Annotated in this window: 47 protein-coding genes (1 of these 47 running past the window's edge); 6 read left to right on the forward strand and 41 right to left on the reverse strand. The window is 49.1% G+C overall.

Annotation, left to right across the window (positions count from 1 at the left end; all coding sequences use genetic code 11):
• Positions 1-94: 94 nt before the first annotated feature.
• From ACTNCK_RS04150 to ACTNCK_RS04245, 20 genes are all read right to left on the reverse strand, one after another.
• Positions 95-628: a ComF family protein gene (locus ACTNCK_RS04150; RefSeq protein ID WP_441081131.1), complete on the reverse strand. Its 534-nt coding sequence runs from the start codon at positions 626-628 to the stop codon at positions 95-97.
• Positions 609-2879 carry an SF1B family DNA helicase RecD2 gene (gene recD2 / locus ACTNCK_RS04155; RefSeq protein WP_441081132.1) on the reverse strand — a complete coding sequence of 757 codons (2271 nt, stop codon included), beginning with the start codon at positions 2877-2879 and terminating at the stop codon, positions 609-611. Before recD2 ends, ACTNCK_RS04150 begins: the two co-directional genes overlap by 20 nt.
• Positions 2863-3255, reverse strand: coding sequence for a hypothetical protein (locus ACTNCK_RS04160; protein WP_441081133.1), 393 nt, complete (start codon positions 3253-3255; stop codon positions 2863-2865). Before ACTNCK_RS04160 ends, recD2 begins: the two co-directional genes overlap by 17 nt.
• 14 nt (positions 3256-3269) lie before the next feature.
• Entirely contained in the window at positions 3270-4094 is an 825-nt protein-coding gene (locus tag ACTNCK_RS04165) for a flagellar hook-basal body protein (RefSeq protein ID WP_441081134.1), read from the reverse strand.
• A gap of 21 nt (positions 4095-4115) precedes the next feature.
• Positions 4116-4922, reverse strand: coding sequence for a flagellar hook-basal body protein (locus ACTNCK_RS04170; protein WP_441081135.1), 807 nt, complete (start codon positions 4920-4922; stop codon positions 4116-4118).
• A 103-nt stretch (positions 4923-5025) separates the two neighbouring features.
• Positions 5026-5673: an HAD hydrolase-like protein gene (locus ACTNCK_RS04175; RefSeq protein WP_441081136.1), complete on the reverse strand. Its 648-nt coding sequence runs from the start codon at positions 5671-5673 to the stop codon at positions 5026-5028.
• Positions 5674-5690: 17 nt separating this feature from the next.
• The gene (murI, locus tag ACTNCK_RS04180; RefSeq protein WP_441081137.1) at positions 5691-6545 is read right to left on the reverse strand and encodes a glutamate racemase; all 855 of its coding nucleotides are present in this window, start codon (positions 6543-6545) and stop codon (positions 5691-5693) included.
• Positions 6545-7720, reverse strand: coding sequence for a D-alanine--D-alanine ligase family protein (locus ACTNCK_RS04185; RefSeq protein WP_441081138.1), 1176 nt, complete (start codon positions 7718-7720; stop codon positions 6545-6547). Before ACTNCK_RS04185 ends, murI begins: the two co-directional genes overlap by 1 nt.
• A 27-nt stretch (positions 7721-7747) precedes the next feature.
• Positions 7748-9331, reverse strand: a complete 1584-nt coding sequence (locus ACTNCK_RS04190; protein ID WP_441081139.1) for a Mur ligase family protein — start codon at positions 9329-9331, stop codon at positions 7748-7750.
• Complete coding sequence (locus tag ACTNCK_RS04195; RefSeq protein ID WP_441081140.1) at positions 9325-10098, reverse strand: alpha/beta fold hydrolase; 774 nt, start codon at positions 10096-10098, stop codon at positions 9325-9327. Before ACTNCK_RS04195 ends, ACTNCK_RS04190 begins: the two co-directional genes overlap by 7 nt.
• 8 nt (positions 10099-10106) lie before the next feature.
• Positions 10107-11348, reverse strand: coding sequence for an ABC transporter substrate-binding protein (locus ACTNCK_RS04200; protein ID WP_441081141.1), 1242 nt, complete (start codon positions 11346-11348; stop codon positions 10107-10109).
• Positions 11349-11464: 116 nt separating this feature from the next.
• On the reverse strand, positions 11465-11608 hold the full coding sequence (locus ACTNCK_RS04205) for a hypothetical protein (protein ID WP_441081143.1): 144 nt from the start codon (positions 11606-11608) through the stop codon (positions 11465-11467).
• Between the two features lie 769 nt (positions 11609-12377).
• Positions 12378-13550, reverse strand: a complete 1173-nt coding sequence (locus ACTNCK_RS04210) for a glycoside hydrolase family 10 protein (protein ID WP_441081144.1) — start codon at positions 13548-13550, stop codon at positions 12378-12380.
• 11 nt (positions 13551-13561) lie between these two features.
• Entirely contained in the window at positions 13562-16348 is a 2787-nt protein-coding gene (locus tag ACTNCK_RS04215) for an N-acetylmuramoyl-L-alanine amidase (protein WP_441081146.1), read from the reverse strand.
• 185 nt (positions 16349-16533) lie between these two features.
• Entirely contained in the window at positions 16534-17922 is a 1389-nt protein-coding gene (locus tag ACTNCK_RS04220; protein WP_441081148.1) for a tetratricopeptide repeat protein, read from the reverse strand.
• A gap of 2 nt (positions 17923-17924) precedes the next feature.
• The gene (locus tag ACTNCK_RS04225; RefSeq protein WP_441081150.1) at positions 17925-18083 is read right to left on the reverse strand and encodes a hypothetical protein; all 159 of its coding nucleotides are present in this window, start codon (positions 18081-18083) and stop codon (positions 17925-17927) included.
• Between the two features lie 9 nt (positions 18084-18092).
• On the reverse strand, positions 18093-20741 hold the full coding sequence (locus tag ACTNCK_RS04230; protein ID WP_441081152.1) for a valine--tRNA ligase: 2649 nt from the start codon (positions 20739-20741) through the stop codon (positions 18093-18095).
• 18 nt (positions 20742-20759) lie between these two features.
• Entirely contained in the window at positions 20760-22154 is a 1395-nt protein-coding gene (locus tag ACTNCK_RS04235; RefSeq protein ID WP_441081154.1) for a rubredoxin, read from the reverse strand.
• 73 nt (positions 22155-22227) lie between these two features.
• Positions 22228-23535: a sensor histidine kinase gene (locus ACTNCK_RS04240; protein WP_441081155.1), complete on the reverse strand. Its 1308-nt coding sequence runs from the start codon at positions 23533-23535 to the stop codon at positions 22228-22230.
• Positions 23507-24217: a response regulator transcription factor gene (locus ACTNCK_RS04245; RefSeq protein ID WP_441081156.1), complete on the reverse strand. Its 711-nt coding sequence runs from the start codon at positions 24215-24217 to the stop codon at positions 23507-23509. Before ACTNCK_RS04245 ends, ACTNCK_RS04240 begins: the two co-directional genes overlap by 29 nt.
• Before the next feature lie 121 nt (positions 24218-24338).
• On the opposite strand from ACTNCK_RS04245, the gene ACTNCK_RS04250 reads away from it, so the two are divergent.
• Positions 24339-25583, forward strand: a complete 1245-nt coding sequence (locus tag ACTNCK_RS04250) for a nitrogenase component 1 (protein WP_441081157.1) — start codon at positions 24339-24341, stop codon at positions 25581-25583.
• Here the strand turns inward: ACTNCK_RS04250 and ACTNCK_RS04255 are convergent.
• From ACTNCK_RS04255 to rimI, 6 genes are all read right to left on the reverse strand, one after another.
• Positions 25567-26847, reverse strand: coding sequence for a class I SAM-dependent rRNA methyltransferase (locus ACTNCK_RS04255; RefSeq protein ID WP_441081158.1), 1281 nt, complete (start codon positions 26845-26847; stop codon positions 25567-25569). The genes ACTNCK_RS04250 and ACTNCK_RS04255 overlap by 17 nt on opposite strands.
• 96 nt (positions 26848-26943) lie before the next feature.
• Positions 26944-27120 carry a hypothetical protein gene (locus ACTNCK_RS04260; RefSeq protein ID WP_441081159.1) on the reverse strand — a complete coding sequence of 59 codons (177 nt, stop codon included), beginning with the start codon at positions 27118-27120 and terminating at the stop codon, positions 26944-26946.
• Positions 27121-27131: 11 nt separating this feature from the next.
• Positions 27132-29522, reverse strand: coding sequence for an endonuclease MutS2 (locus tag ACTNCK_RS04265; RefSeq protein ID WP_441081160.1), 2391 nt, complete (start codon positions 29520-29522; stop codon positions 27132-27134).
• Between the two features lie 586 nt (positions 29523-30108).
• Entirely contained in the window at positions 30109-31836 is a 1728-nt protein-coding gene (locus ACTNCK_RS04270) for a methyl-accepting chemotaxis protein (protein ID WP_441081161.1), read from the reverse strand.
• Positions 31837-32068: 232 nt separating this feature from the next.
• Positions 32069-33064 carry a hydrogenase expression/formation protein HypE gene (gene hypE / locus ACTNCK_RS04275; protein ID WP_441081163.1) on the reverse strand — a complete coding sequence of 332 codons (996 nt, stop codon included), beginning with the start codon at positions 33062-33064 and terminating at the stop codon, positions 32069-32071.
• Positions 33065-33078: 14 nt separating this feature from the next.
• Positions 33079-33513, reverse strand: a complete 435-nt coding sequence (gene rimI / locus ACTNCK_RS04280) for a ribosomal protein S18-alanine N-acetyltransferase (protein ID WP_441081164.1) — start codon at positions 33511-33513, stop codon at positions 33079-33081.
• 62 nt (positions 33514-33575) lie between these two features.
• On the opposite strand from rimI, the gene thiD reads away from it, so the two are divergent.
• Positions 33576-34370, forward strand: a complete 795-nt coding sequence (thiD, locus tag ACTNCK_RS04285; RefSeq protein WP_441081260.1) for a bifunctional hydroxymethylpyrimidine kinase/phosphomethylpyrimidine kinase — start codon at positions 33576-33578, stop codon at positions 34368-34370.
• Here the strand turns inward: thiD and ACTNCK_RS04290 are convergent.
• The 7 genes from ACTNCK_RS04290 to ACTNCK_RS04320 are packed head-to-tail and all read right to left on the reverse strand — an operon-like array spanning position 34348 to position 43339.
• Entirely contained in the window at positions 34348-35643 is a 1296-nt protein-coding gene (locus ACTNCK_RS04290) for a nitrogenase component 1 (RefSeq protein ID WP_441081165.1), read from the reverse strand. The genes thiD and ACTNCK_RS04290 overlap by 23 nt on opposite strands.
• On the reverse strand, positions 35643-36689 hold the full coding sequence (gene hypD / locus ACTNCK_RS04295) for a hydrogenase formation protein HypD (protein ID WP_441081166.1): 1047 nt from the start codon (positions 36687-36689) through the stop codon (positions 35643-35645). Before hypD ends, ACTNCK_RS04290 begins: the two co-directional genes overlap by 1 nt.
• On the reverse strand, positions 36686-36895 hold the full coding sequence (locus ACTNCK_RS04300; RefSeq protein ID WP_441081167.1) for a HypC/HybG/HupF family hydrogenase formation chaperone: 210 nt from the start codon (positions 36893-36895) through the stop codon (positions 36686-36688). Before ACTNCK_RS04300 ends, hypD begins: the two co-directional genes overlap by 4 nt.
• A 1-nt stretch (position 36896) precedes the next feature.
• A complete protein-coding gene (hypF, locus tag ACTNCK_RS04305) occupies positions 36897-39308 on the reverse strand; it encodes a carbamoyltransferase HypF (RefSeq protein WP_441081168.1) in 2412 nt (803 codons plus the stop codon).
• A gap of 6 nt (positions 39309-39314) precedes the next feature.
• Positions 39315-41603, reverse strand: coding sequence for a nitrogenase component 1 (locus tag ACTNCK_RS04310; RefSeq protein ID WP_441081169.1), 2289 nt, complete (start codon positions 41601-41603; stop codon positions 39315-39317).
• Between the two features lie 19 nt (positions 41604-41622).
• Positions 41623-42366 (reverse strand): nucleotide-binding protein, encoded by a 744-nt coding sequence (locus ACTNCK_RS04315; protein WP_441081171.1) that lies wholly within the window; start codon positions 42364-42366, stop codon positions 41623-41625.
• 25 nt (positions 42367-42391) lie between these two features.
• Positions 42392-43339, reverse strand: a complete 948-nt coding sequence (locus tag ACTNCK_RS04320) for a DUF6033 family protein (RefSeq protein WP_441081172.1) — start codon at positions 43337-43339, stop codon at positions 42392-42394.
• Positions 43340-43515: 176 nt separating this feature from the next.
• Between ACTNCK_RS04320 and ACTNCK_RS04325 the strand changes: the two genes are divergently transcribed.
• Positions 43516-44862, forward strand: coding sequence for an MATE family efflux transporter (locus ACTNCK_RS04325; RefSeq protein WP_441081173.1), 1347 nt, complete (start codon positions 43516-43518; stop codon positions 44860-44862).
• On the opposite strand, the gene clpB is transcribed toward ACTNCK_RS04325, so the two are convergent.
• The 4 genes from clpB to ACTNCK_RS04345 form a co-directional block, all read right to left on the reverse strand.
• Positions 44852-47542 carry an ATP-dependent chaperone ClpB gene (gene clpB, locus ACTNCK_RS04330; protein ID WP_441081174.1) on the reverse strand — a complete coding sequence of 897 codons (2691 nt, stop codon included), beginning with the start codon at positions 47540-47542 and terminating at the stop codon, positions 44852-44854. The two genes, ACTNCK_RS04325 and clpB, sit on opposite strands and share 11 nt — an antisense overlap.
• Before the next feature lie 120 nt (positions 47543-47662).
• A complete protein-coding gene (locus tag ACTNCK_RS04335) occupies positions 47663-48430 on the reverse strand; it encodes a biotin--[acetyl-CoA-carboxylase] ligase (protein ID WP_441081175.1) in 768 nt (255 codons plus the stop codon).
• A complete protein-coding gene (locus ACTNCK_RS04340) occupies positions 48414-50699 on the reverse strand; it encodes a glycoside hydrolase family 3 protein (protein ID WP_441081176.1) in 2286 nt (761 codons plus the stop codon). Before ACTNCK_RS04340 ends, ACTNCK_RS04335 begins: the two co-directional genes overlap by 17 nt.
• A gap of 22 nt (positions 50700-50721) precedes the next feature.
• Entirely contained in the window at positions 50722-51174 is a 453-nt protein-coding gene (locus tag ACTNCK_RS04345; protein WP_441081177.1) for an Lrp/AsnC family transcriptional regulator, read from the reverse strand.
• 235 nt (positions 51175-51409) lie between these two features.
• Here ACTNCK_RS04345 and ACTNCK_RS04350 point away from each other — a divergent pair, with 235 nt between their 5' ends.
• Positions 51410-52858 carry an aspartate ammonia-lyase gene (locus ACTNCK_RS04350; RefSeq protein WP_441081179.1) on the forward strand — a complete coding sequence of 483 codons (1449 nt, stop codon included), beginning with the start codon at positions 51410-51412 and terminating at the stop codon, positions 52856-52858.
• Between the two features lie 339 nt (positions 52859-53197).
• On the opposite strand, the gene ACTNCK_RS04355 is transcribed toward ACTNCK_RS04350, so the two are convergent.
• The 3 genes from ACTNCK_RS04355 to ACTNCK_RS04365 all read right to left on the reverse strand — a co-directional run bounded on the left by ACTNCK_RS04355 (position 53198) and on the right by ACTNCK_RS04365 (position 55371).
• Positions 53198-54229 carry a 3-deoxy-7-phosphoheptulonate synthase gene (locus ACTNCK_RS04355; protein ID WP_441081261.1) on the reverse strand — a complete coding sequence of 344 codons (1032 nt, stop codon included), beginning with the start codon at positions 54227-54229 and terminating at the stop codon, positions 53198-53200.
• A 72-nt stretch (positions 54230-54301) separates the two neighbouring features.
• Positions 54302-54589: a hypothetical protein gene (locus tag ACTNCK_RS04360; RefSeq protein ID WP_441081180.1), complete on the reverse strand. Its 288-nt coding sequence runs from the start codon at positions 54587-54589 to the stop codon at positions 54302-54304.
• A gap of 170 nt (positions 54590-54759) precedes the next feature.
• On the reverse strand, positions 54760-55371 hold the full coding sequence (locus ACTNCK_RS04365) for a hypothetical protein (protein ID WP_441081181.1): 612 nt from the start codon (positions 55369-55371) through the stop codon (positions 54760-54762).
• Positions 55372-55606: 235 nt separating this feature from the next.
• On the opposite strand from ACTNCK_RS04365, the gene ACTNCK_RS04370 reads away from it, so the two are divergent.
• Complete coding sequence (locus ACTNCK_RS04370; RefSeq protein WP_441081182.1) at positions 55607-55852, forward strand: hypothetical protein; 246 nt, start codon at positions 55607-55609, stop codon at positions 55850-55852.
• A complete protein-coding gene (gene cobJ / locus ACTNCK_RS04375) occupies positions 55852-56580 on the forward strand; it encodes a precorrin-3B C(17)-methyltransferase (protein WP_441081183.1) in 729 nt (242 codons plus the stop codon). Before ACTNCK_RS04370 ends, cobJ begins: the two co-directional genes overlap by 1 nt.
• Here the strand turns inward: cobJ and ACTNCK_RS04380 are convergent.
• Positions 56537-57671, reverse strand: partial view of an MFS transporter gene (locus ACTNCK_RS04380; protein ID WP_441081184.1) — the 3' portion only. The gene runs 77 nt beyond the window's last position; only the last 1135 of its 1212 coding nucleotides appear in the window; its start codon lies off the right edge, out of view; it ends in the stop codon at positions 56537-56539. The two genes, cobJ and ACTNCK_RS04380, sit on opposite strands and share 44 nt — an antisense overlap.

Genomic DNA, 57671 nt, shown 5'->3' on the forward strand with positions numbered 1-57671 from the left:
AAACAGAGTCATGCCAGGAATAGACATAACCCTGTTTTTCTGATATTTCTCAAGTTTGGATAAGCTCAGTCTGAGCCGATTTTGTTAATATGATTTACTGTGAATGGTAACGTGAAAGCCCCTTCATAGGGGGCGTCTTCCTGACGCGTTCCAGTGCTTCTCTTACCGGTATTCCGGTTTCCGCCGAAAGGGCTTTCGCGAATACACCAGCCTGGTTGAAACCCCTTCTTCTCTCCTTTGCCGGATACATTGGCACAGGCACAATCATATCAAATCCCATCCCCTCGAACCAGCTGCCCCACAGATCCAGTGCATCCCTCGCAAAAGCCTCGGCAGCAGAATACCTTCCTGAATACTTGAATCGGTACATTGCCTCCCTCATAGGGCCGTCATATACATAGACTGACCTCCCCTCTGAAAACAAATGCTTTTTACTCCTGCAGTCATCGCAGAGTGCCCTGGTCTCATCCGTAAGAGTCCTCCCGCATTTGACGCAGCAGTTTTTTGTAACTCTTATTACCAGGTCATTGCACCCCCTGCAGAAACCCTCCTCATCAGGAGAGAACACCTGATCACATGCGCCGCATCTCGGCGGAAAAAGTATTCTCCTAAACCTTCCTATCCTCAAGTCCCATCGCCTCCCTTATCCTTTTGCAAAGACCGCTTTGACGCTTCCTCTCACGGTCGTTTTTTTCCATATTGAAAAAGACCTTTTCATCACCGACAAGTATTACACTTTTCTTTGCTCTTGTGACCGCTGTATATAAAAGGTTCCTGTTGTAGAGTACCTCCGGACCGGACAGAAGCGGTATGATCACAGCCGGATACTCGCTTCCCTGTGACTTGTGGATAGTCATCGCATAGGCAAGGGAGAGATTATCAAGCCTATCATATGGATAATAGACATTATGGCCGTCATCAAACCTAATAAGCATCTCCTTTGAGTAATCGTTTATCTCTGCTATCCTTCCCAGATCTCCGTTATAGACTCCCTTCCCCTTCTCGACAGCGACTCCGTACTTATCATCTCTCTCCCAGTCCATCTCATAGTCATTCTTCGTCTGCATCACCTTGTCGCCGACCCGGAAAATGTCCTCGCCGACAGTCTTCTCGTCACGGCTCTGCGACGGCGGATTCAGCTTGTCCTGAAGTATCCTGTTCAGGTTTTCAACCCCGCACAGTCCCTTCCTTGTTGGTGATAGCACCTGTATATCAAAGATATCCGCTCCTACATACTTCGGCAGATTGCTGTGCAGAAGCCAGAGGATAGTAGAGATTATGTTTCTGGCGTCATACCTTTTCAGGAAGAAGAAGTCCCGGCTTTGTTTATCTATATCCACCGGCTCGCCATTCTTTATCCTGTGAGCGTTAAGGACTATATCTCCGCTTTCCTTCTGCCTGAAAATATTGGTAAGCCTTACCACAGGAAAGGCCTCCGAAGCAATCAGATCCTTCAGCACGTTTCCCGGTCCTACCGACGGCAGCTGGTCTGCATCCCCTACAAGTATAAGCCTCATATCATCTGTCACAGCCCTTAGAAGCGAGTAAAAGATAGTTATGTCCACCATTGACATCTCATCTATTATAACTGCATCGGCCTCTATAGGGTTATCCTCGTTCCTTGAAAACATCCCAGGATTTGATCCAGGCCTGTCATCATCCATAGACCCGTTATTTTCCACCTCCAGCAGCCTGTGGATGGTCATTGCATCCCTTTCGACTGCCTGGCTCATCCGCTTGGCAGCCCTGCCTGTAGGTGCAGCAAGGACAACTGTCTTATTCTCCATTTCAAAATATCTGATTATAGACCTGATCGTCGTCGTCTTTCCTGTTCCCGGTCCTCCAGTAAGGATCAGGATACCGTTCTCTGCCGCCGCCCTTACCGCCTTTTTCTGCTCAGTGTCAAGCGTCATCTCCTCCTCTGACTCTATCTCCGATATAGCGTCATCTGCTGCCTTAGTACCATCCTCATAGCTCTTTCTCATGGCAAGAAGCTTTGATGCGCACCTCATCTCCATCCTATAGATCGGATACAGATAGGTCTCGTCACCTGATGCCTTTATCCTCCTGTCCATGGTCAGTGAAAAGATCTGGTTGTCTATCATCTGCTCAGGTACATTCAGGAGCTCCATCGCCTGCTTTTTCAGATCTGCTGTAAGCAGATAGGTATTACCCGCTGTAAGCGCCTCTGACAGCACATATTCTATACCGGCTCTGGCCCTTTCCTCGCTCTGGAGTGAAAATCCCGAGGCCAGGGCTATCTTATCTGCGCTGCGAAAGCCTATTCCATCCACCTCCTCAGCAAGCCTGTAGGGATTGGCCTTTATCACAGATACTGCATCCTCGCCGTATTTATTATAGATCTTTAATGACATGCCTGCTGTGATCCCGAATCTTGAGAGGGCAAGCATGACCATCCTCTGGGCGCTCTTCGCCCTCAGATCCGCTGAAATCTGCTCGGCCCTGCTTTTGCTTATTCCCTTTACCTCAGCCAGCCGCTCCGGCTGTGTCTCAAGTATCTGGAAGCTCTTGTCCCCAAATCTTTTTATGATCCTTGATGCGAGTGCCGGCCCTATTCCCTTTACCGCACCGGATGACAGATATCTCTCAAGCGATTCAGTATCTGTCGGAGCTACCTCCTCGTACTCCTTCATCTTTAGCTGTCTGCCGAAGCTCTCGTGATTGACGAAATCGCCTGTTACCCTCAGATTTTCTCCGGCACTTACCGACGCAAAAATGCCTACACAGGTTATCTCATAGGGATCATCAAGATCCTGATCCGATACCGCTTCCTTTGGTATCAGCACGAGAACCGTGTAGGCATTATCTTCATTTCTATAAATGATCTTATCTACGCATCCTTCAATCGTTACCATCATCAGTTATTCCGTACTCCAGCTTCATATGGTCTACCATCTGGTCCGTAAAGCTGTCTCCGTAGTTGTCAACTATCTGCTCTGCAACACTTGATATAGCCGAATCCATATACATATCGGACATCTGACCTGCCCATCCGTCTGTATCGTCGTCCGACTTTAATGCATCATTCGACTTCTTTACCTCCTTTATCACCTGCTCGACAAAATAGGTCTCGAATGATTTCATAGCACTCTTAAGGTCACTTGTAGAAGAATTCCTGCTAAGAGAGGAGGCCTTCCTTGTGATGCTTCCTGTCTTATCAGAATCATAAAGCCCCATAGCCTGCTGGCTGGCTGCATTCAGATATGAAGATGTGATATCAGCGCTTACTGCCATAGCCTATCCTTTCATCAGCGTCTTAGATTATTGGCTGTCTCCAGCATGGAATCAGAGGTCGTTATAGCCTTTGAGTTCATCTCATAGGCTCTCTGCGAAACTATAAGGTCTACCATCTCATCTGCCAATGAGACATTGCTGCCCTCTATATATCCCTGATTGACCGTGCTCTTTATGATATTAAGCCTTGTAGTACGCTCATTTATAGCATTGCCGCTTGCTGCAGTTGCTCCCCAGAGATTGCCTCCCTCCTCGGAAAGCCCGTTTGCATTGGAGAACTGCCAGAGTCCTATGCTCTGTCCACTGGCCTGATACTTACCGTTGGCCAGCTTGTAGCTTATGGCTCCTGTGTCTGGATCTATGACTATCTTTTCTGTTGAGGCAGAAGCCGGGACTGTGATCCTTCTTCCCCTGCTGTCAAGTATACGAAGTCCGTTATTATTGGTAAGGACCCTGCTTCCGTCGCCGTCAACCGTCCAGTTGAAATCTCCGTCCTTTGTGTAGTAAGTCCTCCCGTCTGCACCCTGGACTCCGAAGAAGCCGCTTCCGTCTATGAAGCAGGCGCTGGGATTGTCACTTGCCTGCTGGATACCGGTAGAGAAGCTTGTCTTTGTAGCCGCTACCCTGGTCCCTAATCCGACCTGGGCCTGAGTAGGCTTTGGATCGCCATTTGCCGAGGTCGTAGGACTCTGCAGGTTCTGATAAAGCAGTGACTTGAACTCTGTGGTCTTTGACTTATAGCCTACTGTATTTACATTTGCAAGGTTATTTGAAATCGTATCGACCGCAGTCTGCTGGGCCCTCATCCCGCTCGCTCCGGTCCATAATGCTCTCATCATGATTATATGCCTCCTGTGCTATCAGCTTATCGAGCCTACCTGTGATGCTGCAGATTCAAGCGTTTCATCCTCTGCCTGTATCATCTTGGCTCCTGCCTCATAGGCTCTCTGGATCGTGATCATTGATACCATCTCATCGACCACATTCACATTGCTCATCTCAAGAGCTCCCTGCTCTATCCTGTATCCGTTTCCTCTGGTGACCGTTCCGCCGTTCACGAGATCATATAGATTCTCGCCGTAGTGAGCCAGATAATCCGTATCATTCACATCTACGACTCCGACCTGATCGACCGCCGTACCATTCTGCCAGATCCGTCCCTCAGGGTCCACTGTATAGCTCTGCATCGGATCTACCCTGACAAAATTCTGCTCCGAAACCCTGCCTGTAGTCGCGCCGTTCATATCGAGCAGATAATCTCCGTTTCCTGTCCTGAAATATCCCTGATTATCTACTGTAAACTGTCCATCCCTTGTGTACTTGACTGATGAATTCCCCTGCTTGTCCGTATAGGCTATGGCAAAAAATCCGTCGCCTCCGATTGCAAGATCTGACTTCTCATCTGTGACCTTGAGACTGCCCTGGCTGTAATCCGTATAGGTCTCTCCGACCTTGTCTCCCTGCTGGATATCTCCTATCCCCTGGGCAAACATGAAATTGCCGGAATCCTTTATACGCAGTGCCAGCTGCCGCCTGAACGCGGCATTAGTCGTACCTTCCTTCTTGTATCCGGCTGTGGTGGCATTTGCAAGATTATTGCTCATCACATCGAGCCTTCTCTGCTCCTCTACCATACCGGTGTATGCTGTATATAGTCCTTTTACCATTCTATCACCACTTTGCGCAAATTGTCTGCTATGATTTATATCGGCAGTTTTGGGGATATTATAACATAGTTGGGAGGATTAGTATAGTAAGGTCCGAGGGGCCCTAGTCCCTGAGTACCTCCCATACCTCACCCGCTACCGACGCCACATATGTCGGTTCTGCCTTCTCAAGGCTTGATAAGTCGCCATATCCATATGTCACGGCTATCGAGTCTATGCCTGCCCCGACTGCTCCGTCGATATCGAAATGTGTATCGCCTATCATTATGCAGTGATTACGGTCAAGAGAATAACGGTCTATGGCGCGCTCTATCAGGCGCTTCTTGTCTGATGACGGGTCACAGGGGTCAGGTCCTATCACATCAGTAAAATATCTGTCAAGGTCGAATTTTTTTATTATCTGCTTAGCAGAGGCCTCCACCTTTGAGGTGATCACGTAACATGAAATCCCTGCCTTCCTGCATGACGACAAAAGCTCCACAATTCCATCATATATTGTCACGTCATACATCTTGTCCGTCTCATAGAGCCGTCTGTAGATCCCTGTAGCCTTCCTTGCTTCATCCTCCGACATTCCGTACAGAGTCTGAAAGGAGTCCATAAGAGAGGGTCCGACAAATTTCCGGAGCTTCTCCTCCGGCTGATCTTCATATCCAAAAAAACGCAGCGAATAAGCCGCACATTCCATTATAACCTTCCCCGAATCGGTAATGGTACCGTCGAGGTCGAAAAAAGCTTCTGTATATTTCATAGTAGTTAATGGTAAGATCACCTCTCACCTAGCAACAACTTCCTGCAAAGCCCTATCATCCTCTCCCTGTCGCTGGAGGAATTTTCGAACGTGACTCTTCCCAGTATCTGCTCGTCTGAAAGTGGGCCTGTCTGTCTCTTTTCCGGGAGAAGAAGATCTGCAGCGAAAAGCCTGCGGCGCATCTCGCGGGCTGTCCCGTTGGCTCCGTCGAATACTTTTGTACCGCCTCCGAGGGCGATCTCTATCTGGTCAGCTACAAAAGGGTAATGAGTGCAGCCAGTCACAACTGCATCCACAGGGCCGTATTTGCCACCCGGTGCATAGTCTAAAAGCAGGTCGTTAAGGAAATCCTGGACCTCCCTGGTCCCGGCCTTTCCTTCCTCTACGAATTCCATAAGTCCCGGGCAGGCAAGCGGATAGACCGTTGCCTCCTCACCGTACTTCTTCAGAAGGTCCTGAAATTTCTCCTCGGCTATAGTCATAGGAGTCGCCATCACAAGGACCTTTGGATGATCCATGAAGGATACGGCAGGCTTTAGAGCCGGCTCGATACCCACTATCGGGATCTCAGGATACTCAAGCCTAAGCTGCCTGACTGCTGCAGAGGTGGCTGTATTACAGGCGATACAGATCCCCTTGGCTCCTCTGTCTATAAAATTTTCCACATGGTCCTTGGTAAGGGTCAGGACCTCATATCTCGATTTCGTGCCATATGGAGCATTGGCGGAATCCCCATAGAAATAAAACCTTTCCTGGGGCATTACCCTGACAAGCTCCCTCAAGACCGATATGCCTCCGACGCCTGAATCAAAAACCGCAATCGGATGGTTTCTTTTGTCGGTCTCGCCTATTGCCTCAAATATCTCAGCCATTATTTTACCCCCTTGGCACCTCCGAATGATGCACTGCTAAGGATATTGGTATCAAATGTAAATGTAAGATCCTGATACTTTCTCGCACGCTTCAAGGCCATCTGGATCAGCTGGTCGAGAAGCTCGCTGTACTTAAGGCCTGCAGGCTCCCAGAGATAGAAGGACAGGGAACCCGGTATGGTATTTATCTCATTGAAGTAAAGCTCATTATTTTCCTCGTCTATCATGAAGTCGATACGGGCTACTCCGTTACAGCCGAAAGCCTTGAAGGCACGGACCGCATATTCCTTTATCTTCTCAGTCATATCTGCCGGAAGATCTGCAGGTATCTTTCTCTGGACTGAGGCCATTCCCTTTGAGCCTCCCTTTCCGCCGCTCTCATACTTGTCCTTATAGGAAAGGATATCCTTTGTATGGAATGGTTCCTCAAGCACTGAAGCCTTTGCTCCCGAATCGTCCCCTAAGACAGAGCAGTTTATCTCCTTAAGCTTCTCGATCCCGTGCTCTACGAGTATGATCGAGGCATAGGTAAAGGCATCATCAACAGATCTGGTAAGCTCCTCCCTGTTGCGGGCCATGGAGATGCCTACTGATGAGCCTGAATTTACCGGCTTTACTATTGCAGGGTAGCCGACCTTCTTCTCTGCCGTATCAAGAAGCTTTTCCATATCGGCATAATCATCCTCATGGAAGCAGACGCAGTCAAGAACAGGAATGTCGACATCCTTAAGCACGCACTTTGAAATATATTTGTCCATACCTACGGCCGAGGCTGTCACATCGCATCCTACAAACGGGATCCCAAGCGTCTTTAAGAATCCCATAAGAGTGCCGTCCTCCTCATTGGTTCCGTGAACGACAGGAAAGGCCACATCGACCTCTATATCCTTCATGCCGCCGAAACGCTTCTTAGGATACGGAGAAAGGACTACCTTATCCCCCTCATTTACCCATACTACCTTCTGGGATCTGGCAATAAGGGAATCAATATCCTTATAGGCCTCTATCTTTCCTATGTCATCACCTACATAGAACTCATTGTGCTTGGTGATATATACCGGTATGGTCTCATATTTTTCCTTATCGATATTCATAAGAGCCTGGATACCCGAGATGACCGATACCTCATGCTCCACGCTCCTGCCGCCGTACATGACTGCTACTCTGGTCTTCATTTCCTGTTCCTTTCTGTAAAACAACCATCAATATGCATCCGGAAGATCATTCTCAAGAAGAATATACTTAGCTCCCTCGCCGGTGATACTGTAGGCATATTCCATTGCCCCGTTCAGATCGTCGAATGATCTGATATCCTTCTCGTCAAAGCCCGCATCAAGTGCGCCCTTCCTGATCGGATCTGTATGCTTTCTCCTTCCGACAAGTAGGATATGATCGCAGTTTACCGCTGCGTAGGTTCCGAATTTGTAATTATAATCGGCTTCCTTTCCGCCAAGCTCCACCATTCCAGGCGTCACAAGGATCCTTATGCCGTTAAACATATGGAGCGTCTCAACCGCTGCCTTTGACCCGACCGGATTCGAATTGTACGCGTCGTCTATTATAGTCACATCTCCGCGGTTTATCAACTGCAGGCGGTGAGCCACAGGCTCGATCCGCCTTACCGGAACACGCAGGGCCTCCAGAGGGATTCCCTGCTCATGAGCCACAGCTATGGCTCCGCAAACGTTTATGACATTATGCTCTCCAATAAGCCTCATAGAAAAGCGGGCTGTCTCTCCTGAAGGAGCGGTCATAGTAAACTCTGTCCCCATAGGAGATAGCTTTACCTCTGATGCATGATATCCCATATTATTCTTATAGGAATAAAATATTACTTTAAGCCTGTCTCCGTACTCTCTGGCCTTATTCACCTCGAATTCATTATCCGCGTTCAGATATATCCTTGCCCCATCCGGAAGGGCGTCAGCCAGCTCGAACTTGGTCTTTATTATATTCTCCTGAGTATGAAAGGTCTCAAGATGCTGGGGACCTATGCTTGTGATCACCCCTTCTTTTGGAGGAAAAAGGTCACAGATCTCCTTGATATCATGCACATGTCTGGCTCCCATTTCGCAGAGAAAGATCTGATTGGACGGGCGCATATGCTCTCTTATAGTCCTTACTACTCCAAGGGTAGTATTGAAATTACCCGGAGTGATCAGCACATCGTATGAATCCTTGAGAAGGGTATGAAGGTAGTACTTCATAGAGGTCTTGCCATAGCTTCCGGTGATTCCTATCGTCCTGATACCAGGATTCTCTCTCATGATCCTTCTGGCATCGTTTATATAATACCGCCTGATGCCGGCCTCGATCGGAGCATTGATGATATTTGCAAGCATCAGGAGCTCCGGAAGGAAGGAAAGAATGGCAAGAAGGCAGATAAGACATTTGTCTCTTGATAATATGCAGATCAGGACGGTCACTATAACAAATGTGACGCAAAGCCGCTTTACCCTTGCAGTCATGACAAGCTTTTTCTTTGTCTCGCTCCTCCAGTAGAGGAGAAAGGCTGCAATGGACGCCCACATCCAGATCATCAGCGCTATCAGACATACAAGCCTGGCGGGAGGAGCCTTAAAAAGAATCAGCAGGACAAAAAATCCCAGATATGGCCAGAGGAATCGCTGCCTGGCTGCATTTTTTTCAAGCCAGTGAAGGAACTCGCTGTTACGGTATCCGTTCTGCTGGAACATCTGCAGGTTGTAGTGGATTCCGGTCACTATCACAGGAATCGACAAAAGCATGGCAAAAATCATCAGGATCCTATCGATTTGAATCAACATAGAAAACTCCTTAATATGTCCCTGAATTCCTGAGGCTTTCTCAGAAATGAGAAATGATCTGTCCCGGTAAGCACATGAAGATCCGCGCCCGGGATAAGCTTCTCCATATCCCTTCCATCGGCAAGAGGAGTAGCGGTATCGAGATCACCCCAGATCAGACAGGTCCTGTAATGGATATCGGCAAGACGATAGGTCAGATCATTATTTACCGCACGCACCATGCACTGCTTCATCATAGGGCTTGAATTCCTGTAATCAGCGGATCCCTGCTGGCCCTGCCAGATATCGACGGCATCCCTGAAGAAAAAATATACAGGCGGAAAATGGAAAAGATTCCTTTTGAAATGATAAAAGGCTATGCTTCTCTTCTGCTTAGGGGTTTTCCTTCTCTGAATACCGGCTGCATCTATAAGCACAAGTGAGTCTATCTCAAAGGTCAGCTCCTCCTTTGACAGCGAGGACAACCATATCATTATCCTTCCACCGAAGCTGTGGCCGATCAGAGTAGTCTTTTTTATTCCAAGCGCCTCGATGAAATGTGAGAACCATACTGCAAACTCCTCTATGCCCCAGGGCTCGTTTGGCTCGTCGCTGTCGGAAAAGCCCGGCAGATTGAACTGGACTACCCGGTACTGATCGCTTATATCCGCTGCAATGCTGTCATAGAGCTTCATATCGGTCCCCCAGCCCTGAAGGATCACAGCGTATCTCCTGCCCTTTCCGCTTATTTTATACCTTATATTAATGCCATCTATCGTTGTTTCCATTGGAAAAATTATCCCTCTGTGCCTTCTATCCTTGTAGTATTGCTGCCCGGAGTATAGTCCTTAAGATACTCGCTATATTCATGAAATGATTTCCCGAAGGTAAGACCAAGCTTATCAGCATAGTCCTTGTTGTAGAGCTTTACAAAGGATGTACGGCTCCTGTACTGATAAGGAAGATCAGATGCCTTCTCTCCTCCGGAAAGGACCCTTACGGCCATCTTTCCGGCCTGATATCCGCTGTCATAAGGATCGCTCCATAAAGTCACAAGGGTCTTTTCTCCTGCCTCATGGTCTCCTCCAAACGTAGAGACTCCTGCCTTTTTCGCAGCCTTTACTATATCTGATATCTTCCCGCTGCAGGAGCCTCCGGCTATATAAAGTGCATCATTCTGCTTTACTGCTGCATCAATTATCTTCTGATCCGATGCATCAAGAAGTGACTTTCTGGCTGCCTTTTCCCATTTAAGAAGTCTGGCATCGTCATAGTCCGGATGTATATGCTTTGCAAAGCCCTCTGACATCTGAGGCACTGTCGGATCTATTTCATCAGAATTCCTGATCGAATTAAGCAGGGTAGCTGAGCTGGTATCCGTCTTGTCAGTAAGAAGGGATCTGTATACCTTGCTCGGAAGTATATACTCCCTGTATTCTATGCCTGCCTGGGTAAGGAAATTCTCAAGGGTCCTGTCAGACTTTACGACATCGGTATCATCCGGTGAATAAATAATACCGACTGATTTCAGGTCTGGTGTCGCCTCTATAAGCTCTGAGAGCTGATCGCTTACATATGGATTGGAGCTGATACCGGTCACATTGATCCCTGTCTTACGGTCATCCTTATCCTCAGGCTCTTCCGTGCCTGTCGCGCGGAAGATATCCTGTACGTTTACTGATATTATAGAGGCGTCCTTATCATTTTTTAGTGCGGCATAAGCCGAGGAGAGTGAAGACTCGCTCTCTGTAAGGATCAGAGAATCTCCCTTTTCCCTGAGCTCATTTACAGCATCGCTCTCATCACCCTTTGTCAGATGAACCGTATCTATTTCTATATGGTCACTTCCAAGCATATCTGTAAGAGCATCCTTAAAGCCCTGCTCAAGGTCAGAATTCCCTGATTCGGAAACTATCCCCGCCTTATAAACGGTCTGTTCCTCCTTGTCTGACTTTGTACTGCTACCGCCAGAACAGGCTGTGGCAATGAGTGCAGCTGCAAGACAAGAGTTAAATATTGGTAAATACCGAAGTTTCATTCTTAAGATCCTTTGCTATCTTATGGTTTTCATCCATCCTCCTTGTGATGGAATCCATATCGTTTACAAGGACCTGAGTCGAATCAGCTGCCCCTGTAACTCCCTGAGCTCCCTCCTTAATCCATTACTGAAGCGTTTATCTGCTTCACCATCTGGTCGATCCGCCCGAAATGGTCATCTCCTTTGTCGCATCTCATGATGCAGACGAAAAGCTCACATCGCTTTTTGAGCTCTTCTTCGCCGGATCTCCCCCGTTTCATCCGCACAGCATAAGCGCCGCGATCGGAGGGATCACGGCTATTGATCTATTAATACTCATCTTTTCTACCTCCTGCAAAAAGCATAATTATTTTTTAGTATAGCACAAATCGGGAGGTTTTGCAGACGATTATTGAGTTTTAACAAAAAGGTGCGAGGTGTGAGGTGTGAGGTCTGAGGGCCGAGGTGTGAGGTCTGAGGTGCGAGGTCTGAGGGCCGAGGTGTGAGGTCTGAGGTGTGAGGTCTGAGGTGTGAGGCCGAAAGCATAGAGATGAAGACGAGCGAAGGCGAAGTCTGAATCCTATGCGAGGTCGTTCTCTGAGGCTGAAAGTTTCGAGATGAGAGCGAGCGTAAGCGTAGCTCGAATCCGAAACGAAGCCGTTCTGTGAGGCCGAAAGCTTGTAGGCGAGAGCAAGCCAAAAGCGCAGCTCAAGCCACAAGCGAGGCCGCTGTCTGAGATTAGCAAGAACGAGTCGAAGACGAAGTTCGAGCTTAACGAAGACAGCTTCCTTGTTAATGAGACCGAGCTGATAAGCGAAGATCGAACCTAGCGAAGAGAACTTCCTTAGTAAAATAGGTCTGAGGTGTGAGGTGCGAGGTCCGAGGTCCAAGGGCCGAGGGTTTAAGTCTGAGAATCGAGTGTTTGGTAGAAATAACAGGTATTAACTATACCCTAATCCCTCTCGCCTCTAACCTCTCACCTCTCACCTCTCACCTCTCACCTCTCACCTCCCACCTCTCACCTCTAACCTCTCACCCGAAAAACCCCTACTATCCCACAATCGACTCATTAAGATACCCAAGCTCATCCTCTGCCTTACCTATATATAGGAATCTGGCTGAGAACAGCGAATATCCCTTGCATCCTGCCTCTTTCAGAGCCTCATACTGGTCTGCCAGATTGGTATCGGAGCTCTTCCAGCCCTGATCGAGGGCGTTGGCGTAGCCGCATCTGTAGAGTGCGAGTGCGATATATTTTACCTTTCCCTTTTTGTCAAGGGACTTTGAGGTAAACTGGCTCAGGCGGTCAGAAAACATCGTGGTGCCGCCCTTTTTACCATAATCATCTGTCCAGTAGATCTGCGGCATTATGTAATCCACATATCCATCAACGGATGCCCAGGTCTTTACATCGGCTCCTGATGCCATATCATTATCCAGATTGCCCTGAGGAGAGATACCGAATGTCGCATTCTTATTGCGGGCCTTAACTGTGGAATAAACCTTTCTTACAAGCTTATTTACATTGGCGGCCTTCTTTGCCCTTGGAAGCTTGGCTGCCTGGGCGGTGGAAAGAGTCACCTTCTTCTTTGAATCATTCCAGTAGCCATTTGTCGAATGATAGAAGTAATCGTCGAAGACCACTCCGTCTACTCCGTAGGCCATGACCTCATTTACTGCCTTTACCACCCGGTTTATAGATCCTGATGCCTGCGGATCGAGGAAATACATGGTAGGGTATTTGCTCTTGTTATTTCTGTAGCAGCGGTAGGGATTCATCCAGGCGATAAGGTCCACATCGTTCTTATGTGCCTCCTCTGTCATTACAGAAAGAGGATCGAATTTCAGTGTCTTCTTTGCTGCCGCTGTGTTTTTACCATTTCTTGCCAGACTGCTGACATAGGGAGACAGCTCCTTCATAGCAGGAAATGTGGAGCTCCTCCAGGCTGCGTCATCATTTGACCTGACCTGCATATAGATGGTATTCAGCTTGTACTGCTTCATCCGGCTTATGAACCTGTCGGCATTTTTCCTAAAGACTGTCTCGCTGTCGGTCGAGAGGCCGATACCGGAATATCCATAATCATAGACAGAAAGCCAGACCCCGCGAACCTCCTTTTGTTTATCTGCTGCAGTGCTTTTCGCAGAAGCACTCAGGCCAGTAAATGCTGCCATAGTAAGAGCAGCTGTAAGAATTGCAGCTGTTATTCTTTTAAAAAGCATCAGAACTCCTTTCAGCTCCTTAGCATCGGTTCTATATAATCGCTTATCAGGCTGTAGCCGTAATTATTCGCGCTTGCCCAGCCCTTGCTTGTGAATGCACCATCAGCCTCCCCCGTAGTATAGTGATTATCCTTTATTCCAAGCCACTCCACATATGGAGCATATCCTACCAGCCAGCTTCCGGCTCTAGGATCCGGGACCACGACAGTTCCTATATTCGGATAATCCTCTACCGCAGTCACATGTGAAAAGGACGGAGCTTTTCCATCATTTGATGCATAGAGGCCTAAATGAACTGCCTGAGCCCTTATGCCTACACGGACTGCATCCGCTGCCGCAGCCTCTGGGCTGTCATAGCCTAAGGCGCTGTAATAAAGTGAGGCATATCTTACAAAGTCAATTCCCGGATTACCGCCTCCTGTGGCTCCGATCCCGCCGAAATTGCACTGAGCTGCAGATACATCGCCTCCGAACTTCAGAAAACCTGTCTCCTTACAGATCTGTCCGAAAAGGACCTCTGACTTTATCCCTGCCCTTGTGGCCTCCTCATAGACGATCCTTGTGAAATCATCTATAGAAGGAGCACCATATGATGAATAAACATCTGACGGATAGGTAAAATTCCTCGATGATACTTTTGAATTATAGTAACGGGCCATCTGGGCCGGCTGGGCAGACGAGGCTCCCTTTACGGCATAGGCTGTGGTGCCGCTTGCCGGAGTGCTTCTGTTCCCGAAATAATTCTTGCCGTTAAACCTCCTGAAGGGACGGATCATATAGGTATATGTCGTCCTTTTCTTGAGGCCCTTTGCTGTATAGCTGTTCCTGTCTGCACCGCTTACAGAGGTGATCCTCTTTCCATTCCCATCAAGAATCTGGTATCCGCTGACATCATTCACCGGAGTCCAGTGAAGAGCCAGTGAGGTCTCTGAGGCCGGAGTCACATAATCCTTTTCGTCGGCATCATAGTCCGTTCTGTCGCCTGATGACCTGACAGGGGTATATGCACTCCGCCACTGTACTGACAGGGAGCTCATGTAGGCTGATACAGAAGCAGAGGTCTCTGCCGGATCAACAGGAGCTGTGACATTGGCAGACATAGATGTGCCCTGGCTTGTCGTTTCAGTATTCTCCGAAGGAGTCTCCTCCTGCGGCGTCGTAAATGTGACGACGTTCGAATAACTGCTCCAGAAGGTCTTTTTCGTATCGTGAAGGCCCTTTCTGAAGAAACGCAGCCTGTAGCTGTATGTGGTGCCAGCAAGGAGATCAGTATCTGTATACTTAAGCTCTGCTCCAGGTGCAGCCTGGAATACTCTTTCGTAGCTTCCCTCCCCGGCCTTTCTGTATATCCTGTAGGTGACATCAGGATCAGCCGACTTGTCCCAGCTGAAGGAGATGCTCTTATTATCTGCTGCTGCGCTTCCAGTAAGCGTGCCGATAGGATCAGAGTCAGTTGTCACGGATACACCCGGACTCTTATAGGTGGACCATATGGTCGAGCCATTCATCTTGTAATAGGCCTTTACGCAGTAGGTATAGCTTGTATTCTTTGCTACCGTCTCATCGGTATAGGTCGTTGAATTGTGCTGTATAGTTGTGACCTTCTTGAAGCTTCCGGTGGTCTTTCTGTAGACCCTGTAGCCGGTAGCATTCGGATCCTTCTCCCAGGTCACCTTTACTCTTCCGAGTCCATTATCAACAGCGCTCTTTGCCTCAAGGTCCTTTTTAGGTATAGTGACCTTCAGCCCCTTCTTGTCATAGCTGTCAGGTCTGCCATAGTTATTTCTTGCTATAACAGTATAATAATATGTCTTTCCGTATGAGCCAGTCTCATCTGTATATTCAGTCCCGGCCGTGCGTCCTATTTCCTTATAGCTGCCTTTGGCTCCTGTCTTTCTGAAGACCAGGTACTCAGAAGCATTGGCTGCCTGCTTCCAGCTGATCTTGACCTTGTTGGCCTCCCCTGTGTGAGCCGCAAAAGTAAGCGTAGTCACTCCCGGGAGCTGCTCACTCCCGTCAGAGAGTGTCAGGTCAAAGGACTTGGCAATCGCATCTGCGTCTGCAATTCCCATGGCCTCGGTCTTGTCATCTGAATTGAGGAAGTTCTTCACATCGCTCTTGCTTGAGATAAAGGCGCCCTCTATTATGATTCCCGGTATATGATGAAGCTTCGATCCCCTGATTACAGCATAATAATCGGCTATGCTACCGTCAGGATACTTGCTTCCTGCCGAGGAATTCTTCGAATGGAAGTTACGGCTGAATAGTCCCAGATCAATAAGGCCGTCAAGGACATTCTCCGCCATCTCTGCCCCCTTGCTGTGGGCCTTGCTGTCATAGCTCGCGTTCGGATACCAGACCTCGGCTCCGTGGGCGCTGGCTCCAGCCGAATTCAGATGAACCGATACAAAGGCATCCGCCTTCACCGAGGCTGCATAGTCAGTACGCGCCGTAAGTCCCACATAGTAGTCCTCGCTCCTTGTCATATAGACACGGACATTTCTGTACTGGGAGAGGCGCTCTGAAAGGGCGCTTGCTATATCGAGATTCAAGTCCTTCTCCTTATAGCCATTGCCGACTGCTCCGCTGTCCGAACCTCCGTGTCCAGGATCTACTACTATCACTGTATCATTCGGATCGGCTGTCACCGGATCATAGGGCGTACCATATGGATCCGTGGCAGCTCTTGCCTCCGTCTCACCAGGCATTCTATTATTCAAAAGCCCACCGACTCCGCTGAAGGTCGTCATCGTTACTGCAGCCGCAATGAAGGCAGCCGCTATCTTTTTCTTCTGCAAGATCATTCATTCCTTTCGCTATAAATTTGTCGTAACAATAATTTAACATAAAACGGCTGCAAATGACATATTTAACAAGAAATTTCACCGAAAACAAGGACGGATTATCACATTTTCACAAGGAAATCTTCAACAGTTCTTTAAGTATGTAAAAAAACAGCCCGGAAAAATCCGGACTGTGGTCTCTATTCGCCCTCAGATGACTGAAGCGTCTGTATCTTTCTCGCAGAGCTTCGGCCCTTATATGAGTCAGCATATTTATCTACAACCTTATTATAATACTTTATCGCATTATCCTTGTCGCCATTGTCCTCATAGGCCTCAGCAAGCCGGTAAAGCGCATCTCCATTCTCATATGAATCATCAAGCTTTACCACCTGTGAAAAAGCCTCTATGGCTGCCTTATAGTCATGTCTGGCGAAGGCCTGGCGGCCCTCGGTGTATTTCTTCTCGCAGACCTTCTGATCGACCGTATCTGATACTGTCTTGTAGAGGGCCTTTCCGTTCTTGTCGAGAAGATCCTGATTCACATCTGATAGATCATTTGAAGCTGAATCATAGTCTTCATCCTGGGATTTGCTATAGCTCTCAAGAAGTGACTCATATGATCCCTTTACATCAGACTGTCCCTCATATCTGTCAAGCTGGCTCTTAAGCTCGTCAACCTGCTTCTTAAGCGTCGCTGCGTCGCTCTTGGAGCTTGCTGCCTTATTATTGGCTGTGATAAGGGCTGTCCTTGCTTTTTCGTTTTCCCGGATCCTTATAGTAGGAGTGACCACGAATATAAAGCATAGGACTCCGATCGCGATTCCAAGCAGAATATTGAACAGACCGCTCTTTGAATTGTCAAGCGCCTCTATAAATGTCTGGCGCGGGATCATCACTACGTCATGGCCGTCGTTATACTCTATGGTCTGGCGGCGGACCTTCTTCTCCCGGTGCTTCTTCTCCGGCACCAGATGCTTCTTTACTTCCTTTATGTAGCGGGCCGTCAGAGGATTGTTCCAGTCGACCTTCTCTGCTTCCTTAAGCTCGTTATAGGCCTTGCTGTACTGCTTGTCATTTATATAGAGAAGAGCCGTAAGCTGTCTGGCCTTTACCATTCCGGGATTGTCATGGATTACTCTCTTTATCTCTATAAGAGCCAGATCAGTAGAGCCGCTCTGGCAATACTTAAGCGCTGTATTGAAACGGCGGGTAGCCGTATCTATCCTGTCGAAAAGTCCCACGTCCTGGCTTACTGAATTCAGATACTTGTCTGAGAGCTCATCGTCAGGGGCAAAGTTCTTTGCGATCACCCATTCCCTCAGTGCCAGTACAGGCTCTCCGTACTCCATATATACAAGTCCAAGCAGATTTCTGGCCTTGATATTTCTCTTGTTAAATCTGACTGCACGGGAGAGGGACTCTATTGCCCTTGACAGATCATGCTCACAAGCTCTCTCCAGACCTTCATTGTAGGCCATCTCAGATGAGTCCATGATCATACGGTATGCCTTCTGACTCGCTCCGCATGAAGGACATCTGTCCTGTTCCTCGCTTATGGGGCTCTTGCAGTAGAAACACTTCTCCATGGTCACCTCCCGGCGCTGCCCTTATCTGGGCGGTCTGCACCGGTCATCTCCTTTAAGATATCGATCATATCGGTAAGGTCGGTATCACGGATAGCATCCTCGGCTTCTCTTATCTCCATACTGGGTTTGAAGTTCTTAAGTTCCTCGTCAAAATCCAACATTTTATTTCCTCAGGCCATAAGCTCGGAAAGCCTCTTCCTTACGTCTTCCATCATCTGGGTATATCTTGCAAGCTTGTCCTTTTCCTCGGCTACCTTTTCGGCAGGAGCCTTCTCGAGGAAACGCTTGTTGCCAAGCATACTCTCTGATCTCTTAAGCTCGCCGGAAAGGCGCTTTTCTTCCTTCAAAAGCCTCTCTCTTTCCTTGTCCATATCGACAAGCTCGTTAAGCGGCACAAAGCAGGTGGCATCTGCGATCACAAAGGATACACTCTTTTCATCTATGCCCTTATTGTCTGCTTTTACTGTAACATCAGCTGCTGCGCAGAGTCCGGCATAGAGATCCTTATTTTCAGAAAGGACTGAAGCCACCTTTTTGTTCGTGGAGACGATAAAGAGGCTCGCCTTCTTTGAATTCGGGACATTCATATCCTTCCTTAAGGCACGCATACCCTTTACTATTTCCTTGGCCCTGCCGTAGATCTCCTCTGCCTCTGCATCATATGCGTCCTCTTCGTATACAGGCCAGCCTGATGTCATTATGGTATCTATCTGCGGATTCATTGAGGTAAAGATCTCCTCTGTGATGAACGGCATATATGGATGAAGGAGCTTTAAGGCAATAGAGAGCACATTCTTCAGTGTGAAAAGTGCTGCATTGGCTGAAGCCGGATCGGTATCCTTCGCATAGATACGCGGCTTTACCATCTCTATATACCAGTCGCAGAACTCGTCCCAGATGAAATCATAGACCTTTCCTACCGCAACACCGAGCTCGTACTTCTCCATGTTGTCCGTGACGTCCTTCACAAGGGTATTCACAAGAGAAACTATAGCCCTGTCCTCTGTCCTAAAGTCCTCCGGCTTCGGATCATAGAGAGAGCATCCATCGAGATTCATCTGGATGAATCTCGAGGCGTTCCAGACCTTATTGGCAAAGTTCCTGGAATTCTGGACCCTTTCCCAGTAGAACCTCATATCATTGCCAGGTGCGTTTCCTGTCATCAGGGTAAGACGCAGGGCATCTGCTCCATACTTGTCTATGACCTCGAGAGGGTCTATTCCATTTCCGAGAGACTTTGACATCTTGCGGCCCTTGTCATCACGGACAAGTCCATGTATAAGGACATGGTGGAATGGCACCTTCCCTGTCTGCTCTATCGCCGAGAAGACCATCCTTATAACCCAGAAAAAGATGATGTCATATCCTGTCACAAGCACGTCTGTAGGATAGAAATACTTGTAATCCTCTGTCTCATCAGGCCATCCAAGTGTCTCGAAAGGCCAGAGGGCTGATGAAAACCAGGTATCAAGGGTATCAGGATCCTGAGTGAAATGCTTACCGCCGCACTTAGGGCAGACCTCCGGTGCTCCGCCTCTCTGTACGACCATCTCGCCACAGTCATCACAGTAGTAGGCCGGGATCCTGTGACCCCACCAGAGCTGACGGGAGATACACCAGTCCCTGATCCCTGAAAGCCAGTGCTCATAGGTCTTGATATAGTTGTCAGGGACGAAGCTTACCTCGCCCTCCTGCCCTGCCCTAAGTGCAGCCTCTCCCATCTCCTTCATGCGGACAAACCACTGAGGCTTTACCATAGGCTCTACAGTAGTATGACATCTGTCGTGGGTACCAACAGCATGGGTATGAGGAACTACCTTTACCAGAAGGCCAAGCCTGTCAAGATCATCCACCATGGCCTTCCTTGCTTCATAACGATCCATGCCGGCGTATTTGCCGCACTTATCGTTCATAGTTCCGTCATCGTTTAGGATATTGATCTCCTCAAGATCATGACGCTTTCCTACCTCGAAGTCATTCGGATCGTGAGCCGGAGTGATCTTCACACAGCCTGTTCCGAATTCCTTGTCCACATATGAGTCTGCGATGACAGGGATCTCCCTGTCCGTGAGAGGAAGCAGGAGGGTCTTTCCTACTATATCCTTATATCTCTTATCGTCAGGGTTTACAGCTACTGCTGTGTCTCCGAGCAGAGTCTCAGGACGGGTAGTTGCTATCTCTACGAATCTGCCTTTCTCGCCCTTTACAGGGTAGTTGATATGCCAGAAGAATCCGTCCTGATCGACATGTTCTACCTCTGCATCCGAGAGAGAGGTCTGGCACTTAGGACACCAGTTAATGATCCTTGAGCCCTTGTAGATATATCCCTTCTCATAGAGTCTGACAAAGACCTCCTCGACAGCCCTTGAGCAGCCCTCATCCATAGTGAATCTCTCACGCTCCCAGTCTGCGGAGCTTCCGAGCTTCTTCAGCTGACCGATAATGGTACGGCCGTATTCCTCTCTCCACTTCCAGCAGTAGTCAAGGAAAGCCTCCCTGCCTATCTCGGCCTTATCTATGCCCTTTTCCTTCAGGGCATTTGTGACCTTTACCTCTGTAGCTATAGCTGCATGATCGGTGCCCGGCTGCCAGAGTGCCTCATAGCCCTGCATCCTCTTGAAGCGGATCAGTATATCCTGCATGGTGTTGTCGAGAGCATGTCCCATATGCAGCTTTCCGGTGATATTCGGAGGCGGCATCACTATAGTAAACGGCTTCTTTCTCTTGTCCACCTCAGCGTGGAAGTATCCGTTCTCCTCCCATTTCTTATAAAGTCTGTCTTCGATCTCCTTCGGATCGTAGGTCTTCGCAAGCTTCATCAGTCAAACTCCTTTGTCTTATTCCTCCACCTTCTTGAATGCGCTCTTAGGAAGATGACATACCGGGCAGCTCCAGTCATCCGGTACCTTCTCCCATGGTGTGCCTGCAGGCACTCCGTGCTCAGGATCTCCCTTGGCAGGATCATAGATGTATCCGCAAGGGCATCTCCACTTCTCGCCCGAAGAGGATGAAGCCTCCTTCTCCTTTGCGGCAGGAGCCTTGTCACTGATCAGAGCCTCTGCTATCTCCTCTGCCTTATCGATATCGTCATCGCAAGGATTCCATGAACACTTTATCTCTGTGTCTACCACATCGAATCCTGCCTCTGTCATCATCTCGCGGAGGACCCTGTTACCCTCTCCGCTCCATCCGTAGCAGCCGAATACTGCCGCCTTTCTGCCCTTCTTAAGCTTCAAGGATTTCAGATAATAGGTAAAGGCTGCCACTCCGTCAAGCACTCCGTTCAGGATAGTCGGAGATCCGATCGCAACCGCCTTTGAACGGAAGACCTCAGAGGCTATATCGTCCTTAGGTGTATGGTCCACATTATAGACCTTGACGATCGTGTCAGGGGACTTCAGGGAGATCTGGTCGGCGATCGCATGAGCAAGCTTCTCTGTGCCGTGCCACATGGTCCCATAGACCACCGTGATCCTGTTCTCCTCAGGCTGGCTTGCCCACCTCTCATAGGCATCTACTATCTGCATAGGATCCTTCCTCCAGATAGCCCCATGAGACGGCGCGATCATCTCTACAGGGAGATCCATGGCCTTAAGCTCCTTTACCTTCTTCGTGACCATAGGAGCAAATGGAGAAACTATATTGGCATAATATCTGAGTGCCTCATGCCAGAGTGTATCCTGATCGGCGAGATCTGCATACATCTCTCCGACTGCGTAGTGCTGACCGAAGGCATCCATTGAGAAGAGGATATTGTCTCCTGTCATGAATGTAGCTATTGAATCCGGCCAGTGAAGGAATGGCATCTCTACAAAGATAAGCTTCTTGCCGTTTCCTATATCAAGGCTGTCCCCTGTCTTTACCACATGGAAATCCCAGCCATGCTTACCCCACTGTCCCTCAAGTGACTTCACTGCATTTGCACTGCAGTAGATAGGAAGGTCAGGTCTTTCCTTCATAAGAGCCGGAAGTGTGCCTGAGTGATCGCACTCCCCATGCTGTACGACTATAGCGTCGATCTTTGTAATATCTGTCTCCCTCTTCAGATTCTCGATGTACTCGAACTGATGAGGAGCCCAGACTGTATCCATAAGGATAGTCTTCTCCTCCTCTATAAGGTATGCGTTCTGCGAGCTTCCGTTGTGGATCGTGAAGTCATCCCCGTGGAACTTCTGAAGCTCCCAGTCCAGATATCCGATCCATGATACATTTCCTTTGATATGCTTTCTCATATAAAGTTACCTCCTATGACTTGTGTCAGTCTGATCAGAGACATCCGAAGACGCCCCTTTATATCTATCCCTGTCATTTATGCAGGGTCACTGTAAATGTAGTATAACCGTCTTCGCTTTCGACTGCAATGCTTCCATTGTGTCTGTCGACTATGGCCTTGGCTATGGCAAGTCCAAGTCCGAAATGGCCTTCCTTCCTGTTTCTGGCCTTATCGACCCTGTAAAACCTCTCGAACAGGTGCTTCTGGGCCTCAGGCGATATGGTCTCCCCGTGATTTCCTACCGTAAAGATTATATGCCTGCCGCTCTCAGAAAGTCCCACATCGACACTTGTACCAGATGAGGCATGACCTATCGCATTCTCGATCAGGGTCTCTGCCATCCTGCTTATATCTATAGGATTGCCGACTAGTCTTATACCGCGCTCTATCTTCTGCTCGATCGTCACGCCATGTTCAAACGCCGCCGCCTCGAATGGCAGGATCACTCCCTCTATGGTCTCCGACAGATCGAATACCTCATGATCCTTTCCCGGATCTGCATCCTCTGCCGAGGCGAGAGTCAGAAGCTCCTGAATAAGCCGGTTCATCTTCCCTGTCTCGCCCTTTATGTATCCCAGATACTTGTCATTGTCCTTTGTCGATCTGGCCATGTCGATATTCACATCGACTACTGCAAGAGGGGTCTTAAGCTCATGGGAAGCATCGGCTACAAAGGCTCTCTGCCTCCTCATATTTTCCTCTATCGGCTGTACCAGATATCTGGCCAGCAGTATGCTTACTATTATAACGGCTGCCATGCCCGCTGCCGCTATCATGCCTGTAAGAGCAAATACCGGGATCAGTCTGTGCCTTACAATATCGGTATCGATGAATGTGATCTGGGTCACATCCTCGACCTCCCTTATGGAGAAACGATAATGCGAATAGTCACCCGAGTCGTTCCCCGTTTCCTTCATCTGGAAACCCAGGGCCTCTATATCATCCATATCAGCATCAGCATTCTGAACTACCGCTATGCCCTTATTATTGTTCCCGACCTTTACCTTGCCGGCATCTCCGGATGCCTCGTTTGCTATCGAGTCGTCCGGATCCTCCTTTCCGTTCCTCTCTATAAACACTGCATAGGAAGGAGACTCAGGATAGGCATAGCTCGAGTTGTCCTGTCTGGTATCGTCTCCTGCCTCCTTCATTCTAAGACCAAGGATGCTGTCGTAATAGGCATCATAGGAGGCATCCTCAGCCCGTCTCAGATGCTTGTCGAGTGTCACTGAATTCTCATTGTACTGGGAGGCAAAGGCGAAGGCCAGAATGATGATGACTATCGAGGACATGGTGATCGAGAGGATCAGCTCAATCCTTCGCTGTAGTTTCTTTATCATTGACTGCCTCTACATCAAGCCTGTAGCCAACACCGCGGACTGCACGGATACATACGTCTGCCTTTAAGAACTTGATCTTCTTCCTGATGAAGGATACATAGACCTCGACATTATTGTATTCGACATTATCTGCATTTCCCCAGATCCTCTCGGAGATCTGCTCCCTGGTCAGGGCCTTGCCCGGATTCTCGAGGAAGTATTCTAGTATCTTGAATTCCTTTCCGGCAAGAGATATGGTCTGTCTGGTGTCTGAATTCATCAGGGAAGCATTCCTCCTGTCGAGGCTTAAGTTGCCTGCTCTGACCACATCATCCTCACTGCCGTAGTTCCTCCTGATAAGGGCCCTAAGCCTTGCCAGAAGCTCCTCGACCTCGAACGGCTTGGTCATGTAGTCATCGGCTCCGGCGTCAAGACCCTTCAGCTTGTCAACAAGAGACGACCGGGCAGTAAGCATAAGGACCGGTGTCGTAACCTTTGCCTTCCTCATCTCATAGATGATCTCGGTCCCGTCCTTACCCGGCAGCATACCGTCCATTATCACTATATCGTAGGCTCCGGTCATAGCCCTGTCACATCCACTGACTCCGTCAGAGGCTATATCCACATCATAATTCTCCTGAGTAAGCCTGTCTCTCAAGGCATCTGCAAGAGCAAATTCATCTTCAACTATCAGGATCTTCATATATCCTCCATAATCAAGCTCAAATTTCAGCTGTTTTCATATTCTAACACGGATCCCCGGAAAAATAAAGAGGCACTGCCGGCTCTTGCCTTTCCTGGCATAATGGTCCATAATGTTTTTCATGAACAGAGCTGATTTCAAAAAGAAAACCTTTACTCATATACCTGTATACTCCGGTGACGTCTCCGGCGCTGCATCCGCCCTCTATGAGATGGGCGGCATGACTGTGATCCATGATCCAAGCGGCTGTAACTCCACCTATAATACCCACGATGAGCTGCGCTGGGAGAAAAAGGAAAGCCTGATCTATATCTCCGGCCTTCGCGAAAGCGACGCGATAAGAGGCAATGACAGCCGTCTTATCAATGATACTCTCTCTGCTCTCTCCTCATTAAAGCAGCGTCCTTCATTCATTGCGGTCTGCAACTCACCTGTTCCAGACATAATAGGGACCGATTTCTCTGCCATCACAAGGTTAATAGAGCTTAGATCCGGTATCAGGACCTTCTATGTCCCGACCAATGCCATGCATGATTACACCACAGGTGCTGCCAATGCCTTTCTGGCTCTGGCCAGAAGGTTTCTCACCTCTGAAAGGCTTTCTGCTGCCAGGTCAGGGAAATCAGTAAACCTGCTGGGACTTACTCCCTTTGAATTCCCCTATGAGAGCCAGATCGACTGTCTCTATTCCCTTCTGGAGGATGCCGGGCTTACTGTCGCATCAAACTGGGGAAGAGGGAGTGCCCGCCATTCCGCCGGTTCCATAGAAAGAGCCGTCCTTGCAGACGTATCCCTTGTCGTCTCCTCTACCGGTATCCTTGCCGCCGACTATCTCTACAGGAATTACGGCATTCCTTATGTGATAGGAAACCCGGTCTTTTCGACCTCCCCTTCAGCCTCTTTGGACCTCTTTCAGAGAAAAACAATAGACTCTCTCTACGCAGCCATGGAATCAGGTTCTTGTGAAAATGTGTATATGGACATTCTGGGCGTGTCCCAGTGGAAAATAAGAAATGAGGCCTCCCCTGTCACTGCATTTATAGGTGAGCCTGTGATGATGGGCTCTGCGGCTGCCTCCTTTTCGCTTTCTCACCCGGGGAAAAAAGTACGCCTTATCGCTGCTACTGAGACAAAGAGCCATGGTCTCATCTTCTCTGAGGTCATAAGTCCCTGCGGAGAGGCTGAGATCGCGGACGCTATAAGTGACTGCAGCACTATCCTTGGCGATCCCCTGCTAAAAAACGCTGCCCACGGCAGCAAAAGAGGCTTTTGCAGTGACAAGCAGCGCTGGATTGACATGCCCCACCTGGCTATGTCGGGGAGGATGTTTATAGCCTCCCCAAAGGCATTTATACCTCAGATGTGACCTGGAAGATGAAAAACTTCAGATAGAAGCTGGAATCAAGTCCCCAGAGATAGGGATGGTCAGGAGACTGGGCGCTGTATGAGACCTGACGGAGTCTTTTGTGGGCTGATATGGCCGCCTGGGATATGACCCTGCGAAGGAGCTCCTCTGTCATGAAGTGAGAGCATGAGCAGGTCGCAAGGAAGCCTCCGTCCTTTACCAGAAGCATACCCTCGCGGTTTATCTCGCGGTAGCCCTTCTCGGCCTGCTTTACAGTATTCCTCGACTTGGTAAATGCCGGAGGATCGAGGATCACAAGGTCAAACCTTTCTCCCTTCCTGCGAAGGTCCGGCAGGGCATCAAGTACATCTGCGACCTCAAAGCGGGCTATATCAGACAGGCCGTTTATGGCCGCATTGTCCCTGGCCTGGGATATTGCCAGCTCTGATATGTCAAGTCCCAGCACTGAAGCGGCCCCGCCTCTTGCAGCATTCAGGGCAAATGTCCCCATATGGGTAAAGCAGTCGAGCACAGTTTTCCCCTTGGCGAGCTTCTGAATCAGGAGGCGGTTGTACTTCTGATCGAGGAAAAATCCGGTCTTCTGTCCATTTTCCACATCAACCCGATAGCTTACTCCGTTTTCTACTATCTGAGCCAATGGACTTTCCAAACGGTCAGGAAACTCTCCCGACGGATACCACTCTCTTTCCATGTCGTTAAAGGGCTCCTCTATAAAGCCCTCTGCCTCTGTATACAGCCAGCCCTTGAAGGGCTTCATCCCCTCCTTCTTCCTGACCGCTGCATCTGATCTCTCATAGATCCCTCTGATATGAAAGCCCATGCCCCCAAGCTCATCAAGGAGCAGCGAGAGGATCACAGGCTTTATCCTGTCCATTCCTAGTGAAAGCGACTCTATTACCAGCAGATCATCATACTTATCCGCCACAAATCCCGGAAAGCCGTCAGCCTCCGAAAAGATCAGCCTGCATGCGCTCATATCGACCACATTCTCACGGTAACTCAGAGCCCGCCTTACCTTTTCCTTAAAGAATCCACGATCCGGCTTCTCCTCCCTGTAGCGTGAGAGGATCCTGACCCTGATCTTTGAGGCGCTGTTGTAGACTCCCCATCCCAGAAAGAAATCATCGAAGTCGAGCACCCTTACCATCTCTCCGTCAGCTGCCCCTCCCGGCTCCTCGTCTATCTCATTGTCGAATATCCAGGCTCCGCCCTTCTTTAAGGACCGGCCCTCGCCTCTCTTTATCCTTATAAAATAATCCTGCATCTGTAGCCTCTTTTAATTCATTATCAACAGGAAAATTATACCCGATGCCGGGACGGGATTCAAATAAAAAAAGCCCCGCACTGCGGGGCAATAAATTCATATGGTTCTTTTGCCGCCTTTCAGCCCATGCAGCAGCAGATCTGCTGCCTCGTCTGATAGGCTTCGCAGATCACTCATTCCATCCTTTATGCCGCAGCGGTATACTCCTGTGGCCACAGAGGCCACAAAGGACGGTATCAGCTCCCGGTGGCTCTTATCCTTACCAAAATCCATAAAGAAGTCCCTTATCCCAGCTCCACCACTGTCACTCCGGTATCTCCCTCGCCATAGGCAGCCAGATGGTAATCCTTTATGTCCTTCTGGCGGGACAGGTAGTCATGGACGGCCTTTCTCAGGATACCGCTTCCCTTACCATGGACTATGCGGACAGTCGAGAGATGAGAGAGGCGGGCATCGTCCAAATACTTGTCAAGGGTCCGGATGGCCTCATCAGAATTCATACCTATAAGCATGAGCTCGGCTGACATGGAGCCGGCCTTGCTCATGGACCGGCGGCTTGAGCCTGACTGCTTTTTCGACCTGGTCTGATCCTCATTTACAAGAGCTATGTCGTCAATATTTACCTTTGAACGCATTATACCCATCTGGACGGTCAGATTACCCCTGGCATCCGGAAGAGTATGCACTGTTCCTTTTAGATTCATTGAGAGGACGATCACATCGTCACCGATCCGAAGCTTCTTTGCATCCGGCTTCTTTGCCTTTACCGACACTGACTTCTTCGGCTTTAGCACCGCTTTTCCCTGATGAGCCTTTATCGATTCTCCTATCGCGCTACGCTGCTTCTCCATAGCAGCCATATCCGGAGCTGCTGATCCATATTTGTTGAAATTTCTAATAACCCGGTCGGCCTCGTCCTTGGCGCGCTTCAGGATCTCTGCAGCCTCGGCATTGGCCCTTGAGATAATATCATCCCTTCTGTCGCTTAGTGCGGCTTCCTTTTCCTTAGCCGACTGAAGGAGACGCTCTGCCTCCTTCCTGGCACGGCCTGCCTCCTCCCTGGCCCGGCTTGCCTCGCTGTGCTTTATCTCCAGGTCTGTGACCAGATCCTCGAAATCCGTATCCTCCTGCTTCATTCTGGAGGCTGCATCATCTATTATACTGTCAGAAAGTCCCAGCTTCCTGCTTATGGCAAAGGCGTTGGACTTTCCCGGAATCCCGATAAGGAGCCTGTAGGTCGGAGAAAGTGTCTCCATGGAAAATTCCATGCAGGCATTCTCAACCCCATCTGTCGTAAGAGCATATGCCTTTAGCTCCGGATAGTGGGTAGTTGCCATGGTCCTGATATGGGTCCGGTGGAGCTCACTTAGGATAGCCTCCGAAAGGGCTGCCCCCTCGGACGGATCCGTTCCGGCACAGAGCTCATCGAAAAGCACCAGTGCGCTGCGTCCTCCCTTCTGCGGCAGACCTACCTGACGCAGGATTTCGACTATATTTGTCATATGAGAGCTGAATGTGGAAAGTGACTGCTCTATAGACTGCTCGTCCCCTATATCAGCATATACATCATTAAAAACTGCAATCTCCGACCTGTCGGCCGCAGGTATATAGAGCCCGGCGCAGGCCATAAGGGTAAGAAGCCCGACTGTCTTTAGGGAGACTGTCTTTCCTCCAGTATTTGGTCCAGTGATGATCAACTGATCGAAGCTCTGACCCAGATTTACATCTATAGGCATGACCTTCTCTGGATCGAGAAGCGGATGTCTGGCTTTTTTCAGATCTATCCGGCCCTCCGTATTAAGAACCGGTGCAAAAGCATTCTCCTCCCAGGCAAGAGAGCCCTTTGCGAAAATAAAGTCAAGCTCCGACAGTATCTTGAAATCCTCTGTTAGGGCACCTGAGGCCTCATTTACCCTGGCCGAAAGCTCCGCAATGATCCGTCTTATCTCCTCCTGCTCCTTAAGCTCGAGCTCCCTGGCCTCATTATTAAGAGAGACGACAGCTGATGGTTCTATAAAGATCGTGGCTCCTGATCCTGACTGATCATGGACTATTCCGGGCAGGCTGTTCTTGTACTCGGCTCTTACTGGCAGACAGTATCTGTCATCACGCATGGTAATTACCGCATCAGAAAGACACTCTCTCCTGGCATTCATTATCTCTGTCATCTTGGACCTGACACGCTCACCCATAAGTGACAGCTGCCGTCTGATCGAGCGCAGAGCTGGTGAGGCATCAGATGAGATCTCGTCCTCACTTATTATGCAGCGGCTGATCTCATTTCTCAGCGGATCGATCGGATCAAGACCATCAAAATACCGGCTCAGGCTGTCAGACGCCTCCTGACCATCGTCCTCTCCATACCCCTTCGCCCTAGAAGCCACCTGCAGGAGGGAGGCTACATCAAGAAGCTCCTCTGCATTAAGCGTACCTCCTATATCAAGTCTTTTCGTATAGACATGGGGGTCATTTATACCGGAAAGGGAAAGAGGCCCCTTAGCGTAGATACGGTGCAGAGCATCACCTGTTTCCTTAAGCCTTGCCCTTATCTTTTCCGGATCACTGACCGGCCTTATCAGCCGGCAATACTCCTTACCCTTCTGTGAGGTCGCCTTATCAGCAAGGCGGCTTGTTATCTTATCAAATTCCAGAGTGTGTAATACCTTGTTATTCATAGGGGTATTATAGCATAGGCAAGGGAAAGGTGAAAGGGGTTAGGGTAGAGGGCTTAGGGGTTAGTGGAGTGTGACTGTTCTAAAGTATCTGATCTATAATAAAAAAGGACAGATCCAAAACCAATGGATCTGCCACAAAGATGCTGTTTTTGTTAACAAAGAAGCTGTCTTCGTTAAGCTCGAACTTCGTCTTCGACTCGTTCTCGCTAACAATGAAGTTCTGCTCGCTAAGCTCAAGCTTCGCCTATAAGGAAGTTCTCTTCGCTAGGTTCGACCTTCGCTTGTCAGCTCGGTCTCATTAACAAGGAAGTTCTTTTCGCTAAATTCGAGCTTCGCCTATGGCTCGCTCTCGATAATAATGAAGTTCTGCTCGCTAAGCTCAAGCTTCGCCTATAAGGAAGTTCTCTTCGCTAGGTTCGAACTACGCCTTACGGCTTGTTCTCACCAATCTCAGAGAACGACCTCGCTTCGGATTCGAGCTTCGTCTTCGACTCGCTCTTACCTACAGGCTTTCGGCCTCACAGAACGACCTCACACCTCTGACCTCTCACCTCGCACCTCACACCTCACACCTCTGGCCTCTCACCTACTCATGGAAATAATCCACCGTCTCCTTCAGCTCATTTGCCAGATCCTTTAGTGATGACGCTGCCTCGCTGATCACTGTAAATGTACTGTTGAGTTCCTGCATCGAGGCATTGGTTTCCTGAGTTGAGGCTGCATTTTCCTCAGAGATGGCAGAAAGATCAGAAATGATATCAGAAAGCGAAGTCTTTGATGTATTCAGTTCATCGATACGGCTTGCGATCTTATCAACACCATCTGCAACACTTTCCATCTTTTCCTTCATATCAGCAAGCTCCTTCCTCGTGGATACCAGCTGCTGATCCTGTATATCAAAGCTTTCCGAAAGACTGTTCATGGATTCAACAGATGATGCAGAATCCGAAAGAAGTTTTTCAACAAGCTGTGAGATCTCATCGGCACTCTGTCTGCTCTGATCCGCAAGTGTCCTGATCTGGTCAGCCACTACAGCAAAGCCACGCCCAGCTTCTCCTGCTCTTGCTGCTTCGATCGATGCGTTCAGAGAAAGCAGGTTTGTCTGACTTGCAATGTCAGTGATAGCACCAGAAAACTTCGAGATTTCCTGTACAGAATTATTTGTAGAAGAGATATTCTCCCCAATAGCCTTAACCGAACCATTTGAAATCTCTGACTGTCTGGTAAGCAGTTCGATCGCATCGACTGTCTTATGGCACGATTCCTTCATTGCCTTCGTATATTCGTTCAGGTCATTGATATTACCATCAATATCCTCGATATCTCCTCCCATGCTGGACGTGTCGTTAGCGGCAGACTGCACAGAATCGGCCTGCTCAGTTGCCCCCTTCGCTATATCGTCGACAGCGGCAGACACCTGGTTTGACGCAGCAGCAGCCTGATCAGAAGAACCAGAGAGATTTTCACTTGAAGCATTTAACTCTCCTGTCGTTTTCTTTATAGCCCCTACTACCTGCAAAAGCTTTTCATCAAGCGTCTTTACGCTTTTAGAAATACTTCCCAGCTCATCATTCCTTTCAAGGACTCTTTCATTGCAATGTATATTCAGTTTACCTGAAGCAAGTGTCCTGATGTTTAAAGCAAGCTCATTAACTGCTCCAGAGACTTTTCTGGAAGCAAGAACTCCGATCAGAAGAGAAACACCACAGAATATCAAAGCCAGCACTATCATAAGCAATGTATCCATAGCTATTTCGTCCTCAGCCGTTTTTGTCTGCTTAGCTGCTAACACATAGCCGATAGTCTTTCCATCATCATCTGTTAGCGGACGATAATATGAACTGTAGCCTGTTCCTTCTATACTTCTGTTTCTTTCGAAATAATAGCCATACTTATCTATCGTGTTTACAACGAAATCAGGCAGCTCCTCCACTGACCTGTCGCCATTGCCACTGCTACTTTTCAGCGTGGTAAGAACAGTTTTTTTCCCAATGATTATTGAATAATCGAACCTGGTCTCTTCCTTTGTCTCATCAAGTATCTGCAGATACTCTTTTGTGACATCCGTGTCGCCCTTTGTCACCCTGCCATCACTTGTTGCTGCCCAACTGCCATCATACTCATTTGAAAACATCTTTTCAACCAGGTATGATGAGGACGAAAGCTCTCCCTTTACATCTTCAAAATATCTCGACCTTAATTTACGCACCGAAACCAGCGTAAGTACAGTAGATATAACCAGAGTTCCGGCAACAGCTACCATAATGATCTGTTGGATAAGTTTTCTCTGTTTCCCTGAGCCTGCTTTTTGCATATGTTCTCCTTTCAGGCAGCAATGTTTTTTTATATTTAATTTAATCCATTTAATAGTTGTTGTCAATATTAAAATAATGTCTTAATATTTTCCCCCAATCTTCCAGTTCCCTGGTCTGGCTTAAAGACAAGGTTTTCGGCCCCCACCCCTCGCACCTCTAACCTCACACCTCACACCTCACACCTCTCACCTCTCACCTCACACCTCACACCTCTCACCTCACACCTAACACCTAACAAATCCTCGGCAACAGCTCTGTCGAGGCCTCCGGCAGATAGGTCTCTGTCCCGATCGGGGTCCTTACGGTCACTGAGTCTCCTCTTACCTCTCCGATAGCGCAGGCGCCGGATGTATACTCAAAGCCATGGAGGATCTTTACGATCTCTTCTTCTCTTTCCTTTTCTGCAATTATGACCATACGGCCCTCGCAGGCCAGGTTCAGAGGATCAAAGCCTAACATATCGCAGATTCCCTGGACCTTGGGGTCTACCGGCATCCGGTCCCTGTCAACTCTTATGCCGACACCGCTCTCACGGCTTATCTCGTGCAGAACGGTACCGACCCCTCCTCTTGTCGCATCTCTTATCACATGGACATCCGGCACTGCCTTAAGCACAGCCTCTACCGGCTTCCAGAGCGGGGCGCAGTCCGAAGTCACATCCGACTCTATGCCGAACTCATCTCTTGCGACAGCTATAGCAGCCGCATGACGGCCTATATCTCCTGTGACAATTATGGTATCTCCCTGCCTTGCCCTGTTTCCTGCAGGAGAGACACCAGGCATTATCTCTCCGACTCCGGCAGTAGTGATGAAGCAGCCGTCAGCCTGACCCCGGCGGGCGACCTTGGTATCACCTGCCACAACCATGACACCCACCTCTCTGGCTGTCCTTGCCATCGAGGAAACAAGGAGCTTCAGATCAGCTATAGGAAAGCCCTCCTCTATCACGAATGAACAGGTCAGATAGAGAGGGCGGGCTCCCATGCAGGCCAGATCGTTTACAGTACCGCATACAGACAGCTTACCGACGTTTCCGCCCGGAAAGATGGCCGGACTTACTATAAAGCCGTCCGTTGACATAGCCATCCTTCCGGCAGGGGCCGGAAGCACAGCAGCATCATCCGATGTGAAATATTTATTTTTTAGCTCCTTCGCAAATACCTCCTCAATTAGCTCTCCAGTGGCCTTTCCGCCTCCGCCCATAGCAAGGGTAACCTTTTCTGTCATCTTGTCTCCTAACCTTATAATAATCTCATCATAACATAGGCATCCTCATCGGGATCCCTGTAAAACCTTTTTCTTACTCCGGCTGTGATAAAGCCATTCTTCTGATAAAGAGCCAGCGCAGCCTCGTTTGACTCCCTGACCTCGAGAAAGAGCTTAGATGCTCCCTTTTCTCTCACCGCATCAGAAAGCTCCGATAAAAGCCTGCTGCCAATCCCCCGTCCGCGACAGGAGGCCTTTACAGCTATAGATGGAAGCTCGGCCTCGTCAGCCGCAAAATATCCTACCGCATATCCGGCAGGGCCATTCTCATCCTCTGCCTTAAGTACGATAGCAAATGGATTCTCGCTGGCTGCCACAAAATCCGCCACGCTCCAGGGCTCACTCATGGAGGCCAGAGAAATAGCCGCCAGAGCCCCAAAATCATTTTTTTCTGCAACTTTTACTGTCATAAATGCTATCATATATCCATAAACCATAAAAGTCATGGAGGTAATAAATGAAGTTCACAAAGATCCCTGCAGTCCTGTCAATAGCCGGCCTCGATCCGTCAGGCGGCGCCGGACTCATTGCAGATATAAAAACCCTTCTGGCAAACGGCGTCTATGGAATGGGAGCCGTGACAAACATCACAGCCCAGAATACCACAGGTGTAAAAGCCGTGGAGCCTGTCCCGGCCGGGCTTTTAAAGCAGCAGATCATGACCGCAGCGGATGATATACATCCTGCTGCTATAAAGGTCGGTATGGTCGGGACCAAGCCTCTGTTAAGGACCGTAGAAGAATGCATCCGCATTATCGGATCTCCTGTCGTGATAGATCCGGTCATGATCTCAAGCTCCGGCACTCCTCTCCTGTCTGATGAGGCCAGAGAAGCCCTTTTTCACCTGCTTCCTATGGCCCTGCTAATAACCCCCAACTACCCTGAAGCCATCTCTCTGGCAGGGGAGGAGGAGAGCCCTTCCTTGCTTGCCAGACTGATCGGAGATAAGTATCAGACAAATGTCCTTGTAAAGGGAGGGCATCTGTCAGTCCCATCCGACTATCTCTATCTGGTCAGCGAAAAAAGAACCGTATCATTCCCGGGGCTTCATATAGACAATCCGAATACCCACGGCACTGGCTGTACCTTGTCCTCGGCCATAGCAGCAAACCTGGCAAAGGGTAATTCACTTACGGCCTCTGTCCGTCTGGCCAAGGAATATATAAGCACTATAATAAGTGCAGGCCTCGACCTGGGTCAGGGCAGCGGCCCAATGGACCACGGCGCTGCCATAAGAGGCGACTTTACTGAGCGATACAGCTTATAAGTCCTCTGGCCTTTTTCCTTATTATGGCAGCTGTATCCTTCGGATTTGCCATGGCCTCCCGGAGTTTCATAAGAAGGGCCCTCCTGCCGGCTATCCCGAAAGCTCCGTCATCCTCTATCATATCGACAAAGTAAGGACTGTCAAAGATCCAGGCCGCACGTGGCCCGCTCGCAAGGATCCTTTCCGATTCTCCGATAAGGCTCCTCCTGTATGAAAGCTCGCGTAAGGCCGGATCAGCCGGATCGATCGAGATGATATGATACCTATCCATAAGCCTCTGATAGATAGCCATTTCATGATCCATAGGGCCCGGGGAGATCACCCATCTGACATCAAATCCTGCCTCAAGCAGATAGAAGGCCAGCGAATAAGGACAGCTGCATCCCAGATTATCAACTGCTACAGGCACTCCTTTTATCTCTTCTGCAAATCTCCGGTATTCTGCAAGCATTGAGGCGGAGGCCCTGTCCAGATCAGACAGAAAGCCCTCCACCGCCACAGCAAGCCTCTGATCAGGAAACATTTCCTTAAGTCTTGTCAGCTGATCGATAAGCGAGCGGTCATCCCAGAAGGGAAGGGCATATAGATAGGGGATCCCTGTCCTTTCTGAAAAGGCAGATACTCCCATGTCTCCGGCCATATATGTACAGATATTAAGCGAAGCATTTCCAAGGTCCATATATCCTTCAAAGGTCCTTATGCCCGAAAGCTGCCTTACCGGAATATCTGCCGCAGAAAATATGGCCAGCAGGTCGTTATTTACTGCTGTCGCTGTGACCTCACTGCCGATCAGATTCACTGCACGTACCGGGTCTTTTGCCGGAATAAATGAGTACATCTCACGTCTTAGCTTCTGGTCCGGGAAAGCCTCCTCCTTCTGCGAAATACAGTCCATATATCCGTGAGCAAGAATGATGTCGGGATATCTCTCCCTTATCGTATCAAATACATAGGTGAAATCACATGAAAGCATCCTGTGGGAGCAGACCGTGAAAAGAAATATCACCGAAGGCTTGTTTCCTCCGGCTATAAGCTCATCTATTACCTCCGAGCAGCCCTCTATAGTCACTGTCTCAAGGCTGTCAGTAAGAAGGTCTCTTTCATCTACAGCCACGCATGAAAACCTGTCTCCTGCATCCATCTCATAGGCGCTCATCACGACTCCGCGAAGGCAGTTGTCAGGGGCTACATAGATCTGATGGGATCCGGGCACCTGCATGGCTATATGTACTATGTTCCAGCTCTCGTGAACCGGCATTCCGAATTCAAGCATTATTTCCTCCGATAGAGATAGAAGGCAGAGCAGGCTCCCTCTGAGGAGACCATGCAGGCGCCAACAGGATGCTCAGGAGTGCAGACCTTTCCGAAAAGAGGACATTCCGTAGAGCTGCATTTCCCCTGAAGGACCTCTCCGCACCGGCAGGCCGGGTTGTCACGTCCCTCTATAACCGGCAGGGAAAATTTCTTCCTTGCGTCAAAGGCAGCATATTCCTCCCTTAAGGCGAGGCCCGATCCCTTTATCTCTCCTATACCGCGCCATACGGCGTCCACAGGCTCCATATATTTCTCAATAAGAGAAACTGCCTTAGGAGACCCTTCCGGACGCACGACCCTCGGATATGCATTTATAACAAACGGCTGACCCTTTATAAGGCCCTTTACACAGAGAGCTATCGCCACTACAAGCTCCTCAGGTGTAAAGCCTGCTATGACTCCGCTTATCTGGTATCTGTCGCGGAAGTCCTCACAGATCGACGTACCTGTAATAGCGTGGACATGCCCCGGATAAAGAAACGCGTCCGTAGAATCCTTCATTGCCAGATAGGCCTCTGGCATGGTCTTATTGGCAGTAAGAAGGGAAAAATTGGAAATGCCCTCCCTATCAGCCTCCTGCACAGCCAGACATTCGGACGGAGTAGTGGTCTCGAAGCCAACAGAAAGGAAAACGACCTGTTCATCAGGATGCTCTCTGGCATAGGAAACCGCATCGACCGGAGAATATACCACCTGTATACGGGCATCCTCTCTCCTGGCATCAGCCAAGGACTTTTCTGAGCCCGGCACCCTTACCAGATCGCCGAAGGTAGTAATGGTACAGCCCTTATCAAGAGCCAGAAGAACAGCCTCGTCTATATATCCTGCCGGAGTCACACAGACCGGGCAGCCCGGACCTGATATAAGCTCTATGTCAGGTGAGAGGATATTCCTGATCCCGTCTCTGGCTATCTCGTGGGTATGGGTTCCGCAGACCTCCATTATCCTGAGTCTTCTGCCCTTATATCCACTGAGGAATGAACGGGCCTCCTCAAGGGCGCTCATTTGAATGACTCCCAGACAGAGGCAGCCTCTTTAGAATCGGTTTCCGTGATCCTTGAAATGGCTGCTCCCGCATGGACCATCACATAGTCTCCCGGACGCAGGTCCATGAGCAGATCGTCCCTTACCCTTCTTTTTGCTCCGCCGGAATCCACTATGATCCCATCCTTATCTTTTCTTACAACCTTTGCTGAAAGTCCAACACACATTTTATAATACCTTTCCATACAAACACTGCCCGAGAGCTATTCCTCCGTCATTCGGCGGTATCTCATGGGCGCGCAGAACCTTAAATCCTTTTTCCTTTAATCCGTCCTCTGTGAGCGAGAGAAGAAGCCTGTTCTGAAAGCAGCCTCCTGAAAGAGCTGCGACAGAGCATCCGCTTTCCTCTCTTATACGCTCTGCCATAGCTGTCGTAAATTCGGCTAAGACTTTATGGAAAAGAAAGGCAAGCTCTCCCTTATCTCTCCCGGAAAGTCTCTCCTCTGTTATCCGGTAAAAGAGCTGATCGGTCGGCATTATACCTGGCCTTTCAGTAAATTCCATTGACGGAAAACCTCCTTCCGGGTTTTCCTTCAGATATCTCTCTGCCGCGAACTCAAGGGCCATAGAGGCCTCTCCCTCGAAGGTCGAGCTTTCCCTTATACCAAGGATAGCACTTACCGCATCGAAGAGTCTGCCGCAGCTTGTGGAGGATACAGAATTTATCCTCCGCTCGTGCATGGCCATAAGCGGCCTCAGATACTTCTCCTGACAGAAGCCGGTTTTTTTTATTATATCACAGATCTCTCCTTCTTCATATCTGTCAAACAGCATTGAAAGAGCTATACGAAATCCCTCCCGGCTTGCCATGTCTCCTCCTGACTGGATAAACGGCGCTATATGGGCCTTTCTCCGGTAGTCCCTGCTATCGCAGAGAAATATCTCTCCACCCCAGATGGTCTGATCATCTCCGTATCCTGTGCCATCAAAGGAGATCCCGATAGTCTGGTCATAATAATGGTTTTCTGCCATTACAGAAAGCACATGGGCATAATGATGCTGGATATAATAAAGCCTTGTGCCCTGATGGGCGGCTTGATATCTCTCGGCCGCTGCCCTGCTCATATAGCCCGGATGCTTGTCTGCGACTATGATCTCAGGTCTTGCATCAAGCATGGCAATAAATCTATCCACTGTCTCATCAAGTGCCTTAGTGCTCCTTACATCCGAAAGATCCCCTATATAGGATGAGGGATACATAAAGGATCCTCTTCCTATACAAAAAGCATTCTTAAGCTCTCCTCCGAACGCCAGCACATCCGGACCCGTCCGGGTCCTCTCAATAACGACAGGCAGAGGAGCATAGCCTCTCGACCGCCTTATCATATACGGCTCTCCCCTGTATATATCGACTACCGAATCATCTGCTCTCGTAAGTATGGGCCTGTCGTTTGAAAGTATACCGTCACAGACCCCGCCAAGGGTTTCCATGACATCGGCCTCTTCCCTGCATATGACTCCGCCCCTCCTGTTGGCGCTTGTCGCGACAAGGACATCCGGCATGGCCTTGTCAAGTCCGTCAGGACAGGAAAACAAAAGCAGCTGGACCGGCGCATATGCAAGCATTATCCCAAGCGAGGGATTATCAGGAGCTATTATATCAGGCAGGTCTGAAGACTTTTTTCTTAAAAGCACTATAGGCTTCCTGTGCCCTGTAAGAAGCCTTATGGCCGTCCTGTGATATGCCTCTCTTTCGGATGGATCCGCTATGAAGCTTCCTTCCAGATCACAGATCTCTCCTGCTCTTTCAAGAGATGATACCATAAGGGCGAACGGCTTAGCCGGCCGGTCCTTTAGCTCTCTTAATCTCCCGACTGCCTTACTGTCACATGCATTACAGTATAGATGAAAGCCCCCTATTCCCTTTACTGCGACTATACCTCCATCGATTATAGTCTGTCTGGCCCTTGTTATGGCATCTGTCCTCCGGGCTGTCTCAGCGAATCCGCCGCCGTCATCCTTTTCAAGGAAATAAAGAAGGGGACCGCAGTCATTACAGCAGACCGGCTGGGCATCGTATCTCCTGTCGGATGGATCCCTGTATTCCTTCTCACATGAGGGACACATAGGGAAATCCTTCATGGAAGTACGTTTCCTGTCATATGGAAGTGAATCTATTATAGTTAGCCTCGGCCCGCACTGGGTACAGTTAATGAAGGGGTGCAGATATCTGCGCGAGCCCTTTTGATAAAGCTCCAAAGCACACTGGTCACAGATAGCTATATCAGGAGGGATAAAAAGCGGAGCATCCTCAATGTCCCCTTCCGGGCTTTCTGCTATAAAAAAGTCCTTACCCTCCTCACCTGCAACGGGTATATCTCCTTTTATCCTCTTCTCGTATTCATCCTCAGTGACAGGAGACAGGCTTATCTCTACAATATCAGCCCTATAAGGCGCCTTCTCCCTTATCCTGTCCAAAAGTCCGTCTCCTGCTATATCTCCTGCCAGAAGTATCTCTACGCAAGAGCCGGTATTTTTCACGCTTCCTTTTATTCCTTTTTTTGAAAAAAGCCTGCTTACAAAGGGGCGGAAGCCCACCCCCTGCACTATTCCATATATATTTATAAGATAATACTGCAAAATCCTTCACCGTCCTGACAGAGCGAAATGTCTCCTGTTTATCCACTCTCCGCTGTATCCGGGCACAAGCTCCCTAAGGGTCGGGTCAGCGGCTATCAGATCAGGGTCATATTCAGATAGCAGACGTATCAGATCATCCTCTGAGCCAAGCCTTACATCATCCTGCCTTTTAAGCTCTTTTTTCATAGTGAAAAAATCCGCGACCATGACCCTGGCCTTACTGTTTTCTTTCTCAATAAGCTCGCGGAGAGCATTTGAATAGAGCTGCTCTCCTATTATAAGGATCCTTTTCTTATCCGCTGCAAGAGAAAGCTTCTGCTGTATCTCCTCAGATACCATAAGCTCCGACGCAGCCACCCTGCCTCCTGCTGCCTCAAGGCCTGCCACGGAGAATGCTGCCGGCTTCGGATTCCTTTCCCTGATAGATGCGATCTCGCTGTCCGTATAGTCAAGTGCGCTAAGACCGGGGAGCAGACCATCCTCGCCTATGTGATCTGCAAGGATCCTGCTGTAGGCCTTTTCCATTCCCTTGTCATAATAGTCACAGCCGTTTGTATCTACTGATATGGTCCTTATCCCGCAGGCCCTTTCGACCTGAATGGAAAGTCCGTTAAGGTCTGTTCCTATGACAGATGGAACCGGTGTCCCGACAAGAGCTATATATGCCGGATCAAGCAGGCCTGCTGCCTTCTTTATCTTTCTGATAAGCTCCTCGTCTCTGCCGAAGACCGCATCCATGTCCCTGAGTCCGGCGGAAAAGATCATAGAAGGATTCTGCTCCCAGTCCCTTATGTCAAAACCGCATATGTTTCCTGTGCAGCCTCCGGCATCAAGGACCACTACCATCATCCCCTCGATCTGCCTTAAAACCTCCACGGCACCTGACTGGTCAGGCGCAAATGGTGTAAGGGCCCTGCGGTAGCCGCGAAGCCCCTCTCCCTGGATGGCCTCTTCTGATCGCGGAGTCACGGATGTAACCCTTGTGGTCTTTTTCACCGGGACATCTCCTGATATCTGCCTTATAAGCCTTTCAAGTCCAGAGTAGCCGAAGGGCTCAGCCTCGCTTGAGCTGTCAATGCATCTTACATCACTGTCCCTGTAATACCATGAGGCATCCCTGCCAAGGCAGAGACCTGCATCCTTATCCGGTTCAAAGTCAACCATGGACGGATGCTGGTTGAAATAGAATTTCACATCAGGATCCATTTCCGCTATACGGGCAATGTAGTAAGCATCGTTTGCAGACAGGGCTGTAAAGACCTCTGCTACCTTATATCCGCATTCCATCAGGGAGAGTGCAAGCTCAGCCGGATTTCCGTTTATGCATTCCCCTATCGAGACCGCCTCTTTTATAGGTTCAATATCTTTAACTACCCTGTCCCTGTATGTCGTAAGGATATGGTCATCTGCTCCCAGATAGGAAAGCAGGGCTCTGTACTGGGATGTGATCCTCTCAATGCCGTAAAATCTCTGCAATTCGACATAGCCTGTGCCGAAGCGCCTGTTCATCTCCTCCGCCTCTCCTACTGCATCAGGATAGACCTGTATATTAAGGGATGCCTCAGACATCTTCATGAATTCATCAAAATCCGCACAGTCACTAAGCTCACGGCAGCGGCATAGCCCTGCTGATGAGAGTATATCCCTAAGCTCTGCCAGTGAAGCAGGCAGCAGGCCTCCATATGAGCCCAGAATATTTACCGCCAGAGGATCCTTATCTCTTTTCTCCAGCAGGGAAAAAATACTCTCTCCCACCTGGACCATAGGAGGCTTCACTCCTTCACGGGTCAGCGCATACATATAGGCCGGTCTTACTGCCACACCACATTCTCTCTCACAGATACCGGCTATCCTGTCCATATCGGTCCCCATCAGGGCATCGACACAGGTGGTGACAAGCATGACAACCCGCGGGAGGGGAAGGGACATTCTGCTCCTGTCGCTTAATATACGCTTCAGGGCCTTTGGAATCCTCTTTAAGTATCTGCCACTTACAATGTCTGCCTCATCCATGGTCAGATAGTAGAATCTGTCCTGATAGCCATCCATAGACGAGATCTCTGATGTATTCCTGCCACAGCAGCCCGGCGATATGATAAGCTCTACGGACTCAGGCACAGAAAGGGCCGCGCGCTTCACCCCGAAGCCCTCGGCCCCCGGAGAATTGTATGCAAGAGTGGCCGGTGACGAGTAAACAAGTCCGTTCCCGGTCCTAAACTCCTCCGGGACCCAGTCCCTCCTGTCCCTTTTTATCTCTGAAAAAAGCTCCCCCGCTCTGTACATAAGTGCTGACATCTGATTTCCTTTCAAGCTCCTATTTCAAAAGCCTCTCTGCAAGCTCTATGAAATCACGGCTGATCTCAAGTGTCGGATCCATCTCTATTACTGTCTTTCCTTCCTCCTCGGCGCGGTTTATATCATCGGAGCGCGGTATCCTTCCTACAACAGACAGATCCCTTTCCCTTGCAAAGGCAGCTACCTTTTCATCCTCATCAGGGACATTTCTCTTATTCAACAGAATGCCTCTGACACTGGCGTAGCTCCTGTCCTGGAAATTCTTAACGGCCCGGTTTATGTTGTCGGCTGCATAAAGAGCCATCTTCTCTCCGGACGTGACTATCATGACCTCGTCCGCATAGCCCTCGCGTATGGGTGCCGCAAAACCTCCGCAGACCACATCTCCCAACACATCGAAAAGGATAACGTCAGGTTTTATCTGATCAACAAGTTCAAGGCTTTTAAGTATATTGAACGTAGCTATGATCCCTCTTCCGGCGCATCCCACACCCGGAGTAGGGCCGCCTGTCTCTATGCAGACGACTCCACCGTATCCTACCGCAGACACGTCCTCTATCGAGTCTATATCCTTATCGTCCCTCAAAAGATCCATTACCGGGACCAGTGGTCTGCCTCCGAGCAGGTTCATTGTCGAATCAGCCTTCGGATCACAGCCTATCTGTATTACCTTTTTTCCTAAAAAGGAAAAGGCAGCCGCGAGATTGCCAGTCATTGTAGACTTCCCGATGCCGCCTTTTCCGTATATTGCAAGCTTGTACATAAATCCTTTGCCTTATGAGGGCTTATCAGCCCTCATAGTTTATTGAATTACCAGATGCATAGGCAGATGATCCTGCCGAAAAGCTCTTTACTGCCTTTATAAGATCATCTATCGAAGAAGCATATATAGTCTTCGTGCCATACATATCCCATGGAGTGACTTCTCCGGTCTGATCGCTGTCCGGATCCTTCTCCACATAATCGTCGTCAGAGGTCTTCTTAGAAGCATCTGTCTGATCAGTCTTCTGATCCTTCTGCTTCTCCTTAAGAGCTTCCTCCTTCTTCTCCTTTGCCTCCTTCCTGGCTGCCTTCTTCTCAGCGGCCTTCCTGGCCTCCTTCTTGGCTGCCTGTCTCTCCTTCAGAGCCTTTGCGCTTGCGGCTCCCTGATCACGGACAGTCGCAAAGAAGCTTACTGCCCCATTATCATTGATCTGCATGCCTATGCCCTTGAGATTGGATGAGCCAACTGCTGACTCAAGCTGCTTCTTCAGATCCGGAAGCTGCTTCTCGGAATTGGCAATGATGCTTTCGTACTTCTTTGCGACGTTCTCATCATTTGCCATCTCCTCGATCTTGTCCTCATTTATAAGGACTGTGGTCTTAGTCTTTGAAGCGAAGCTTGCAGCATTGGCTTCAGCTGACTTCTTCTGATCCTCCGATACCAGGATGAACTGCATATTGCCGAACTTCTTCTGAAGCTTCTCATAATACTCAGCAGCTTTCTTTGAAAGAGTCGGCTTGCCGATTGTCCTTCCCTTTGTATAGAGCTCCTGATCATCGGCATCCTTTGCAGCTGTCACCTTCTTGTCAGTGACTGCCGGATCAGTGTCCTTTGCAGTCTGGGCTGCATTGCTTCCGTTATTCACCTGATCCTTGGAGTTGTCCGTCTCGTCTGTCTTTTTCTTCCCTGTGGTCTTAGGCCTGTAGGAATATGTATTGATATTCCCATAGCCTCCGATATTTCCGATAGCCATTAAGAAACCTCCTTGTAAAAAACCAGCGCCTCCATGCGCTCTACTATGTCTATTTCTTATATCGGTAATGCCTGTCCAGAACTTTATACCGCATCTGGTCAGTTTAATCGAATCTTCATTTGACTATTGTCGCATTTGTATTTACTATTGAGATAATTCAACGTTGGAGGCTTATTATGACAAAAGCAATGACTGACGGGCCCATTCTGCCTCAGATCCTGAAATTTTCCATCCCTCTTCTTCTGGGTAATATAGTCCAGCAGACCTACAATATGATGGATGCAGTGATAGTAGGGCGTTCTCTGGGTGCCAACGCTCTCGGAGCCGTTGGCGCTACAAGCAGCGTACAGTTCCTGGTCCTCGGCCTCTGCATAGGCATGTGCGTAGGCTTTGCTGTCCCTGTGGCCCAGAGGTTCGGAGCAGGAGATCACGCTGACATGCGCAGATTCATCTACAACAGCTACATCCTTACCGGGATCTCCATGCTTATCATAACGACAGTCACTGCGCTTTTATGCAGTCCCATCCTTCATGTGCTCCGCACACCTGACCAGATCTTTCATGAGACCTATCTCTACCTTCTGATCATATTCTTAGGGATACCGGCAACTCTCTCCTACAACCTTCTGTCGTCTATCCTCAGGGCTGTAGGAGACTCGACAACACCCTTTATCTTTCTTGTGATAAGCGCCTGCTTAAACATCTTCCTGGACCTCTTCTGCATACTCATCCTGCATCTTGGAGTTCCGGGAGCCGCGCTTGCGACTATCACCTCCCAGGCCGTATCGGCAGTGCTCTGCTTCCTTTATATGAGAAAAAAATATCCCATCCTTAGCATAAGGCCAGAGGAGAGATATTTCGATAAAAAAAAGGCCGGAAAGCTTCTGTATATGGCTCTGCCCATGGGACTGCAGTTCTCGATCACAGCTATCGGATCCATGGTCATGCAGTCCGCAAACAATTCCTTAGGCTCGCTTTATACATCAGCCTTCTCAGCATCACTTCGTATCAAGCAGATGGCTATGTGTCCATTTGACGCTATAGCCTCTGCCGTTTCGACCTTCGTAGGGCAGAACTACGGAGCCAGAAAGCGTGAGCGGATAAAGCGAGGTATACTCGAGGGCGCTTCTGCCGGAGTTGTCTACGGTATAGCCATAGGGCTTGTCCTGATCTTCTTCGGAAGGGATCTCTCTACCCTTTTCCTTTCGGACAAGGGAGGAGTGACCGCAAGAATCCTTGATGCTTCTGCCCTCTTCCTAAAGTGCTCCGGCTTCTTCTACTGGTCACTCGGCATACTAAACGTCGTGCGTCTGGCTGTCCAGGCTCTCGGCTATTCGAATCTGGCCATATTCTCCGGAGTCATAGAAATGGCTGCCCGCTCAGTAATGGCTCTCTGCTTGGCTCCCGCCTACGGCTTTATAGTCATATGCTTTACAGATCAGGCAGCATGGATCACAGCGACCATATATTCAAGCCTGATCTGTGCATATGTGGTAAGAAAGAAACTCTCCTTTACCTCCTGACGTAAGCGTAAAGCTCCTCTGTAGCTGCACCGCCAGTAAGAGAGTCAAGGGTATTTGCAGATGGAGAATCCTCTGTGAAAAGGTCATCCGCATCTGCCTTCTTCTCCTCGTGAACTGTCGGAGCCTTCTTGTCAATCATTATGGTATCGCCCTTTTCGGCCTTGCCCTCAAGGATTATCCTTGCAGCAAGAGTCTCGACATGCTTCTGCAAAAACCTCCTCAAAGGTCTTGCTCCGTATACCGGATCGAAGCCATGATCTATGATATACTTAGTCGCCTCAGGAGTCAGCTCTACCTTGAGCTCCCTTTCTGAGAGACGGCTGTTTAATCTCCTCATTAGAAGTCCTACTATATGGCTTATATTGTCCTTGGTCAGAGGATGGAACATTATGATCTCATCAAGCCTGTTCAGGAACTCCGGTCTGAAGGCCTTCCTGAGCTCACCCTCTACAGCTGCTCTCGCTCTCTCAGATATAGTTCCGTCAGCCTCTATCCCTCCCAGAAGCTCCTGGGAACCGAGATTTGAGGTAAGTATTATTATAGTGTTCTTGAAGTCAACTGTCCTGCCCTGAGAATCCGTTATACGTCCATCATCAAGCACCTGGAGCAGGATATTGAAGACATCCGGATGAGCCTTTTCCACCTCATCAAAGAGCACTACAGAATACGGCTTCCTGCGGACTGCCTCTGTCAGCTGACCGCCCTCATCATAGCCCACATATCCTGGAGGAGCTCCGATGAGACGTGAGACTGAATACTTCTCCATATACTCGGTCATATCGATACGGACTATATTGTTCTCATTATCAAAAAGCGACTCGGCAAGCGTCTTTGCAAGCTCTGTCTTTCCTACTCCTGTAGGTCCCAGGAAGAGGAATGAGCCTATAGGTCTGTTAGGATCCTTTATACCTGCACGCGAACGAAGGATAGCATCGGTAACCTTCTCGACTGCCTCATCCTGTCCGACTACTCTCTTATGGAGCTCGTCTCCCAGGTGCAGTATCTTGTTCCTCTGCGATTCATTAAGTCTTGTCACAGGGATTCCTGTCCAGCGGCTTACGATAGCTGCTATCTCATCCTCATCGACTGCCTCGTGGACCAGCTTTAAGTCATCGCTCTTTACCTTGCTCTCCTCCTGATTCAGCTCCTTTGTAAGCTCAGGTAGCTTTCCGTTCTGCAGCTCGGCCATCTTATTGTAATCGCCCTCACGCTCTGCGCGTTCGATCTGCTTATGGATGTCAGCTATCTGCTCACGCAGCTTAGCCGGACGGTCAACTGCATTCTTTTCATTTTCCCATTCGGCATTCAGGCTGGTAAGCTTCTCATTATTCTCAGCAAGCTCCTTCTTTACCTCATCAAGACGGGCCCTGCTCATCTCATCCGTCTCCTTTTCAAGAGACATCTCATCAAGACGCAGCTGTATATTCTTATGCTCTAACTCATCTATCTCCTCAGGCTTGGACTCCTTCTCTGTCTTGATCTGGGCGCAGGCCTCATCTATTAAGTCTATGGCCTTGTCCGGAAGGAATCTGTCTGTTATATATCTGTTCGAAAGCTCCGCTGCCGCTATAAGGGCATTGTCTGTGATCCTCACTCCGTGATAGGTCTGGTAATTCTCACGGAGTCCACGAAGGATAGTGATGGTCTCATCGACTGTCGGCTCATCCACCATCACCCTCTGGAAACGTCTCTCAAGGGCTGCGTCCTTTTCTATATATTCCCTGTATTCATTGAGAGTGGTTGCCCCTATGCAGTGCAGTTCTCCTCTCGCAAGCATTGGCTTTAAGAGATTGCCGGCATCCATTGCGCCCTCGCTCTTTCCGGCGCCTACGATCAGATGCAGCTCATCTATGAAAAGTATGATATGGCCCTCGGACTTCTTCACCTCATTAAGTACAGCCTTAAGCCTCTCCTCGAACTCTCCTCTGTACTTGGCTCCGGCAATGAGGGAACCCATATCAAGCGAAAAAATCTTCTTGTCCTTCAGATTGTCAGGCACATCGCCCTTTACTATCCTCTGGGCAAGTCCCTCTACCACTGCGGTCTTTCCTACTCCCGGCTCGCCTATAAGGACCGGGTTGTTCTTGGTCTTACGGCTCAGGATACGGACCACATTACGGATCTCGTCATCACGTCCTATTATAGGATCAAGCTTCTGATCCCTGGCCTTGGCGACCAGATCCTCTCCGTACTTCTCCAGAGAGTCATAGGTATCCTCAGGATTATCACTTGTGACCTTCTGATTGCCTCTTACAGTTGATAATGCCTGAAGGAATCTGTCTCTTGTGATACCGAACTCCCTGAACTTTTCCTTTATCTTATCATCCGGATGATCGATAAGTGACAGGAAGATATGCTCTACAGAGACATAATCGTCTCCCATCTTCTTAGCCTCATCCTCGGCATGTAAAAGCGTATCATTTAAATATCTGTCGACATACTGCTGACCTGCTCCCGATACCTTCGGCAGGTTCTGCACCATCATCGTCGCGTCATTCGTGAAATAACCTACATCTATGTCCATCTTCTCGAAGAGCTTAGGGATAAGCCCTTCCTCCTGACGCATAAGAGCCAGAAGCAGATGCTCCTCTGTGATCTGCTGGTTCCCATAGTCGCTTGAGAGCTTCTCGGCATCCTGAACTGCCTCCATGCTCTTCTGCGTGAACTTGCTTATATTCATAGGGTTTCCTCCTTCCCGTTATCATAAAAGGCGCGCCGGAATACCAGGCGCACCTTTTTGTTTCGACATATATGTTATATCACGGATTGTTAGCACTGTCAATAGGTGAGTGCTAATTTTTCAAACATATCCATAAAGACCCCTGACATGGACCTCACCTGAGTCAACCGCGGTAACTGTCCCGTCATCCCTTCTTATCAGAAGCTTCCCTTCCGGATCCATCTCAAGGGCTATCCCGCAGAAATCCTTTATCTGATGGATCACCCTGACACGTTTGTTTTTATTTATAAGCCTACTGTTATAGACAGGCAGGATATCTCCCAGCTGGCCTCCGTCCCTTACAAAGGCCTGATAGTGGGAAAGGAAATGTCTCCATATAGCCTCTACGACTGCCTTTCTAGAGGCGCGCGCCCCGCCAAGCTCCAGATCCAGCGAGGTAGCCATGTCCCTGATCTCCGGAGCGAAATCCTCCTTCCTGTGATGGACATTCACACCTATCCCCACGACTACGTTCTCTGCGACACCTTTATCTGCCTCAAGCTCTGTCAGTATGCCGCAGATCTTTTTCCCTCCGATCAGGACGTCATTGGGCCACTTGATCTGGGTGGCAAGGTCATACAGCTCCTCTACGGCCTCGGCAACAGAAACGCCTGCCAGGATAGTAAGCCTGGGCAGATGGTCCATAGCTATTCCCTCAGGATAGATGAGCATTGATGTCGCTACCGACACTCCCTCCGGAGATATCCATGAATGTCCGCTCCTTCCGCGTCCGGCCGTCTGCTCTCCTGCCGAGACCACAGTGAAATTCTTAGCTCCTGCATGGGCAAGCCTTTTTGCCTCCAGATTTGTCGAATCAATGGTATCATAATATTTATAAACAGCTTCCATAATCCTGATCCCTTTTAAGGTCTCTTATAAAACCAAGCACCTCTGCTGCGTTTTTCTGCAGCTCTCCTAGAGTAAGCGTCCTTTCTATATTGTCATCATGGATAAAGGAGGCCACGTCTACGCCAAGTCCTCCCGGCATAAGGACATTGACCCCGGCTCTTACCCTGTAGGCATTGTCACGTACTCCGGGGAACTCAGGGCTTTCTGCCATCTGCATCCACCAGTCTGTGATCACAAGCCCCTTAAAGCCCCATTCGCGTCTAAGAAGCGTTGTCACAAGATCGTAATTATAATGCGACCAGATCCCGTTCACCTTATTATAGCTTGTCATTATGCACTTAGGATGGGCATCCCTTATCACCATATAAAAGGCCTTAAGATAGATCTCACGCAGGGTTCTTTCATCTACGCAGCTGTCATTTCTGTTCCTGTTTGTCTCCTGATCATTGCAGGCGAAATGCTTGATGCAGGCTGCTGCCCCGTGACGCTCGAGCCCTCTCACTGCTGCCGATGCTATCCTACCGGTCAGATACGGATCCTCTGAATAATATTCGAAGTTCCTGCCGCAGAGAGGATTCCTCTGTATATTCATACCGGGGCCCAGGAAGATATCGACACCGTAGTGCTTCATCTCATCGGCCTCTCTTTCATACATCTGCTCTACAAGAAGCGGATTGTAGCTTGCTGCAAGCGCCGTTCCTATAGGAAGCAGGGCGCAGTAATAGTTGATCCTGAGTCCCGACGGGCCGTCAGATGTATTCACGACCGGTATTCCCCTGCTTCTGAGCCTTTCCGTGATACCTCCGAACACTCCGGTATTTCCCTTTACAGAAAGAGAGGAGTCCATAGGCCCCTCGCCTCTCGACAGGTCAGAAAGCTCCTCTGGGCTTAACTGTGCGACAAAATCGCATAGCCTCTTCTCTCCCTTTATAACAGAAGAGAAATCGATCCTCTGATCCGAAGCAGTCCCTATCTCATCCGGCATATTGTCTATGATCCTTTGCTTAAGCTGATCGGAGCTTTCAGTGATCGTTTCACATTTTTTAACTATCTGCCTTCTGTCTATACAGATACTTCCCTGACGTGAATAGAGATCTATCGGAGAGTTCCCAAGGAAAAATCCATAATCGCCTTTCTCGCGGATATAGCTGCATGAATCCGGATCAAATACATCAAGCTGGTCCTTTTCTATGAAAAGCTCCACATATTCGCTCTCACCCGGAGCAAGCTCATCCGACTTGACAAAGGCTGCAAGCTCGGGGCTTCGGTTGGGCTTCTTCAGATAGACCTGGGCCAGGCCCTTACCTGAGCGCCTTCCTGTATTCCTTATCTCTGCTCCCATCACAAAGCCTCCATGCGCCTCAGAAAGACCCCTGCCTGTGATCTCAAAGGTGGTATAGGAAAGTCCGTATCCAAACGGATAGAGAATCCTCTCCGGCGTCCTGTAAAGCCCGCGATAACCTACATCAAGGCCTTCCTTATACTCATTCCTGTCCGGATCTCCGAAATATGCAGATGAAGGATAGTCCTCATAACGCCTGGCTATGGTCTGTGTCAGATGTCCTGACGGAGAGATACGGCCAGTCACCACATCAGCCACCGCATGTCCCATCTCCTGCCCCAGCTGCCAGATTATCATAGCTCCCTTTATATGGCTGTAGTCAGAAAGCCATGAGAGATCTATGATATTTCCTATGTTTAACAGAACGATCACCTGTTCAAAGTTTTTATCTATCTGGCTAAGAAGCTCTCTCTCATCCTGACTCAGATAGTATTCGCCCTCCTTTAAGGACAGGTCTCCGTCCTCGCCTGCTGCTCTTCCTATGACGACTATGGCCTTGTCATTTTCTGCTGCAGCCCGCCTTATCTGCTCTTCATCAAGCGGCATCTCAGGGTAGGAATAAGCCCATCTGCCCCATTCACCGGCGCTTACCGGATTAGCCCCACACCATTCACGGTAGCTGCGGGAAAGCTCCTTATCAAGTCTAAGGCCTGCTGCCTCCAGTCCGTCCAGGACAGATACCTTATGAAGCGCCTTTACATCACCGCCACTGCCGTAGCCCACATAAAAGGTGTCCACCTGGCATCTCCCGAACAGGGCCAGTCTCTCATCTCCGACCGGAAGCACATCGTCATCATTTCTTAGCAGGACTATGCCCTCTGCTCCTGCCCTTCTTATGGCATCCGCCATTCCCGGTGTGTTGTACCTATCCCCCACTACCTCCGCAGAAATCCCCTGCGCAAGCTCCAAAACCTTTTCCTCGCTCATTATCCTTTTATCTCCTAAATGCTTATACTGGTACCGACCTGTGCTCGACCGATGTCGAGAAAACTATCAGGGTCTTTGTGTGTCCGTACTTCTGAAGTACATTGATCAGATGATCGAGCTCCTCTGTCCTTTTGAAGACTACCTCTATGATCATAGAGTAATCGCCCGTCACGCAGTTGCACTCTATCACGTTTGGTATCCGCTCAATGAAGTCATAGAAATCGCTCTTGTCCTTTGGCGCCACCTCAAGATTTACGAATGCCTTTATATTATAGCCGAAGCATGATGTATCCACCTGGGCATGGAAGCCTGTTATAACACCATTCTCCCGTAGTCTTTTGATCCGGGCCGAAACCGTAGGTGATGTCAGATAGAGCTCCTTTGCTATATCCTTTACAGACATCCTGGCATTCTCCATAAGAAGTGAAATGATCCTCTTATCTGTCTCGTCAGGCACATAGCTGTTCTCTGCCATTTTTCCTCCTGCAAAACATTTTAAAGTTTAGGGCCATATATTTTTATTTTATTTTGCTATATCGGGTAATTTTTGTCAATACTTTGTTTTTTATTTTATGTCTTTTAATCACAGTGGAATTGTACTAGAATACAGCTCAGAGAAACAAAGTGATTGATGCAAAGGCGCATCGGCTTACGGAAAACGCAGGCCGTGCGCTTTTTTTGGTATCATTATTTCAGGAAGAAGGTTAAACATGGTAAACACAAGACTCGAAGCAGATTCAATCGGGCGCATGATGATCCCGGCAGATGCATACTATGGAGTACAGGCTCTCCGCGCAAAGGTCAATTTCAGGATCACAGGCCAGCAGATGAACAAGGAGTTCCTTCGTAATCTTGCTATAATAAAAAAGGCTGCTGCCATTGCCAACTCTCATACCGGCGACCTTACTTCCGAAAAGGCCAGGGCCATAATGAGTGCCTGCGACCAGATCATCGCCGGAGATCTGATGGAGGCCTTCATCGTAGATCCCGTCCAGGGCGGTGCCGGCACCTCAGCAAACATGAACATGAACGAGGTCATTGCCCACAGGGCCACTGAGATCCTCGGAGGCGGCCGTGATAAATATTTCGTTCATCCCAACGACGATGTAAACATGGGGCAGTCTACAAACGACACTATTCCTACTGCCGGAAAGATGACTGTACTAACCCTTTCCCGTCCTATGCTAGATCAGCTCGGACACCTGTATCGTGCTCTTATGGCAAAGGCTTTTGAATTCTCAGATGTGATAAAAATGGGGCGTACCCAGCTTCAGGATGCTGTCCCTATGACTTTAGGAGACACCTTCCATGCCTATGCTACTATGGTGAAGCGTGCTGCTTCAAGGATCGAGAAGTCTCTTGATGAAATGAAATCCGTAAACATGGGCGGAACTGCCATTGGAAGCTGCATAAACGCATCCGGCTATTATGTGAACAATATAGTACCTATCCTGTCGAAGGTCTCCGGTCTTTCTCTAAGACAATCCGATGATCTCTTTGATGCAACAGAGGATCTTGACGGCTTCGTGGCTGTCTCAGGAGCCATAAAGGCCGGCATGATGTCGATTTCAAAGATGTGCAACGATCTGCGCCTCCTATCAAGCGGCCCGAGATGCGGCCTTCATGAGATCAATCTTCCCGCTAGACAGAACGGCTCATCTATAATGCCTGGCAAAGTAAACCCTGTCATTCCTGAGGTCGTGACTCAGGTCGCCTTCCTCGTGGCTGGTCATGACGCTACCATAATGATGGCTGCGGAAGCCGGACAGATGGAGCTCAACGCCTTTGAACCTGTGACCTTCTACCAGCTCTTCGAGTCGATCACCTCAGTAACCGGCGCTATAAAGACTCTTGTCGACAACTGCATCCTTGATCTGACCGCCAACAAGGACCACTGCCTCTCACTGGCCGAGGGCTCTACAGGTATCGCTACTGCATTAAGCCCTAAGATAGGCTATCAGAGGGCTGCCGCTATAGCAAAGGCCGCCCTCCACAACGGGACATCAGTCCGCGAGGAGGCCACAAAGACAGGCTGCTTCACAGAAAATGAGCTTGACAGCCTGCTCGATCTGTCGAAGGCGGTAGGGGAGGTGCGAGGCCTGAGGTCTGAGGTGCGAGGTCTGAGGTGTGAGGTCCGAGGTCTGAGGTCTGAGGTGTGAGGTGTGAGGTCTGAGGTGTGAGGTCCGAGGTCTGAGGTGTGAGGTGTGAGGTTCGAGGTCTGAGGTGTTAAATCCGAGGTCCTAAATATCACATTCCTCGCACCTCTAACCTCTCACCTCTAACCTACCTCCCCTCGCACCTCTAACCTCTCACCTCTAACCTTCCTCCCCTCGCACCTCTAACCTCTCACCTCTAACCTTCCTCCCCTCGCACCTCTAACCTCTCACCTCTAACCTTCCTCCCCTCGCACCTCTAACCTCTAACCTTCCTCCCCTCGCACCTCTAACCTCTCACCTCTAACCTTCCTCCCCTCGCACCTCTAACCTCTCACCTCTAACCTACCTCTCCGCCAACTCCTGCACTAATCTCTCGGTCTTCTTCCATCCGAGGCATGGATCTGTGATCGACTTTCCATAGACTCCTTCGCCGATCTTCTGGGCGCCATCCTCTATATATGACTCTATCATAAGGCCCTTTACCACTCTGCCGATCTCGGCTGAAAGCCTTCTGCTGTTCATCACATCCTTTGCTATGCGGATCTGCTCCAGATATTTCTTACCTGAATTGGAATGATTGCAGTCGACGATGATAGACGGATTCTTCAGCTCAGGATGCTTCTCATAGAGTTCGCATACATCCTTCAGATCCTCGTAGTGATAATTGGCGTGATTCCTTCCGAATTTGTCCACATATCCTCTCATTATGGCATGAGTATACTGATTGCCTGTCGTATGGACCTCCCAGCCTCTGTAGATAAAGGTATGAGGGTTCTGAGCCGCGATTATGGAATTCATCATAACGGAAATATCGCCGCCGGTAGGATTCTTCATTCCTGCAGGTATACCTATCCCGCTCGCCGTCAGACGATGCTCCTGATTCTCGACAGATCTGGCACCGATCGCCACATAGGAAAGCAGGTCAGAAAGATATCTGTGATTCCCCGGATAAAGCATCTCCTCTGCGCAGGTGAAGCCTGTCTCCTCGACGATCCTCATATGCATACGACGGATGGCTATTATTCCTCCGAGCAGATCGGCTCCCTTCTCCGGGTCTGGCTGGGTAAACATCCCCTTGTAGCCAAGGCCTGTGGTACGCGGCTTGTTGGTATAGACGCGCGGTATTATAAAGATCTTATCCTTTACCTTCTCCTGAAGACCGGCAAGCCTTGTCATATAGTCAAGCACCGAGTCCTCATTGTCCGCAGAGCACGGACCGATGATAAGGAGTATCCGCTCCTTATCCTTACCTGTGAAGATATCAAAGATCTCCTGGTCCCTCTTTTCCTTAAGGGTCCTTGTCTCCTCCTTCAGAGGATACTGTTCCTTGATCTCCTGCGGCGTCGGAAGCTTCCTTACGAATTCCATCTGCATTTCCATTATGTAGTCTCCTTTGCTTTTTCAAACTTCCTAAAGTATATGACTTGATGCAGAATAAATCAAGGCTTAGAGATTCACAAGCTCCACAAGAAACATTTCATACAGATCATCCTCTCCCTGCAACAGCGGCGAATTCTCCCCGCCTCCGTTCGTGCTGCGCCTCATAGCCGCATAGCTTTCCTCTCCGGCATTCACCAGATCGATCGCGGAAATGCTGTAGCCCTCCCGATTCAAGATCCTGCAGAAGGCGGACAGGCCGCCATCCTTTCCCCTTGTGGCAAGCAGCTCCTGTCTGAAGGCCTCGTCCGACTCCGCCCTTTTCTTCGCTTCCTCTAATGTCTCGTATACAGTCATAAAAATCCTTCCTTTTTTCTATACCCAGATCATTCATAAGACGTCTGAATAGTCTCCAGAACACTCATCCTCTGGTATTCCGCAGCACGATGAACGATGTGTCGGAGGACAAGGATGCCTGATCTTATTCTCTTTCCCGAGCAGGATCCCATGCAGACATGTATTAAAGTCTAGTTCGCTAACACTGCTCCAGAACCTTCTTTTTTCCCCAAAAAATCTTTAACTATTCCCATTATCCGCTGCTGATTGCAAAGGTCAAGAAGAGGATCGCCTGTCTCAAGCGAATGATTGGCACCGTCTATCTCATAGTAAGCTATCCCAAGCCTTTCTGCCTCAGCACGCATACCGCTGTTATCCCGGGCCCAGGGATCATCCTTTCCATGGAAGACAAGGAAATCGCCGGCCCTCTCCTCTCCCTGTGCCGACAGGATCTCATCCAGCAGGCTTATCGTCTCTGGAAGAGGAGTAAAAAGTATGTGAGCGGCACCTATCTCCTTTTCAAGATCGGCCATCAGTGAAAGTGCCGTACCAATGCTTTTTGAGATAAAAAGGGATTCCTGATCAGGAAGCTGGTCCATAAGGAGCCCGTAACCATGCGAAATGGCACGGTCCAGCTTCTCCTTATCTCCCTTTATCCCCTTTTCAAAGCCGTCAAGCCTTATCCTGACCGTCCCGAAGCCTGCTTTCTCAGCAAGCTTACCGGCAAAATACAGAAGCGACCTGTCAGCCGTATAGCCGATCCCCGGGACGATAAGGGCGGTGGATTTGTTGTTATTAGTCATAATGTTTACCTCGTTAATGGTCAGGGGTCAGTGGTTCGTTCATGGTTTCTATTCGCTACCAAAGCTTCAGATTTTATCTGGACTGTATACAGTCTCACTAAACCCTAAACCCAATACCCTCGCACCTCTCACCTGTCACCTCGCACCTAAACCCCTATACCCTAACCCCTAAATATGCTACAATAAAAAGCATAACTCGCAAACCCCAGCCTATCCAATATCAGAAAGGACCTCCATGACCCAGAGAAAAGATCTGCTGCAGCTCAGCTTCTATGAAAAGTCTCCCTTTTTCGGCAGTGATGGAGACTTGAGATACAAGATCGAAAAGAAGGACGATTCCTTCTGCCTCACCACCTGGAATGGACCCTACAGCTTTGACAATACTGCCCCTGAGCTTATGAGCCAGCACAGCTTTGAATTCTCTGATCAGGGTCTTCAATCAATAGTAGACTTTCTTAACGGAAAAGACAAGGAGAACTAATGAAGAAGATATCGATAATAGGGATCGGTCCCGGCGGATACGAGGACATGACTATCCGGGCGGTAAGGGCCATAAAGGAATGCGATGTCATTGCCGGCTATACTCTTTACCTTTCTCTGATAATGGATCTGATCGGAGATAAGGAAACCGTCTGCACACAGATGCGCGGAGAGGTAGAAAGGTGCCGCAGGGCCCTTGCGCTGGCGGAGTCCGGGAAGCATGTCGGTCTGATTTCAAGCGGCGATGCCGGAATATATGGTATGGCAGGACTAATGCTTACTCTTCTTGCCGACCATCCTGACATTGACTCCGAGGTGATACCGGGAGTCTCAGCCTGCCAGTCTGGAGGAGCACTTCTCGGCGCCCCTCTGTCCCATGATTTCGCAGTGATATCACTAAGCGACCTGCTGACTCCGATCGAGCTTATAGAAAAAAGGCTGTCCGCCGCCGCAGAGGCCGATCTTGCCATCGTACTCTATAATCCCGGCAGCCACAAGAGAAGCGACTATCTGAAAAAGGCCTGTGATATCATACTTGGCTACAGGTCAGCGGATACAGTCTGCGGACTTACCAGGAATATAAGCCGCGATGACCAGTCACACCAGATAGTAAGTCTGTCAGAGCTTCGTGAAATGACAGTTGATATGACGACGACTGTATTCATAGGAAACAGCCAGACCACAGTCACCGGCGGTCATATCGTGACGCCACGGGGATACCGGCTATGATACCCACTGCTGAGACAGCACAGCTTATATACATAAGCGGCATGAGACCAAGCGAGCCTCTTATGAAGCCTGAGAGAAAATAAGCAGCTGTCTCGGAGGCGCCGACTCCGATCAGATTGACAAGTGACATGCCCTTGGCACTGTCCTCTGCCGGAACTGTCTTCATCACAAAGAAGACACTGCCTGCATAAAAGACTCCCATTCCGAAAAGCTCAAAGGACTGCGAAATAAGCATGGCGGTCATATTAGTAGAGATCGTCGTAAAAAATGCCCTTGCTGTACAGAAGATCCCGAATGAAGCCATAAGCCTTTCTATAGACATGCCCTTGATATCAAGCAGCTTGCTGAAACCAAGAGCAACAGGGATCTCAAAAATGGCTATCATAGAATAGATAAGGCCGTACTCAGAGTTCGTCGCGCCAATGTCTTTTACCCTGTCATAGAGAAAGGCTATATTCATATCATATCCCAGGAAAACAAAAAAGCATTCAGCAAGAAACCATCTGTATCGCTTGCAGTTTCTAAGGAGAAAGGAAGCAGAATGAACAGTTGAGGCCCTTTTTATACCGCATTCAGGCGCCTGTGGCATTATCAGGTTAATAAAAAGAAAAACAGCCAGGGTCAGGGCCAGAAATACCAGCGAGAAATCAAGTCCATTCCTGTCAGTAAGCATACCAAGGAGATAAGCGGCAATGCAGTAGGTAAGAGAGCCAGTAGCCCTTGAGAGGGTATAATTCAGCTTTATCCCGCCAGACATATAGTCTATGGAAAGAGCTTCTATAAGCGGTAGGATGCAGTTTACACTTCCTCCGAAGATAATAAAGACAATAAGCGAGAGTATAAAGCCTGATGGCAGAAGCCACATGGAAAGAGCCGCTGCTATCGCTATAATGGTAAGAAAATTCACTATCCTCTTGATAGGAAACCTGTCCCTGTGCCTGTCGGCAAAGCCGCCGATCAGATACTGAAAGAACATGAGGGAAAGAAATTTCGCGGCACTTATTACTCCTATAGAAATGCTAGAAAAGCCTCGTTCCCTAAGGAGCGGCACCGCCGCAAAATCCATCTCAGCCGCTGAGGCGATCCAGTAG

Origin of the sequence: Candidatus Weimeria sp. HCP3S3_B5 (genome assembly GCF_052064335.1) — a bacterium.
GTDB lineage: Bacteria > Bacillota > Clostridia > Lachnospirales > Lachnospiraceae > Weimeria.

What these genes read in the sequence shown, in the direction of transcription:
- ACTNCK_RS04315 (WP_441081171.1), bottom strand. Translation starts at nt 42,366, where the DNA reads ATGTACAAGCTTGCAATATACGGAAAAGGCGGCATCGGGAAGTCTACA.
- ACTNCK_RS04195 (WP_441081140.1), bottom strand. Translation starts at nt 10,098, where the DNA reads ATGGAAACAACGATAGATGGCATTAATATAAGGTATAAAATAAGCGGA.
- ACTNCK_RS04290 (WP_441081165.1), bottom strand. Translation starts at nt 35,643, where the DNA reads ATGCTTGAATTCGGAATGCCGGTTCACGAGAGCTGGAACATAGTACAT.
- ACTNCK_RS04170 (WP_441081135.1), bottom strand. Translation starts at nt 4,922, where the DNA reads ATGGTAAAAGGACTATATACAGCATACACCGGTATGGTAGAGGAGCAG.
- recD2 (WP_441081132.1), bottom strand. Translation starts at nt 2,879, where the DNA reads ATGATGGTAACGATTGAAGGATGCGTAGATAAGATCATTTATAGAAAT.
- ACTNCK_RS04320 (WP_441081172.1), bottom strand. Translation starts at nt 43,339, where the DNA reads ATGGCTATCGGAAATATCGGAGGCTATGGGAATATCAATACATATTCC.
- ACTNCK_RS04300 (WP_441081167.1), bottom strand. Translation starts at nt 36,895, where the DNA reads ATGTGTGTTGGACTTTCAGCAAAGGTTGTAAGAAAAGATAAGGATGGG.
- ACTNCK_RS04250 (WP_441081157.1), top strand. Translation starts at nt 24,339, where the DNA reads ATGAACAGAGCTGATTTCAAAAAGAAAACCTTTACTCATATACCTGTA.
- ACTNCK_RS04175 (WP_441081136.1), bottom strand. Translation starts at nt 5,673, where the DNA reads ATGAAATATACAGAAGCTTTTTTCGACCTCGACGGTACCATTACCGAT.
- ACTNCK_RS04365 (WP_441081181.1), bottom strand. Translation starts at nt 55,371, where the DNA reads ATGACTAATAACAACAAATCCACCGCCCTTATCGTCCCGGGGATCGGC.
- ACTNCK_RS04245 (WP_441081156.1), bottom strand. Translation starts at nt 24,217, where the DNA reads ATGAAGATCCTGATAGTTGAAGATGAATTTGCTCTTGCAGATGCCTTG.
- ACTNCK_RS04340 (WP_441081176.1), bottom strand. Translation starts at nt 50,699, where the DNA reads ATGAGCGAGGAAAAGGTTTTGGAGCTTGCGCAGGGGATTTCTGCGGAG.
- ACTNCK_RS04270 (WP_441081161.1), bottom strand. Translation starts at nt 31,836, where the DNA reads ATGCAAAAAGCAGGCTCAGGGAAACAGAGAAAACTTATCCAACAGATC.
- ACTNCK_RS04265 (WP_441081160.1), bottom strand. Translation starts at nt 29,522, where the DNA reads ATGAATAACAAGGTATTACACACTCTGGAATTTGATAAGATAACAAGC.
- ACTNCK_RS04230 (WP_441081152.1), bottom strand. Translation starts at nt 20,741, where the DNA reads ATGAAGCTTGCGAAGACCTACGATCCGAAGGAGATCGAAGACAGACTT.
- cobJ (WP_441081183.1), top strand. Translation starts at nt 55,852, where the DNA reads ATGAAGAAGATATCGATAATAGGGATCGGTCCCGGCGGATACGAGGAC.
- hypD (WP_441081166.1), bottom strand. Translation starts at nt 36,689, where the DNA reads ATGAGCGCCCTTGAGGAGGCCCGTTCATTCCTCAGTGGATATAAGGGC.
- ACTNCK_RS04360 (WP_441081180.1), bottom strand. Translation starts at nt 54,589, where the DNA reads ATGACTGTATACGAGACATTAGAGGAAGCGAAGAAAAGGGCGGAGTCG.
- ACTNCK_RS04240 (WP_441081155.1), bottom strand. Translation starts at nt 23,535, where the DNA reads ATGATAAAGAAACTACAGCGAAGGATTGAGCTGATCCTCTCGATCACC.
- ACTNCK_RS04210 (WP_441081144.1), bottom strand. Translation starts at nt 13,550, where the DNA reads ATGCTTTTTAAAAGAATAACAGCTGCAATTCTTACAGCTGCTCTTACT.
- ACTNCK_RS04370 (WP_441081182.1), top strand. Translation starts at nt 55,607, where the DNA reads ATGACCCAGAGAAAAGATCTGCTGCAGCTCAGCTTCTATGAAAAGTCT.
- ACTNCK_RS04345 (WP_441081177.1), bottom strand. Translation starts at nt 51,174, where the DNA reads ATGGCAGAGAACAGCTATGTGCCTGACGAGACAGATAAGAGGATCATT.
- ACTNCK_RS04335 (WP_441081175.1), bottom strand. Translation starts at nt 48,430, where the DNA reads ATGGAAGCTGTTTATAAATATTATGATACCATTGATTCGACAAATCTG.
- clpB (WP_441081174.1), bottom strand. Translation starts at nt 47,542, where the DNA reads ATGAATATAAGCAAGTTCACGCAGAAGAGCATGGAGGCAGTTCAGGAT.
- ACTNCK_RS04235 (WP_441081154.1), bottom strand. Translation starts at nt 22,154, where the DNA reads ATGAGAAAGCATATCAAAGGAAATGTATCATGGATCGGATATCTGGAC.
- ACTNCK_RS04325 (WP_441081173.1), top strand. Translation starts at nt 43,516, where the DNA reads ATGACAAAAGCAATGACTGACGGGCCCATTCTGCCTCAGATCCTGAAA.
- ACTNCK_RS04185 (WP_441081138.1), bottom strand. Translation starts at nt 7,720, where the DNA reads ATGAAGACCAGAGTAGCAGTCATGTACGGCGGCAGGAGCGTGGAGCAT.
- ACTNCK_RS04255 (WP_441081158.1), bottom strand. Translation starts at nt 26,847, where the DNA reads ATGCAGGATTATTTTATAAGGATAAAGAGAGGCGAGGGCCGGTCCTTA.
- ACTNCK_RS04225 (WP_441081150.1), bottom strand. Translation starts at nt 18,083, where the DNA reads ATGTTGGATTTTGACGAGGAACTTAAGAACTTCAAACCCAGTATGGAG.
- ACTNCK_RS04200 (WP_441081141.1), bottom strand. Translation starts at nt 11,348, where the DNA reads ATGAAACTTCGGTATTTACCAATATTTAACTCTTGTCTTGCAGCTGCA.
- ACTNCK_RS04165 (WP_441081134.1), bottom strand. Translation starts at nt 4,094, where the DNA reads ATGATGAGAGCATTATGGACCGGAGCGAGCGGGATGAGGGCCCAGCAG.
- rimI (WP_441081164.1), bottom strand. Translation starts at nt 33,513, where the DNA reads ATGACAGTAAAAGTTGCAGAAAAAAATGATTTTGGGGCTCTGGCGGCT.
- ACTNCK_RS04310 (WP_441081169.1), bottom strand. Translation starts at nt 41,603, where the DNA reads ATGTCAGCACTTATGTACAGAGCGGGGGAGCTTTTTTCAGAGATAAAA.
- ACTNCK_RS04260 (WP_441081159.1), bottom strand. Translation starts at nt 27,120, where the DNA reads ATGGATTTTGGTAAGGATAAGAGCCACCGGGAGCTGATACCGTCCTTT.
- hypE (WP_441081163.1), bottom strand. Translation starts at nt 33,064, where the DNA reads ATGACAGAAAAGGTTACCCTTGCTATGGGCGGAGGCGGAAAGGCCACT.
- ACTNCK_RS04205 (WP_441081143.1), bottom strand. Translation starts at nt 11,608, where the DNA reads ATGAAACGGGGGAGATCCGGCGAAGAAGAGCTCAAAAAGCGATGTGAG.
- ACTNCK_RS04220 (WP_441081148.1), bottom strand. Translation starts at nt 17,922, where the DNA reads ATGGAGAAGTGTTTCTACTGCAAGAGCCCCATAAGCGAGGAACAGGAC.
- ACTNCK_RS04190 (WP_441081139.1), bottom strand. Translation starts at nt 9,331, where the DNA reads ATGTTGATTCAAATCGATAGGATCCTGATGATTTTTGCCATGCTTTTG.
- murI (WP_441081137.1), bottom strand. Translation starts at nt 6,545, where the DNA reads ATGGCTGAGATATTTGAGGCAATAGGCGAGACCGACAAAAGAAACCAT.
- ACTNCK_RS04355 (WP_441081261.1), bottom strand. Translation starts at nt 54,229, where the DNA reads ATGCAGATGGAATTCGTAAGGAAGCTTCCGACGCCGCAGGAGATCAAG.
- ACTNCK_RS04350 (WP_441081179.1), top strand. Translation starts at nt 51,410, where the DNA reads ATGGTAAACACAAGACTCGAAGCAGATTCAATCGGGCGCATGATGATC.
- ACTNCK_RS04160 (WP_441081133.1), bottom strand. Translation starts at nt 3,255, where the DNA reads ATGGCAGTAAGCGCTGATATCACATCTTCATATCTGAATGCAGCCAGC.